The organism is Tateyamaria sp. ANG-S1, assembly GCF_000814025.1.
Classification (GTDB): domain Bacteria; phylum Pseudomonadota; class Alphaproteobacteria; order Rhodobacterales; family Rhodobacteraceae; genus Tateyamaria.
This window is the reverse complement of record NZ_JWLL01000003.1, coordinates 676631-731169: the sequence shown is the minus strand read 5'-3', so window position 1 is coordinate 731169 and position 54539 is coordinate 676631. Positions and strand designations below refer to the sequence as shown.

Annotated in this window: 60 protein-coding genes (2 of these 60 running past the window's edge); 28 read left to right on the top strand and 32 right to left on the bottom strand. The window is 61.2% G+C overall.

What is annotated here, in order from left to right:
* From RA29_RS05460 to sucC, 5 genes are all read right to left on the bottom strand, one after another.
* A protein-coding gene (locus RA29_RS05460) for a 2-oxoglutarate dehydrogenase E1 component (RefSeq protein ID WP_039683565.1) crosses the window boundary here: on the bottom strand, positions 1-2847 show its 5' portion. The gene continues 111 nt to the left of window position 1, outside the view; only the first 2847 of its 2958 coding nucleotides appear in the window; it begins with the start codon at positions 2845-2847; the stop codon falls past the left edge of the window.
* A gap of 63 nt (positions 2848-2910) precedes the next feature.
* Positions 2911-3795, bottom strand: a complete 885-nt coding sequence (sucD, locus tag RA29_RS05455) for a succinate--CoA ligase subunit alpha (RefSeq protein WP_039683563.1) — start codon at positions 3793-3795, stop codon at positions 2911-2913.
* Between the two features lie 45 nt (positions 3796-3840).
* Positions 3841-4635 carry a class I SAM-dependent methyltransferase gene (locus RA29_RS05450; protein ID WP_039683560.1) on the bottom strand — a complete coding sequence of 265 codons (795 nt, stop codon included), beginning with the start codon at positions 4633-4635 and terminating at the stop codon, positions 3841-3843.
* A 178-nt stretch (positions 4636-4813) separates the two neighbouring features.
* Positions 4814-5056 carry a hypothetical protein gene (locus tag RA29_RS05445; protein ID WP_152612934.1) on the bottom strand — a complete coding sequence of 81 codons (243 nt, stop codon included), beginning with the start codon at positions 5054-5056 and terminating at the stop codon, positions 4814-4816.
* A 4-nt stretch (positions 5057-5060) separates the two neighbouring features.
* On the bottom strand, positions 5061-6254 hold the full coding sequence (gene sucC / locus RA29_RS05440; RefSeq protein WP_039683556.1) for an ADP-forming succinate--CoA ligase subunit beta: 1194 nt from the start codon (positions 6252-6254) through the stop codon (positions 5061-5063).
* A gap of 214 nt (positions 6255-6468) precedes the next feature.
* Here sucC and RA29_RS05435 point away from each other — a divergent pair, with 214 nt between their 5' ends.
* A complete protein-coding gene (locus RA29_RS05435; RefSeq protein WP_193743469.1) occupies positions 6469-7467 on the top strand; it encodes a glycosyltransferase family 2 protein in 999 nt (332 codons plus the stop codon).
* Here the strand turns inward: RA29_RS05435 and RA29_RS05430 are convergent.
* The gene (locus RA29_RS05430) at positions 7464-8279 is read right to left on the bottom strand and encodes an adenylate/guanylate cyclase domain-containing protein (RefSeq protein ID WP_193743468.1); all 816 of its coding nucleotides are present in this window, start codon (positions 8277-8279) and stop codon (positions 7464-7466) included. The two genes, RA29_RS05435 and RA29_RS05430, sit on opposite strands and share 4 nt — an antisense overlap.
* 72 nt (positions 8280-8351) lie before the next feature.
* Positions 8352-9314 carry a malate dehydrogenase gene (gene mdh, locus RA29_RS05425; RefSeq protein WP_039683553.1) on the bottom strand — a complete coding sequence of 321 codons (963 nt, stop codon included), beginning with the start codon at positions 9312-9314 and terminating at the stop codon, positions 8352-8354.
* A 168-nt stretch (positions 9315-9482) separates the two neighbouring features.
* On the opposite strand from mdh, the gene RA29_RS05420 reads away from it, so the two are divergent.
* On the top strand, positions 9483-10235 hold the full coding sequence (locus RA29_RS05420; RefSeq protein WP_039683551.1) for a sulfite exporter TauE/SafE family protein: 753 nt from the start codon (positions 9483-9485) through the stop codon (positions 10233-10235).
* Positions 10232-10669: a GNAT family N-acetyltransferase gene (locus RA29_RS05415; protein ID WP_039683549.1), complete on the top strand. Its 438-nt coding sequence runs from the start codon at positions 10232-10234 to the stop codon at positions 10667-10669. Before RA29_RS05420 ends, RA29_RS05415 begins: the two co-directional genes overlap by 4 nt.
* A 108-nt stretch (positions 10670-10777) precedes the next feature.
* On the opposite strand, the gene RA29_RS05410 is transcribed toward RA29_RS05415, so the two are convergent.
* A complete protein-coding gene (locus tag RA29_RS05410; RefSeq protein WP_152612950.1) occupies positions 10778-11086 on the bottom strand; it encodes a hypothetical protein in 309 nt (102 codons plus the stop codon).
* A gap of 363 nt (positions 11087-11449) precedes the next feature.
* Here RA29_RS05410 and RA29_RS05405 point away from each other — a divergent pair, with 363 nt between their 5' ends.
* The 14 genes from RA29_RS05405 to RA29_RS05340 all read left to right on the top strand — a co-directional run bounded on the left by RA29_RS05405 (position 11450) and on the right by RA29_RS05340 (position 21988).
* Positions 11450-12304, top strand: coding sequence for a CoA ester lyase (locus RA29_RS05405; protein ID WP_039683545.1), 855 nt, complete (start codon positions 11450-11452; stop codon positions 12302-12304).
* 3 nt (positions 12305-12307) lie between these two features.
* On the top strand, positions 12308-12862 hold the full coding sequence (locus RA29_RS05400; protein WP_039683542.1) for an NnrU family protein: 555 nt from the start codon (positions 12308-12310) through the stop codon (positions 12860-12862).
* Positions 12863-12866: 4 nt separating this feature from the next.
* Positions 12867-13070 (top strand): DUF1737 domain-containing protein, encoded by a 204-nt coding sequence (locus tag RA29_RS05395; protein WP_039683540.1) that lies wholly within the window; start codon positions 12867-12869, stop codon positions 13068-13070.
* Positions 13070-14101 (top strand): MaoC family dehydratase, encoded by a 1032-nt coding sequence (locus RA29_RS05390; RefSeq protein ID WP_039683539.1) that lies wholly within the window; start codon positions 13070-13072, stop codon positions 14099-14101. The genes RA29_RS05395 and RA29_RS05390 overlap by 1 nt, the downstream gene beginning before the upstream one ends.
* A gap of 71 nt (positions 14102-14172) precedes the next feature.
* A complete protein-coding gene (locus tag RA29_RS05385) occupies positions 14173-14883 on the top strand; it encodes a DUF4344 domain-containing metallopeptidase (protein ID WP_052249474.1) in 711 nt (236 codons plus the stop codon).
* Positions 14884-14933: 50 nt separating this feature from the next.
* On the top strand, positions 14934-15593 hold the full coding sequence (locus tag RA29_RS05380; RefSeq protein ID WP_082029439.1) for a DUF1194 domain-containing protein: 660 nt from the start codon (positions 14934-14936) through the stop codon (positions 15591-15593).
* Between the two features lie 151 nt (positions 15594-15744).
* Entirely contained in the window at positions 15745-16128 is a 384-nt protein-coding gene (gene sdhC / locus RA29_RS05375) for a succinate dehydrogenase, cytochrome b556 subunit (RefSeq protein ID WP_039683535.1), read from the top strand.
* 12 nt (positions 16129-16140) lie between these two features.
* Complete coding sequence (gene sdhD / locus RA29_RS05370; RefSeq protein WP_039683533.1) at positions 16141-16512, top strand: succinate dehydrogenase, hydrophobic membrane anchor protein; 372 nt, start codon at positions 16141-16143, stop codon at positions 16510-16512.
* 41 nt (positions 16513-16553) lie between these two features.
* On the top strand, positions 16554-18359 hold the full coding sequence (gene sdhA, locus RA29_RS05365) for a succinate dehydrogenase flavoprotein subunit (protein WP_039683531.1): 1806 nt from the start codon (positions 16554-16556) through the stop codon (positions 18357-18359).
* Positions 18360-18366: 7 nt separating this feature from the next.
* Entirely contained in the window at positions 18367-19194 is an 828-nt protein-coding gene (locus RA29_RS05360; protein ID WP_052249473.1) for a hypothetical protein, read from the top strand.
* Complete coding sequence (locus RA29_RS05355; protein WP_039683530.1) at positions 19191-19520, top strand: hypothetical protein; 330 nt, start codon at positions 19191-19193, stop codon at positions 19518-19520. Before RA29_RS05360 ends, RA29_RS05355 begins: the two co-directional genes overlap by 4 nt.
* 13 nt (positions 19521-19533) lie before the next feature.
* Positions 19534-20313, top strand: coding sequence for a succinate dehydrogenase iron-sulfur subunit (locus RA29_RS05350; RefSeq protein WP_039683527.1), 780 nt, complete (start codon positions 19534-19536; stop codon positions 20311-20313).
* 61 nt (positions 20314-20374) lie between these two features.
* Positions 20375-21091: a hypothetical protein gene (locus RA29_RS05345; RefSeq protein WP_039683525.1), complete on the top strand. Its 717-nt coding sequence runs from the start codon at positions 20375-20377 to the stop codon at positions 21089-21091.
* 48 nt (positions 21092-21139) lie between these two features.
* A complete protein-coding gene (locus RA29_RS05340; protein WP_039683523.1) occupies positions 21140-21988 on the top strand; it encodes a DUF1989 domain-containing protein in 849 nt (282 codons plus the stop codon).
* Positions 21989-22226: 238 nt separating this feature from the next.
* Here RA29_RS05340 and deoD read toward each other — a convergent pair whose 3' ends face one another.
* From deoD to RA29_RS05320, 4 genes are all read right to left on the bottom strand, one after another.
* Complete coding sequence (gene deoD / locus RA29_RS05335) at positions 22227-22931, bottom strand: purine-nucleoside phosphorylase (protein ID WP_039683521.1); 705 nt, start codon at positions 22929-22931, stop codon at positions 22227-22229.
* Between the two features lie 398 nt (positions 22932-23329).
* Entirely contained in the window at positions 23330-23644 is a 315-nt protein-coding gene (locus RA29_RS05330) for an H-NS histone family protein (protein ID WP_342666384.1), read from the bottom strand.
* A gap of 311 nt (positions 23645-23955) precedes the next feature.
* Positions 23956-25926 carry a protein meaA gene (locus tag RA29_RS05325; RefSeq protein WP_039683517.1) on the bottom strand — a complete coding sequence of 657 codons (1971 nt, stop codon included), beginning with the start codon at positions 25924-25926 and terminating at the stop codon, positions 23956-23958.
* A gap of 73 nt (positions 25927-25999) precedes the next feature.
* The gene (locus tag RA29_RS05320; protein WP_039683515.1) at positions 26000-26395 is read right to left on the bottom strand and encodes a hypothetical protein; all 396 of its coding nucleotides are present in this window, start codon (positions 26393-26395) and stop codon (positions 26000-26002) included.
* A gap of 82 nt (positions 26396-26477) precedes the next feature.
* Here RA29_RS05320 and RA29_RS05315 point away from each other — a divergent pair, with 82 nt between their 5' ends.
* From RA29_RS05315 to RA29_RS05290, 6 genes are all read left to right on the top strand, one after another.
* Positions 26478-27866 (top strand): 1-acyl-sn-glycerol-3-phosphate acyltransferase, encoded by a 1389-nt coding sequence (locus RA29_RS05315; protein WP_052249472.1) that lies wholly within the window; start codon positions 26478-26480, stop codon positions 27864-27866.
* A 110-nt stretch (positions 27867-27976) separates the two neighbouring features.
* Positions 27977-29257 carry a crotonyl-CoA carboxylase/reductase gene (gene ccrA, locus RA29_RS05310; protein ID WP_039683513.1) on the top strand — a complete coding sequence of 427 codons (1281 nt, stop codon included), beginning with the start codon at positions 27977-27979 and terminating at the stop codon, positions 29255-29257.
* A gap of 215 nt (positions 29258-29472) precedes the next feature.
* On the top strand, positions 29473-29679 hold the full coding sequence (locus RA29_RS05305; protein ID WP_039683511.1) for a hypothetical protein: 207 nt from the start codon (positions 29473-29475) through the stop codon (positions 29677-29679).
* Complete coding sequence (locus RA29_RS05300) at positions 29615-30346, top strand: autoinducer binding domain-containing protein (RefSeq protein ID WP_039683509.1); 732 nt, start codon at positions 29615-29617, stop codon at positions 30344-30346. The genes RA29_RS05305 and RA29_RS05300 overlap by 65 nt, the downstream gene beginning before the upstream one ends.
* A gap of 115 nt (positions 30347-30461) precedes the next feature.
* Positions 30462-31097, top strand: coding sequence for an acyl-homoserine-lactone synthase (locus RA29_RS05295; protein ID WP_039683508.1), 636 nt, complete (start codon positions 30462-30464; stop codon positions 31095-31097).
* Between the two features lie 41 nt (positions 31098-31138).
* Positions 31139-32668: an AAA family ATPase gene (locus RA29_RS05290; RefSeq protein ID WP_039683506.1), complete on the top strand. Its 1530-nt coding sequence runs from the start codon at positions 31139-31141 to the stop codon at positions 32666-32668.
* A 26-nt stretch (positions 32669-32694) separates the two neighbouring features.
* On the opposite strand, the gene RA29_RS05285 is transcribed toward RA29_RS05290, so the two are convergent.
* The 10 genes from RA29_RS05285 to RA29_RS05240 all read right to left on the bottom strand — a co-directional run bounded on the left by RA29_RS05285 (position 32695) and on the right by RA29_RS05240 (position 41457).
* Positions 32695-33447, bottom strand: coding sequence for a TIGR02186 family protein (locus RA29_RS05285; protein ID WP_039683504.1), 753 nt, complete (start codon positions 33445-33447; stop codon positions 32695-32697).
* On the bottom strand, positions 33447-34364 hold the full coding sequence (locus RA29_RS05280) for a sulfite exporter TauE/SafE family protein (RefSeq protein WP_039683502.1): 918 nt from the start codon (positions 34362-34364) through the stop codon (positions 33447-33449). The genes RA29_RS05285 and RA29_RS05280 overlap by 1 nt, the downstream gene beginning before the upstream one ends.
* 129 nt (positions 34365-34493) lie before the next feature.
* On the bottom strand, positions 34494-35468 hold the full coding sequence (locus tag RA29_RS05275) for an ABC transporter permease (protein WP_039683500.1): 975 nt from the start codon (positions 35466-35468) through the stop codon (positions 34494-34496).
* A 4-nt stretch (positions 35469-35472) separates the two neighbouring features.
* Positions 35473-36597, bottom strand: coding sequence for an ABC transporter permease (locus RA29_RS05270; protein ID WP_039683498.1), 1125 nt, complete (start codon positions 36595-36597; stop codon positions 35473-35475).
* A 3-nt stretch (positions 36598-36600) separates the two neighbouring features.
* Positions 36601-38199: an ABC transporter ATP-binding protein gene (locus RA29_RS05265; protein ID WP_039683496.1), complete on the bottom strand. Its 1599-nt coding sequence runs from the start codon at positions 38197-38199 to the stop codon at positions 36601-36603.
* A 74-nt stretch (positions 38200-38273) separates the two neighbouring features.
* On the bottom strand, positions 38274-39269 hold the full coding sequence (locus RA29_RS05260; protein WP_039683494.1) for a BMP family ABC transporter substrate-binding protein: 996 nt from the start codon (positions 39267-39269) through the stop codon (positions 38274-38276).
* Positions 39270-39469: 200 nt separating this feature from the next.
* Positions 39470-39916 (bottom strand): GNAT family N-acetyltransferase, encoded by a 447-nt coding sequence (locus RA29_RS05255; RefSeq protein ID WP_039683492.1) that lies wholly within the window; start codon positions 39914-39916, stop codon positions 39470-39472.
* Positions 39913-40485, bottom strand: coding sequence for a tRNA (adenosine(37)-N6)-threonylcarbamoyltransferase complex dimerization subunit type 1 TsaB (gene tsaB / locus RA29_RS05250; RefSeq protein ID WP_039683491.1), 573 nt, complete (start codon positions 40483-40485; stop codon positions 39913-39915). Before tsaB ends, RA29_RS05255 begins: the two co-directional genes overlap by 4 nt.
* A complete protein-coding gene (locus RA29_RS05245) occupies positions 40482-40850 on the bottom strand; it encodes a GFA family protein (RefSeq protein WP_241462551.1) in 369 nt (122 codons plus the stop codon). The genes tsaB and RA29_RS05245 overlap by 4 nt, the downstream gene beginning before the upstream one ends.
* A 43-nt stretch (positions 40851-40893) precedes the next feature.
* Positions 40894-41457 (bottom strand): NifU family protein, encoded by a 564-nt coding sequence (locus RA29_RS05240; protein ID WP_039683487.1) that lies wholly within the window; start codon positions 41455-41457, stop codon positions 40894-40896.
* 178 nt (positions 41458-41635) lie between these two features.
* Here RA29_RS05240 and RA29_RS05235 point away from each other — a divergent pair, with 178 nt between their 5' ends.
* Complete coding sequence (locus RA29_RS05235; RefSeq protein ID WP_052249471.1) at positions 41636-43591, top strand: Hint domain-containing protein; 1956 nt, start codon at positions 41636-41638, stop codon at positions 43589-43591.
* Here RA29_RS05235 and RA29_RS05230 read toward each other — a convergent pair.
* The 4 genes from RA29_RS05230 to RA29_RS05215 form a co-directional block, all read right to left on the bottom strand.
* Positions 43588-44043, bottom strand: a complete 456-nt coding sequence (locus RA29_RS05230) for a universal stress protein (RefSeq protein WP_039683485.1) — start codon at positions 44041-44043, stop codon at positions 43588-43590. The genes RA29_RS05235 and RA29_RS05230 overlap by 4 nt on opposite strands.
* Positions 44044-44107: 64 nt before the next feature.
* Positions 44108-44704 (bottom strand): 2-hydroxychromene-2-carboxylate isomerase, encoded by a 597-nt coding sequence (locus RA29_RS05225; protein ID WP_039683483.1) that lies wholly within the window; start codon positions 44702-44704, stop codon positions 44108-44110.
* Positions 44697-45560 (bottom strand): branched-chain amino acid aminotransferase, encoded by an 864-nt coding sequence (locus RA29_RS05220; RefSeq protein WP_039684026.1) that lies wholly within the window; start codon positions 45558-45560, stop codon positions 44697-44699. Before RA29_RS05220 ends, RA29_RS05225 begins: the two co-directional genes overlap by 8 nt.
* A 60-nt stretch (positions 45561-45620) precedes the next feature.
* Positions 45621-45860, bottom strand: coding sequence for a hypothetical protein (locus RA29_RS05215; RefSeq protein WP_039683481.1), 240 nt, complete (start codon positions 45858-45860; stop codon positions 45621-45623).
* Positions 45861-45982: 122 nt separating this feature from the next.
* On the opposite strand from RA29_RS05215, the gene RA29_RS05210 reads away from it, so the two are divergent.
* Complete coding sequence (locus RA29_RS05210) at positions 45983-46705, top strand: M48 family metallopeptidase (protein WP_039684024.1); 723 nt, start codon at positions 45983-45985, stop codon at positions 46703-46705.
* Here RA29_RS05210 and RA29_RS05205 read toward each other — a convergent pair.
* Complete coding sequence (locus tag RA29_RS05205; protein WP_039683480.1) at positions 46702-46983, bottom strand: hypothetical protein; 282 nt, start codon at positions 46981-46983, stop codon at positions 46702-46704. The genes RA29_RS05210 and RA29_RS05205 overlap by 4 nt on opposite strands.
* 57 nt (positions 46984-47040) lie before the next feature.
* Between RA29_RS05205 and RA29_RS05200 the strand changes: the two genes are divergently transcribed.
* On the top strand, positions 47041-47427 hold the full coding sequence (locus tag RA29_RS05200; protein WP_193743467.1) for a YigZ family protein: 387 nt from the start codon (positions 47041-47043) through the stop codon (positions 47425-47427).
* Between the two features lie 74 nt (positions 47428-47501).
* Positions 47502-47762: a DUF6455 family protein gene (locus RA29_RS05195; RefSeq protein ID WP_039683478.1), complete on the top strand. Its 261-nt coding sequence runs from the start codon at positions 47502-47504 to the stop codon at positions 47760-47762.
* On the opposite strand, the gene RA29_RS05190 is transcribed toward RA29_RS05195, so the two are convergent.
* The 4 genes from RA29_RS05190 to rimO all read right to left on the bottom strand — a co-directional run bounded on the left by RA29_RS05190 (position 47754) and on the right by rimO (position 50729).
* Positions 47754-48386 carry a hemolysin III family protein gene (locus tag RA29_RS05190; protein ID WP_039683476.1) on the bottom strand — a complete coding sequence of 211 codons (633 nt, stop codon included), beginning with the start codon at positions 48384-48386 and terminating at the stop codon, positions 47754-47756. The two genes, RA29_RS05195 and RA29_RS05190, sit on opposite strands and share 9 nt — an antisense overlap.
* A gap of 46 nt (positions 48387-48432) precedes the next feature.
* Positions 48433-48816 (bottom strand): DUF393 domain-containing protein, encoded by a 384-nt coding sequence (locus RA29_RS05185; RefSeq protein ID WP_039684020.1) that lies wholly within the window; start codon positions 48814-48816, stop codon positions 48433-48435.
* 52 nt (positions 48817-48868) lie between these two features.
* A complete protein-coding gene (locus RA29_RS05180; protein WP_241462550.1) occupies positions 48869-49216 on the bottom strand; it encodes a hypothetical protein in 348 nt (115 codons plus the stop codon).
* Positions 49217-49358: 142 nt separating this feature from the next.
* Positions 49359-50729: a 30S ribosomal protein S12 methylthiotransferase RimO gene (gene rimO, locus RA29_RS05175; RefSeq protein ID WP_039683475.1), complete on the bottom strand. Its 1371-nt coding sequence runs from the start codon at positions 50727-50729 to the stop codon at positions 49359-49361.
* A 114-nt stretch (positions 50730-50843) separates the two neighbouring features.
* On the opposite strand from rimO, the gene RA29_RS05170 reads away from it, so the two are divergent.
* Positions 50844-52811 carry an AsmA family protein gene (locus RA29_RS05170; protein WP_039683473.1) on the top strand — a complete coding sequence of 656 codons (1968 nt, stop codon included), beginning with the start codon at positions 50844-50846 and terminating at the stop codon, positions 52809-52811.
* 303 nt (positions 52812-53114) lie between these two features.
* Here the strand turns inward: RA29_RS05170 and RA29_RS05165 are convergent, their stop codons facing one another.
* A protein-coding gene (locus tag RA29_RS05165; RefSeq protein WP_039683471.1) for a phosphomannomutase/phosphoglucomutase crosses the window boundary here: on the bottom strand, positions 53115-54539 show its 3' portion. It continues 72 nt past the right edge of the window; the window shows 1425 of its 1497 coding nt (coding positions 73-1497); its start codon lies beyond the right edge, outside the window; its stop codon occupies positions 53115-53117.

Here is a 54539-nt window from a genome sequence, read left to right as displayed (position 1 = left end):
CCGGGTGTGCTTGGCCTTGATCCGGCTCAGAACCCATTCGATGTTGGGCTCGATGAACGTCCAGGCGCCCTGGTTCTTGGGCTCTTCCTGGCACCAGACCATTTCGGCCCCTTTGAACCGCTCCAGTTCCTTGACCAGAGAGATCGCCGGGAACGGATAGTATTGCTCGATCCGCATGATGTAGATGTCGTCGATGCCGCGGGCGTCGCGTTCTTCGAGAAGGTCATAATAGACCTTGCCCGAGCACATGACGACACGCTTGATCTTGTCATCCTTGGCCAGCTTGGTCTCTGAAGTGCCCAGCTCGGCGTCGTCCCACAGGACGCGGTGGAAGCTGCTGCCGTTGGTGAATTCCTCGGCCTTGCTCACGGCCAGCTTGTGGCGCAGAAGCGACTTGGGCGTCATCAGGATCAGCGGCTTGCGGAAGTCGCGGTGGATCTGGCGACGCAGGATGTGGAAGTAGTTGGCGGGTGTCGTGCAGTTCGCAACGATCCAGTTGTCCTGGCCGCACATCTGCAGGAAGCGTTCCAGTCGGGCCGAGGAGTGCTCTGGCCCCTGGCCTTCAAAGCCATGGGGCAGGAGGACGACGAGGCCGGACATGCGGAGCCATTTGCTTTCACCGGAGCTGATGAACTGATCGAACATGATCTGCGCGCCGTTGGCGAAGTCGCCGAACTGTGCTTCCCACAGGGTCAGCGCGTTTGGCTCGGCCATTGAGTAGCCATACTCGAAACCCAGCACCGCATATTCCGAAAGCATCGAGTCGATGACTTCGTATTGTGCCTGGCCCGCGCGGATGTTGTTGAGCGGGTAGAACCGTTCCTCTGTTTCCTGGTTCACGAAGCCGGAGTGGCGTTGGCTGAATGTGCCGCGCGTACTGTCCTGACCGGCGAGGCGCACCGGAAATCCTTCGGTCAGAAGCGAGCCAAAAGCCAGCGCCTCACCAGTGGCCCAGTCGAACCCTGCGCCGCTGTCGAACATCTTTTTCTTGGCGTCGATCAGGCGGCCCACGGTCTTGTGCATGGGGAAGCCGTCGGGGGCAAAGGTCAGAGCCTTGCCCACATCGGCCAGGGTTTCTGGCGCGATGGCGGTCTTGCCGCGCTGGTAGTCGTCCTTGTTCTTGTCGAGATGGGACCACTTGCCGTCGAGCCAATCGGCCTTGTTCGGTTTGTAATCCTTGCCCGCTTCGAACTCGTCATTCATGCGCGCCTGGAAGGCGGCCTTCATATCCTCGATCTCACCCTCGGGGATCAGGCCGTCTTTGACCAGACGCTCGGTGTAGAGCGTGAGGGTCGTTTTGTGCTTCTTGATCTTCTTGTACATCACCGGGTTGGTAAACATGGGCTCGTCGCCCTCGTTGTGGCCAAACCGGCGATAGCAGAAGATGTCTATCACCACGTCCTTACGGAACTTCTGGCGGAACTCGGTAGCGACCTTGGCGGCGTGCACCACGGCCTCGGGGTCGTCGCCGTTCACATGGAAGATGGGCGCCTCGACCACCAGTGCGTTGTCGGTGGGATAAGGGGAGGAGCGTGAGAAGTGCGGCGCGGTGGTGAACCCGATCTGGTTGTTCACCACGATGTGCATGGTGCCGCCGGTGCGGTGACCGCGCAGGCCGGACAGCGCAAAGCACTCGGCCACGACGCCCTGACCGGCAAAGGCCGCGTCGCCGTGCAGCAGGATTGGCATGACTGCGGTGCGGTCGTGGTCGTTGAGCTGATCCTGTTTCGCGCGCGCCTTGCCCAGAACCACCGGGTTCACGGCTTCGAGGTGCGAGGGGTTGGCGGTCAGCGAAAGGTGCACTTCGTTGCCGTCGAACTCGCGGTCGGAGGATGCGCCGAGGTGGTATTTCACATCGCCCGAGCCATCGACGTCCTCGGGCTTGAAGCTGCCGCCCTGGAATTCGTTGAAGATCGCCTTGTAGGGTTTCGCCATCACGTTGGCGAGAACGGACAGACGCCCCCTGTGGGGCATGCCGATGACAATCTCTTTCACACCCAGCGCGCCACCTCGCTTGATGATCTGTTCCATCGCGGGGATCAGGCTTTCGCCACCATCAAGGCCGAAGCGCTTGGTGCCCATGTACTTGACGTGCAGGAATTTCTCGAAACCCTCGGCCTCGACCATCTTGTTCAGGATGGCCTTGCGCCCCTCGCGGGTGAACTGGATTTCCTTGCCGAACCCTTCGATCCGTTCCTTGAGCCAGCTCGCTTCCTCTGGGTTCGAGATGTGCATGTATTGCAGGGCAAAGGTGCCGCAATAGGTGCGCTTCACGATGGCCACGATCTCGCGCATGGTGGCGACCTGCAGGCCCAGCACGTTGTCGATGAAGATCGGGCGGTCCATGTCGGCTTCGGTGAAGCCGTAGGATTTGGGGTCGAGTTCCGGATGCGGGGTCTGGTCGCGCATGCCCAGCGGGTCGAGGTCGGCCACAAGGTGCCCCCGGATGCGGTACGCGCGTATGATCATCAGGGCGCGGATGCTGTCGAGCACGGCGCGCTTGATCTGGTCATCGCTGACCTCGACGCCTTTTTCAGCCGCCTTCGCCTTGATCTTGTCGCCTGCGCCTTTGACCTCGGCCGGGGCAACCCATTCGCCGGTCAGTGCCTGGGTCAGGTCATCACCGGGCTGCGGTGGCCAATCGGTGCGGGCCCAGGATGGCCCCTCGGCCTCGCGTTTGACCGCGACCTCATCATCGCCCATCGCCTTGAAGAACGCCTGCCAGCTTTCATCGACCGCTGTAGGGTCGTTAGCATAGCGGGCATACATCTGTTCGAGATATTCCGCGTTGTGCCCCTGCATGAAGGACGAGGCATGGAACTGGTCGTTGGGGGATTGGTCGGTCATGTTGGCACCTATCTGGCAGGCGGTTTGAAGTAGGGTGCGCAGTGAATGCGCACCCTACGGGCGTTATCCTTTGATGGCTTCCATCACGGCCTCGCCGAGCGTCGCGGGGCTGTCGGCCACCATGATGCCAGCGGACCGCATGGCTTCGATCTTGTCCTCGGCACCACCCTTGCCACCGGCGACAATCGCGCCCGCGTGGCCCATGCGGCGGCCCGGAGGGGCGGTGCGGCCTGCGATAAACCCAGCCGTGGGCTTCCAGCGGCCTTTCTTCTTCTCGTCAGCGAGGAACTGGGCGGCGTCTTCTTCAGCAGAGCCACCGATTTCACCGATCATGATGATGCTTTCGGTCTCGTCATCGGCCAGGAACATCTCCAGCACGTCGATATGCTCAGTCCCTTTGATCGGGTCGCCACCGATGCCCACGGCCGAAGATTGGCCCAGGCCCATATCTGTTGTCTGTTTCACGGCTTCATAAGTCAGCGTGCCCGAACGGCTCACAACACCCACGCTGCCGCGCTTGTGAATGTGGCCGGGCATGATGCCGATCTTGCAGGCGTCAGGCGTGATGACACCGGGGCAGTTGGGGCCAATGAGGCGGCTGGACGAGTTTTCCAATGCGCGCTGCACCTTCATCATGTCCAGCACCGGGATGCCTTCGGTGATGCAGACGATCAGCGGCATTTCGGCGTCGATGGCCTCGAGGATCGAGTCAGCCGCGAAAGGCGGTGGAACATAGATGACGGAGGCGTTTGCTTCTGTCTTTTCCATCGCCTCGTGGACCGAGTTGAAGACCGGCAGGTCCAGGTGCGTCTGGCCGCCTTTGCCCGGGGTCACGCCGCCCACCATCTTGGTGCCGTATGCGATGGCCTGTTCGGTGTGGAACGTGCCCTGCGAGCCGGTCAGGCCCTGGCAGATCACCTTGGTATTTTCGTCAATCAATACGGCCATTGTGGTCGTCTCCTTCGGGGGTGTCTTGGGTGTGAGCGGGGCGTGTCATGCGGGGGCAGGCCCCTTGCGCAACAACGCTTTGATATTGTCGTCGACCGCCAAGCCGACGCGGTTGATCAGCTCGACGGCAAACCCGGCGCGGCGGGCCACGTCACGCAGGCTGTCGAGGGTGAAATAGGTAACGTGATCCGGGTAGCGAAAGCCGCACCATTTGGGGCCAATGACCCGTCGATTGACCGAGCCGAAATTCGGCACGCGGACATAGGCCGCGCCGCCTGGCTTCAAAGCACGCCAGACACCTTTGAGCACGCCCATCAGGTCAACCTCGTGCTCAAGATAGCTGTGCATGACGACGCCATCGAACATCTCAGGATCGAAATCCCAGATCGCTTCGGCCCCGGCCCCATGCACGCAATAGCCACCGCGCTTGCGCATCCAGTCGTCGGCATAGGCGTGCAGCGCCTTGCTGAGTTCGATGCCGTAAGGGGTCATCGGCTCGGGCACGTTCATCAGGTTGCCGCAGCCGATGTCCAGCACCTTGCCGTTGTTGAACCATTGGCCCATGCGGTGCTGGTTCGACTTGTGGGTCAGCTTCAGCTTCTTGCGGAGCGACCGGATCGCCGGGCTGAGAGAGGTCGAGCCCTTGGTCGCGACCTTTTTCTCTTCATAGGTTTTTTCCCAGGCGAAATCCTCTTCCAGCGCGACGTAATCAACCGGGTTGCGCAGGTAGGTCAAATCACAGCTGTCGCAGCGCGCCACGACGTAGGGATCAGGGGAATAGGCGGGCCAAGGCGTCGCCTCGGTCGCGTCACAGCTCGGGCAGGGGCGGAGGCCGGTCATTCGGACACCCTCTTGCCTGTAGGCAAGCCGTCCATGCCATTGAAGGTTTTGCACCGCCCGCGTGCGGTTGTTGGGTAAGCCACTGCATACCAAACGCCAAACGGACCGACCGCCGGATGGAGCGGTGCTATCCCGCCGCCGCGCGCTGCCGCCGAAACTGATATGTAGGCAGTGTACGTCACTCTTTTGTCTGGCTCACAAAAGACAGGCAATCATCTACGATGTTGCATATGGCTTCGGTCGGGATGTCTGCGGCGCGGGGGCGTTGGGACACCGCGACTTGGCGGTTGTCCAGCCAAGCGGCGCTGGCCGCCAGGCCCATGGGCGGGAAGGTCTCCTGCCCCCGGATGTCAGGGCGGCGTTCGCTGCTGCAGGCCACAAGGCCCGCGCACAGCGACACAATCACACCAACGCGTCGCACAGTCTTAACCCTTGACCGCTTTCACGATTTTCTGCGCGCCGTCCTTCAGGTCGTCGGCAGCAATCACGTCGAGGCCGGAGTTGTTGATGATGTCCTTGCCCTGCTGCACGTTCGTGCCTTCAAGGCGGACCACCAGCGGCACTTGCAGGCCCACTTCCTTCACGGCGGCAACCACGCCCTCGGCAATCACATCGCAGCGCATAATGCCGCCGAAGATGTTCACAAGGATGCCTTTGACGTTCTGGTCAGATGTGATGATCTTGAAGGCTTCGGTCACCTTCTCCTTGGTCGCACCGCCGCCCACGTCGAGGAAGTTGGCTGGCTCTGCGCCATAGAGTTTGATGATGTCCATGGTCGCCATGGCCAGACCCGCGCCGTTCACCATGCAGCCGATCTCACCATCCAGCGCGATGTAGTTCAGGTCGTACTTGGAGGCGGCGAGTTCCTTGGGGTCTTCCTCGGTCTCGTCGCGCAGTTCGTTGATGTCGGCGTGGCGGTAGATCGCGTTGCCGTCGAACGACACCTTGGCGTCCAGCACCTTCAGATCGCCGCTGTCGGTCACGATCAGCGGGTTGATCTCCAGCATCTCCATGTCTTTTTCCATGAAGGCTTTGTAGAGCAGACCCATCAGGCCCACGCACTGCTTCACCTGTTTGCCTTCCAGACCCAGCATGAAGGCGATACGACGGCCGTGGTAGGCTTGGTAGCCAGTGGCGGGATCAACGCTGAAGCTCAGAATTTTCTCTGGCGTTTCAGCTGCAACCTCTTCGATGTCCATGCCGCCCTCGGTCGAGCAGACAAAAGACACGCGGCTGGTCACGCGGTCGACGAGCAGAGCCAAGTACAGCTCGGTCTCGATGCCCGAGCCGTCTTCGATATAGATGCGGTTGACCTGCTTGCCCGCAGGACCTGTCTGGTGGGTGACAAGCGTGCGGCCCAGCATCTTCTTGGCTTCTTCGGCGGCTTCTTCAACCGACTTGGTCAGACGCACGCCGCCCTTGTCGCCAGCATCGGCTTCCTTGAAGCTGCCCTTGCCGCGGCCACCTGCGTGGATCTGTGCCTTGACCACCCACATCGGGCCATCCAATGCGCCTGCGGCGGTCTTGGCATCCTCGGCCTTGAGGACGACGCGCCCGTCCGAGACAGGAGCCCCGTAGCTGCGCAAAAGGGCTTTGGCCTGGTATTCATGGATGTTCATGGCGGTTTGATCCCGTATAGATACGTCAACGTTGGGGCCTATTCGACCAACACAGAACCGTGCGTAAACGGAAAATATGTCGCACCAGCGGTTTTAGGTGTAGAAAACCGGATTTTGTGATCACTGCATGAAATCGTGTGATCACAAATTACAATATGTAAAGGAATCACACAGGCGCATGTCGCAATTTCCTGTAAAATCAAAGGAAAACGGCTTGCGCTGGGGAGTGGTACTTACGGCCAATGAACCGGTGGCATTGGTCGAGACAAATGTGCGCTGGCATTTGGCAACCGGCGCGGCGGCAGTTCACGTCTTTCTGGATGATCCAGACGACCCGGCGGCGGACGTGCTGTCAGGCATCCCCGGTTGTAAGGTGCAGCGCTGCGACGAGGCCTATTGGCGCGCGCGCCGTCCGAACAAGGGGCGGCCTCTGTCGCAGATGCGCCGCCAGACCATCAATGCCAACCGGGCGCAGAACAGGTGCGATCTGGATTGGCTGTTTCACATCGATGCGGACGAGTTCATCTGGCAAGACGGCGATCTTGCAGACGAGCTTGCCTCACACGGTGAACCCCAAACCGAAGTGAACCTGCCGGTCTTGGAGCGCATCTTTCCAAAAAACACGCAATCGACCCTCTTTGAAGGCGCTTTTCGCGCCAGTTCCGATCTGTCGCCGGAAGAGGCAGAAGCCGCCTTGGCTCCTTTCACCGGGTTCATGAAACGCGGCCAGTATTCGCATGGTGCAGGCAAGAGCGGCGTGCAGGTCGGGGCAGGTTTGCGGCTTGGCGTGCACAACGCAACGCGCACTGGGTCCGCAGGGCGCCAGCGACGCGCGGCCAAGAGGGTGTCTAGCACGGCCCGGCTGCTCCATTTCGACGGCATGACGCCGCTGCACTGGCTTATGAAGGTGCTGCGCTACCGTCAGACGCCGCCCGAAGTGCAGGTTGTGATCCTGCAACCACATCGCGCGGAACAGATCGCGTGGATGCTGGAGAATGCAAATACCCTCCAAGACGCGCAGGCCGCGCATCGCACACTCTTTGCGATGACAGACGCGCGACATGCGCAACTCGCCCGCTTTGATCTGCTGCATGACATCCCCTTTGATCCGGTCCGCGTGATCGGGCCCGCGTGCCCTGACCTGAGCATTGCCGCCTTCGACGCTGACGTGCTGCGTCGCAATCCTCAGCTGGCTACGTTGCTGAACGTTTAGGACGGTGTCGCGGGCGGCAGCGCGTCCCTGTATGCTTTCCACTTCGTATAAAGCAGATACAGCAGCGCGACTTCGGGAATGGCCGTCACGAGGAAGGGCAGTCCGGCCGTGATGTCGACAATGATAACCGCGCCGAGAGCACCAAGAATGCGATTGCGGTCCTTCTTGAACTTTGACCGCAACGGAGTGTCTGCGACAGCGGGCGTGGACGTAAACGCATCTTCGTCGGTGATCGAAAAGGTGCCAGCGGAGCCGACCTTCGGCCCCAGATTGTCCAGCAATTGCGGTGCCGTGACCCCTTCGGCAATCACGGCATACACGCCGATCTCATCCGCAAGATGCTTGGGCGTCGTCGGCCCAAGCGGGCGCATCTCGACCGTGCCCAGGTTGTTACGGGCCGTGTCAAAAACATGTTGCGACACCAGAATGCCGCCCACTTCGGCCATCTCCTGAAGCCGCGCGGCCAAGTTCACGCCGTCGCCCAGCAGGTCCTGCCCTTCAACGATGACGTCGCCCAGATGAATACCCAGGCGAAACGGCAGCAGATCGGGGCGGCTGTTGATCGTGCGCTGGATGTCGATGGCACAGCGCACCGCACCCACAACCGACGGGATGTCCGCAATCAGGCCATCACCCGAGGTGTTCGCAATGCGCCCTCCGCAATTGGCAATGGCCGCGTCGATAACGGCGCGCGTGCCGCGCAATGCGCGCACGGTGCCCTCCTCGTCCACGCTCATCCGCCCGGAATAGTTTGCGGCATCCGCGGCCAAGACCGTGGTCAGCTTGCGTTCTATGGGGCGCGTCTCGGGCATGTGAACCATATAAACATGAAAAGGGCCGGATGCGATGACATCCGGCCCTCAAAATTCAAACCTGTTGCAGGTTTATGCGAGGCTATCGTCAATACCCTTGCAGGCGTCCATCAGACCCTGGACGGCTTTAACAGAGGTGTCGAACATCTCTTGCTCTTCCTTGTTGAGCTTGATGTTCACGATCCGCTCGATCCCGCCTGCGCCGATCACGGTGGGGACGCCCACATACATGCCTTTCAGGCCGAACTCACCATCGCAATGAGCGGCACAGGGCAGAACGCGCTTCTGGTCCTTGAGGTAGGCTTCGGCCATCTCGATGCCTGCGGTTGCGGGCGCGTAGAAAGCGGAACCGGTTTTCAGCAGGCCCACGATCTCGGCACCGCCATCACGGGTGCGTTGCACAATCGCGTCCATCTTCTCTTGCGAGGTCCAGCCCATGTCGATCAGGTCGGGCAGGGGGATACCAGCAACGGTCGAATAGCGGACCGAGGGGACCATCGTGTCGCCATGGCCGCCCAGCACGAATGCGGTGACGTCTTTCATCGACACGTCGAACTCTTCTGCCAGGAAGTGGCGGAAGCGGGCGCTGTCCAGCACACCGGCCATGCCGCAGACCTTGTTGGCGGGCAGGCCCGAGAATTTCTGCAGCGCCCAAACCATCGCGTCCAGCGGGTTGGTGATGCAGATGACGAACGCGTCGGGAGCATTGGCGGCAATGCCTTCGCCCACGGATTTCATGACCTTCAGGTTGATGCCCAACAGGTCATCGCGGCTCATGCCCGGCTTGCGCGGCACACCGGCCGTCACGATGCAGACGTCGGCGCCCGCGATGTCGGCATAGGACTGCGTGCCCTTCAGCTTGGCGTCGAACCCTTCGGACGGGCCGGACTCGGCGATGTCGAGGGCTTTGCCCTCGGGGGTGCCTTCGGCGATGTCGAAAAGGACAACGTCGCCCAGCTCTTTCAAAGCTGCGAGGTGGGCAAGCGTGCCGCCGATTTGCCCGGCGCCGATCAGCGCAATCTTGGGTCTGGCCATGGGTGAAAGTCTCCGCACTTGGGGTTTTGTTGGCGCGGTGCCTAGCGTGTGACGGGGCATCGCGCAAGGGCGCTGCACTGCAGCAGGGTGACGCCGCGACGCTGGTATAGGCGGGCTTCGCGCGCTAAGGGGGCGAAAAGAGGCTGTTTTTCGAAGGGTACGCGCCGCGTGACGCTTGATCTTTGGTTCTTTGCCATTGCCGCGCCTGCGGTGATCTTTGCCGGGGTGTCGAAGGGCGGTTTCGGCTCCGGTGCCGCCTTTGCTGCGGCATCGATTCTGGCGCTGGTGGTCGAGCCTGGGCTGGCGCTGGGCGTCATGTTGCCGCTTCTGATGCTGATCGACCTCGCGACCCTGCGCCCCTACTGGGGTCAGTGGAACGCGCGGGCGTCTCTGCTTTTAATCCTCGGCGGTTTGCCTGGTGTGGCGTTGGGCGCTTTGCTCTTTGCCCGCGCCGACGCGGATGTGTTCCGTGTCTTGATCGGCGCCATTTCCATCGGTTTCGTCGCATGGCAGATCGCGCAATCGCGCGGCTGGATTCGCGCCTCAACAGTTGCACTCTCCAAGGCCGCCGGGGCCTTTGCCGGTGTGGTCGCAGGCTTTACAAGTTTTGTAAGTCATGCGGGTGGCCCACCCGCTGCAGTCTACCTGTTGTCGTTGAAACTCACCAAGACCGAGTATCAGGCAAGCACCGTCCTGACCTTCTGGGCGATCAACATCGCCAAGTTCATCCCCTACGCCTTCCTCGGCATGTTCACCACGCAGACGACGACCGCCAACCTCTTGCTGGCACCCTTCGCCCTTTTGGGCGCGTGGCTTGGGGTCAAGGCGCACCACATGGTCCCGGAAAAGCTGTTTTTTCGTCTGACCTATGTGCTGCTTGTGGTGACGGGGACCAAGCTGATCTGGGACGGGCTGACATGACGGTGCGCGCACTCACGGCTGGCGACACGGAACAGGTCATGGAACTGTATCGTCACCTCGTCGATGACGCGCCGCTTGGGGCGGATGAGGCCTTTGCCGGTGTCGTGACCCATACCGGCACGACCGTGCTGGGGGTGTTTTCTGACACGACACTCGCCGCTATGGCGACCCTGCATATCCTGCCAAACGTGACGCAGGGCGGGCGCCCGTACGCTCTGGTCGAAAACGTGGTGACGCATCGCGATCATCGCGGCACCGGGCAGGGAGGGCGGGTCATGCAGGCTGTGATCGACGCTGCATGGGAGGCGGATTGCTACAAGATCATGCTGCTGACCGGGCGCACGGCCGAGGCGCGCGGGTTCTATGAAAAGCTCGGCTTCGGCGCGGATGAAAAATGGGGCATGACCATCCGCCGCGCACCCGTCCGGCGCTGACGCTGGCGGATCAGGATCCGCCTTACCCTGTTGTTACAAAAATAGGCGCCCTGTAGAGCGCCCATTGCAATCCTTGCAGTCTTAAGGCGGACGCGTCGTCCGCCCGTCTCAGGCGTCGCTGCCCTTTGCAGGCAGTGCTTCGGCCAAGGCCTCGAACGCCTGACCGCTCGCAACAAGGCAGGTCATCCCGTTGGGCGTCGTGACCGTAATCGTCCAACTGCCGCTTTCTTCAGAGGCAAAGACCTCGATCACGGAGTTGTTGGCACCCAGGCCCATGGACTGCCGCGTTTCGCCATAACCCTCGGCCAACCGGCTCACGACCATATCGCGCGGTCCGCAATTGCGCGCCTGCTGTGCCTGTGCCGCGTTCACCATCGCCGCGAGCGCCAGAACACCCGCTGTCATCACATTCATCATCCGTGTCATCACGTTCAGCCTTTCACAATGGAAGGCGTCACCTCTGGTCATCTGGCCCAGCCGGAACCCCGGCGATGACCGGGCGGCCCCGGTTCACACCCGACGTTTTGCGCGTTCCGTGAAGTGTTCGGCGGCCCTGCCGAAACGGCCCTCCCCGCACTATCGGATTGCGGCAAATGTGCGGATTGAGCCTTGAATAATGGTTAACGCAGCGTGCGCAGGTCGTTCCAATTTGATGAAAGCCCGCAAAATCAGACGAAAGTCGGGACGCCATTTCTGCAATGCAGCAAAATAGCGCTTGAACTATCTGGCAAAAAATGGCCCTTTCCGCGCAACTTTATGACTCGCTAAGGATCGCACGCCATGGCCCTCGACCGTCCCCTCCGCTCCGTTCTCTATATCCCCGGCTCCAAACCCCGGGCACTGGACAAGGCGCGTGGCTTGCCGGTTGACGCGATCATCTTTGATCTCGAAGACGCTGTATCGCTCGAAGAAAAGGAAAGCGCACGGGCAACTCTGGCTGAGGCGCTGGCACAGGGCGGCTACGGCGCACGGCTGAAAATCGTGCGCATAAACGGCTTTGACACCGCATGGGGCCGCGATGATGCGCAGGCAGCCAAGGATATGGGTGCGGATGCGATCCTGCTGCCGAAGGTGAACAGCCCTGCCGATCTGGACGCGCTGGCCGAGATCACAGGCGACACCCCGCTCTGGGCGATGATGGAAACGCCGCTGGGTATGATCAATGCCCCCGCCATTGGCGCACATCCAAAGCTGCAGGGCATGGTCATGGGCACAAACGATCTTGCGAAAGAGCTGCAAACCCGCTTCCGCCCCGATCGCCTGCCCCTGCAAACCGGTCTTGGCCTGTGCTTGCTGGCGGCCAAGGCGCATGGCTGCGCCATTGTTGATGGCGTCTACAATGCGTTCAAGGACGAGGACGGGCTGAAAATCGAATGCGATCAGGGCCGCGACATGGGTTTTGATGGCAAGACCCTGATACATCCGGCACAAGTGGACATTGCCAACGCCGCATTCTCCCCGTCCGAGGCCGAGATTGACCTCGCCCGCCGCCAGATCGCCGCCTTTGAAGAGGTGGAGGCCAGTGGGCAAGGTGTTGCCGTTGTCGATGGACGTATCGTCGAGAATCTGCACATCGTCACCGCGCGCGAGACATTGGCCAAGGCCGATGCCATCGCGGACATGGCAAAAGGATAGACGATGTATTGGATCATTCTGGTTGCGGGCGTCGCCCTGTGGTGGGCGGCGCATCTGTTCAAACGTATCGCCCCCGAGCGGCGGGCTGCGATGGGCGATCCGGGCAAGGGCGCAGTTGCAATCGGTGTGGTGCTTTCCATTGTGCTTATGGTGATCGGCTACCGAGGTGTTGATTTCATCAACGTGTGGTTCCCGCCCAGTTTCACGATCCACATCAATAATCTGGCAATGCTGATCGCGATCTACCTGTTCAGCCCTGCGCCAAAGCGGGGCAAGCTGGTGTCCGGCATGCGCCATCCAATGCTGACCGGTTTTTCAATCTGGGCCATCGCGCACTTGCTGGTGAACGGCGATCTTGCCTCGATCATTCTGTTCGGCGGGCTTCTGATCTGGGCCATAGCCACAGCGCGCATCATCAACGCCGCCGAGCCCGATTGGCAGCGAGGACCTCAGGGGACGCTCGCCAAAGACGCGATGTTCTTTGTGGGCTCCATCATCCTGCTGGCCATCATCGGCTGGATCCACAACTGGCTGGGTGTCTGGCCCTTCCCGAGTTAAGCCCATGAAACTCTACCGTTTTCTCTCCGAAGAGGACACATCCGCCTTCTGCCACAAGGTCACCGCCGCGCTGAATGCGGGCTGGGAACTCCACGGCTCACCGACCCAGACATGGGATCACGCAGCAGGCGTGATGCGCTGCGGGCAGGCGGTCACAAAGGACGTGCCGGGGGACTACACCCCGGACATCAAACTAGGGGAACAGTGATGGCCAAAACCAACTCGGGCCGGTTTTTTGAAGACTACAGCGTCGGTGACGTGCTGACCCATGCCGTACCGCGCACGGTGGGGGCAGGGGAACGGGCGCTCTACCACGCGCTTTATCCCGCACGTCACGCGCTTTATTCGTCGGACACGTTTGCGCAGGCGTCGGGTCTGGCGGCCTCTCCGCTCGACGACATGATCGCGTTTCACACTGTCTTTGGCAAAACCGTGCCGGACGTGTCGCTGAATGCGGTCGCAAACCTCGGCTACGCCGAAGGGCGCTGGCTGAAACCGGTCTGGCCCGGTGACACGCTGACCTCGGAATCGGAGGTGATCGGGGTCAAACAGAACTCGAACGGCAAGTCCGGCGTGGTCTATGTCCGCACGACGGGCAAGAACCAGCATGGCGAGGCGGTGCTGGAATACGTCCGCTGGGTCATGGTGCGCAAAGGGAACCTTGATGCGCCGGCACCCGAGACAGTGATCCCGGAGCTGAACAAGGTTGTCCCCACAGAGACACTCGCTGTGCCGGATGGCCTGAGCTTCGAAAACTACGACTTCGATCTTGCGGGCGAGCCACATCGTTGGGGCGACTATGAGGTCGGCGAACAGATCGACCACGTGGACGGCGTGACCATCGAGGAAGCCGAACACATGATGGCAACGCGCCTGTGGCAAAACACGGCCAAGGTGCACTTTGACACCTCCGCCCGGCCTGACGGTACGCGGCTGATCTATGGTGGGCACGTGATCTCGATGGCGCGGGCGCTGTCCTTCAACGGGCTTGCAAATGCGCAGATGGTGGTGGGTCTGAACGCAGGGGCGCACGCCAATCCATGCCTTGCGGGCGATACTGTGCGCGCGTGGTCAGAGGTGCTGGATAAGGCTGAAACGTCGGCCCCGGGCGTCGGTGCGATCCGTTTGCGACTGGTCGCGACCAAGGGCGGCACACCGTTCCAACTGCGCGGTGAAGACGGCAAATATCTGCCTGAGGTCTTGCTTGACTTGGATTACTGGGCCTTGATGCCAATGTAGGGATGCCGGGGTGACGCGCGTCTGAAGACGACGCCCCACCCGCCATCCCGCATGGTGCAAGGAGCAAACCGATGTTGCGATATGTTCTGCCCTGCCTGATGCTCGCTAGCCCCGCGGTCGCGAATGATGAGCGCGAGGCGTTTGTCGAGGCGAACCTGCTGGGCATCTTCTACCATGAACTGGGCCATGCCCTGATCGACATCCTTGCCCTGCCTGTATTCGGTCAGGAGGAGGATGCCGCCGACGTTGCCTCTGTCCTGTTGATCGACGGCCTCTACGACGAGGAAGCGGCGCAAGCGCTCGCCTACGACACCGCCTTCGGCTTTCTGGCCGAAGCAGACTTTGCAGGCGACGTCGCCTATTGGGATGTACACGGCCCCGACGAACAGCGCTTCTACAACACAGTCTGCCTGTTTTACGGCGCCAACCCCGATGCGCGCGAAGATTTCGCCATCGACCTCGGCTTGCCCGAAGAGCGGGCTGAAACCTGCCCCGAAGAGTTCCAGCTTGCGCTCGACAGTTGGGGGCCCGCCTTTGATGAGATCACGGGCCGCGGCGACTCGATCCTGTTTGCAGATGGCGGGCATAACCTGCTGACAACCGAAGTGATGGCCGCGGAAGTGGCTGCGCTGAACGAGGACTTTGAACTGCCCACGACGCTGGTCGTGCGCGTGGAATCCTGTGGTGAAGCCAACGCCTTCTACGACCTTGGCACCACGGAAATCATCATGTGCACCGAGTTCGAGGACCACTTGCGGGCCCTCTACGGACAGTTCGAATGACATCACATTTGTGAAGTGCGTTTGCGCAGGGCGCAGGCTACGCTTTGTGTATGTGGCGCGGAATTCTCATATCGCTGCTGATCAGTGGTCCGGCACAGGCGTGTCAGCTTGCGCTGCTTCTGGCGGTGGATGTGTCGGGGTCCGTGGATCGGGACGAATACCGCATCCAGATGGACGGGCTGGCCCACGCCCTGCGCGATGGGATCGTCGCGGATGCCCTGGTGGATCAACAGGCGCAGGTGTCGCTTGTGCAATGGACCGGGGAAACGCGCCAGAAACAGACAATCCCTTGGACCGCTATTTCATCCCACGGCGACGTCCTCGCACTGGCCGAGCAGATCGAAAACGATCCGCGGGTTTGGCGCAACTATTCCACGGCGATCGGTGAGGCGCTTGTGCTCTCGCGACGCGCCTTTGCGACGGTTGCGCAGTGCACGCGCAAGGTTATTGATGTGTCGGGCGATGGTGTCTCGAACGAAGGGCTCGAACCGGCAGGCCAGCGGGGGCCACTCAACGATGCTGGCATCACGGTCAATGCCATTGCGATTGAAACGGACGACACCGACCTGACGGCCTACTTTTTCGAAAATGTGATCACCGGACCCGGCGCGTTTGTGGTCACGGCCAGGGGATTCGAAGACTATCCCGCGCAAATCAAGCGGAAGTTGCAGCGCGAGACGATCCGGCAGGTGACATATCTTGCAGAGTAGCCATTCTTGTGATCACACGTATTTCCCGCGTGATCACATTTGGGCAAAATCCTGCAAATGCGCCAAAAAACCGCGCCATTTCGGGGATCCTCGCGCGTGACTCGCGCGTAAAAAGGAGTATCAAAGGGCAGCCGAGGATAAAGGAAGCAACATGGCCGACGTCAATCGGGGCAATCGCCCGCTCTCGCCACACCTGCAAATCTACCGCCCGCAATGGACATCCATCTCGTCCATCATGGTGCGGATCACGGGTATCGGTTGCCTGCTCGCCTCCATCCTCGTGGTCGGGTGGCTGTTGGCGGCTGCGTCGTCCGAAGCGGCGTTCAATGTCATCGACGGCTTCTTGCGCAGCATCCTGGGCACGCTGATCCTGGTCGCGGCGATGTGGGGCATCTTCTACCACATGCTTGGCCGGTTGCGGCACGTGCTGTGGGACTTTGGTTATCTTGTGCAGGTGCCCGTGTCCGAAGACATGGCCAAGGGCATGTTCATCGGGGCCACGCTGCTCACCATTTTTGTCCTCGTCGTATCCTAAGGAGGCACAGACATGCGCTTTATGACAGATCGCAAACGCGCCGCCGGCCTCGGCTCCGGTCGTGAAGGAACCCATCACCACTGGCAGATGATGGTCAGCTCCATCCTGCTCGTGCCGCTGGTTCCCATCCTCGTGCTGCTCTTTGCCTCCGCGCTGGGCGGCAACCACGCAGAGGTTCTGGCTTTCTTCAGCCGTCCGATCCCGGCCATCCTGATGGCGCTGTCGCTGATCGTGGTCATCCAGCACCTGATGCGCGAGGCGCACGCCGCAATCGAAGATTACATCCACGGCACCGCAGGAAAGTTGACGCTGATCGCAACCACTGCATTTGCCTACACCATGATCGCGGCAGGGCTGTTCGCGATTGCGCGCATCGCGCTTTGAACTGACCGGGCGGCAAGGCCCGAACCGAATAGGAGGCCGACATGGCTGCATATGATTACGAGACGCATGAATATGACGTCGTGGTCGTTGGCGCGGGTGGCGCCGGGCTGCGGGCGACATTGGGTATGGCTGAACAGGGGTTGCGCACCGCGTGCGTGACCAAGGTGTTCCCGACCCGCTCGCACACGGTGGCGGCACAGGGCGGCATCGCAGCTTCGCTGTCGAACATGGGCCCCGACAACTGGCAGTGGCACATGTATGACACGGTCAAGGGCTCCGACTGGCTGGGCGACACGGACGCGATGGAATACCTCGCCCGCGAAGCGCCCAAGGCTGTCTACGAACTGGAACACTACGGCGTGCCGTTCTCGCGTACTGAGGAAGGCAAAATCTACCAGCGTCCCTTCGGCGGCCACACCACCGAATTTGGCGAAGGCCCCCCCGTGCAGCGCACCTGCGCCGCCGCCGACCGGACCGGCCACGCGATCCTGCACACGCTTTATGGCCAGTCGCTCAAGAACAACGCCGAATTCTACATCGAATACTTCGCCATCGACCTCATTATGTCCGACGATGGCGTGTGCCAGGGCGTGCTGTGCTGGAAGCTTGATGACGGCACCATGCACCTGTTTGCGGCCAAGATGGTCGTGCTGGCGACAGGCGGCTATGGTCGCGCCTACTTCTCAGCCACATCAGCCCACACCTGCACTGGTGACGGTGGCGGCATGACGGCCCGCGCCGGTCTGCCCCTGCAGGATATGGAGTTCGTGCAATTCCACCCCACCGGTATCTACGGCTCCGGCTGCCTGATCACCGAAGGGGCGCGGGGCGAGGGCGGCTACCTCACCAATTCCGAAGGCGAGCGGTTCATGGAACGCTACGCGCCGACCTATAAAGACCTGGCGTCGCGCGACGTGGTCAGCCGCTGCATGACTATGGAAATCCGCGAGGGGCGTGGCGTGGGCGCCGATGGCGACCACATCCACCTGCACCTTAACCACCTGCCGCCCGAAACGCTGGCCGAGCGTCTGCCAGGCATTTCGGAAAGCGCGCGTATCTTCGCGGGCGTTGACCTGACCAAGGAACCCATCCCGGTCCTGCCCACCGTGCACTACAACATGGGCGGCATCCCCACGAACTATTGGGGTGAGGTGCTGGCACCGACCAAGGACAACCCCGACAACGTCTCGCCCGGTCTGATGGCAGTCGGCGAAGCGGGCTGTGCCTCGGTGCACGGGGCGAACCGCCTCGGCTCCAACTCTCTCATCGACCTCGTGGTCTTCGGCCGCGCCGCCGCCATCCGCGCCAAGGATGTCGTGGACGCTTCCGCTCCCGTGCCGACGCCGAACCAGCGTTCGGTCGAGGCCGCGTTCAGCCGTTTCGACGGCCTGCGCTACGCCAAGGGCCACGTGCCCACGGCGGAACTGCGTCTGGAAATGCAGCGCACCATGCAGCAGGACGCCGCCGTCTTCCGCACAGACAAGACGCTGGCCGAGGGCGAAGAGAAGATGAAGGCCGTGGCCGAAAAGCAGAGCGATCTGCAGGTCACCGACACGTCACTTGTCTGGAACTCCGACCTGATGGAAACGCTGGAACTGACGAACCTTATGCCCAACGCGGTCGCCACGATCACGGCAGCCGCCGCGCGCAAGGAAAGCCGCGGCGCTCACGCGCACGAGGACTACCCCGACCGCGATGATGAGAACTGGCGTAAGCACAGCCTCGTCTGGTTCAAGGGCAACGAAGCGTCGCTCGGCTTCCGCGGTGTGCATCTGCAGCCGCTGACCAGCCACAACGACGGCGGCATCGACCTGAAGAAAATCGCGCCGAAAGCGCGGGTGTACTAAGGTCCACATGGATCAGGCGGTGCACAGCACGGATGATGCAGGGCTCGTCCCCGGACGGGTGCTGCGCATCTATGGCATGCGGCGGTCGGGCAACCATGCGCTGATCAACTGGATCATGCGCAATGCGCCCGGCGGCAACGGCCTGTTCATGAACAACTGCCGCCACGGGGGCGATCCGATCGTCACGTGCAGCAGCCTGTCGCTCTTCGAGGGTGGCGCGGAAACCGGGCAGGGCGGCAAATGGAAACGGATTGACCGCGCCGGCGCCAAGCCATTTACCGCCGTGTCGTACGAAGACCGCGTGCCGCCTGCGAAACCCAAAGCACTCTTCGCCGCGGCAGAGACGCTGGTGATCATCTATCGCAGTTTCCTGCACTGGGCCGCGTCCCTGCTGCGCAAGATTCAGGGCAACGACGGTTTTGGCCCGCTTGACCGCAACCGTATAATGGGTCGCGCCGTCAGCACCTATTCCGACATGCTGACACGGGTGCAGGACGATGACGTTGTTCCGCTCTGCTACGACACCTGGAGCGCCGAGGAGCACTACCGCGAAGCGGCGCTGACCCGGCTCAACCTGCCGGGCAACGACCTGTCACTCGGAACAGTCCAACGCTTTGGCGGCGGCTCCTCCTTTCAGGATGCAACCGCCGCTGCCGATCTCAAAACCGACCAACGCAGCGCGCAAATAGCAGATGATCACGAATACCGGATGCTGCTCTGGACCGCGTCACGGGACGACAGCTTCATGACCAAACTCGCACACCACTTCCCCGGCGACGCCAAGCGGCTCGAAACCCTGCGCAGTACTGCAAGCGCACAGGTGGTGCTGCCATGATCCGCGCCACCGCCCTCATCGCCGCGCTCACGCTCACCGCCTGCGCCGAGACCACGCAAGCCGTGGACAACGTCGCCCGCCGCAGCGCCAAGGCGGCCGTGGCCGAAACCCTCGTCACCCGCTTCCCCGCTGTGCCGGAACGGGCCGTGACTCCCTTCACCGACTGCGTGATCGACAATGCCTCGGCCCGCGAGATCGGGGAATTTGCCAAGGACGCCGTGATCGGCGTCTCCGAAACAACTGCCGCGCTCGTGCGTTCCGTGCTTGAGCGGCCAGCCACACAACAGTGCATCGTCCGGGCGGGTCTCTCCGTCCTGACCGCGTGAAAGGAGAACCGCAATGGTCCAACTGACGCTTCCCAAAAACTCCCGCATGATGACGGGCAAGACATGGCCCAAGCCCGAGGGCGCCACGAATGTGCGCAAGTTCAGCATCTACCGCTGGAACCCCGATGACGGCAAAAATCCGCAGGTCGACACCTATTTCGTCGACCTCGATGATTGCGGGCCCATGGTCCTCGACGCGCTGATCTACATCAAGAACAAGATCGACCCGACACTCACCTTCCGCCGCTCCTGCCGCGAGGGGATTTGTGGCTCCTGTGCGATGAACATCGACGGCATCAACACGCTCGCCTGCATCTACGGCATGGACGAGGTGAAGGGCGACGTCAAAATCTACCCCCTGCCACACATGCCGGTGGTCAAGGACCTGATCCCCGACCTCACCCACTTCTACGCCCAGCACGCCAGCATCATGCCGTGGCTGGAAACCAAGACGAACCGCCCCGCCAAGGAATGGAAGCAGTCCATCGAAGACCGCAAGAAACTCGACGGGCTCTACGAATGCGTCATGTGCGCGTCCTGCTCGACATCCTGCCCCAGCTACTGGTGGAACGGCGACCGCTACCTCGGGCCAGCAGCACTGCTGCACGCTTACCGCTGGATCATCGACTCGCGCGATGAGGCAACCGGCGAACGGCTCGACGACCTCGAAGACCCGTTCAAGCTCTACCGCTGCCACACGATCATGAACTGCGCCAAGACCTGCCCCAAGGGCCTGAACCCCGCAGAAGCCATCGCCAACATCAAGAAGATGATGGTCGAGCGCACCGTCTGATCCATCTTGCACGCCTCCCGGCCTGACGGCACAGTGCCGCAACAACGACCGGGAGGGGGCATTGGCTGACATCGAGTTTCTCTGCCCGCCGGACTTGGCGGGCAAGATCCCTGAACCCGCACCGGCGGCAAAGTTCCTGCCGGATTGGTTCCGCACCCTAGACCGCGAAATGGGAATGAAGGACGCGCATGGCCTGCCGGGCCTCACGGTGCGCGCCTGCCTGCCCGTGGCCGATGTGATGGCGCAGGGCTGGATTATTCCGACGCCCTACGACATCTGGACCTCTGCCGATCCGGCCACGGGTGCCATCCAATTCCACTGGGACGCCGCAGCCGCCTTTGCCCCCATCGACATGCACCACCCCGGCCAGATCGGTTCGCCGAACCCGCCCTTTGAAAACGCCATGCCGCTCAAGCTGCTGAACCCCTGGCGGGTCAAACTGCCTCCGGGATGGTCGGCCACCTTCCTGCATCCCGTGAACCACTTCGAACTGCCCTTTACGGCCTTTGGCGGGACCGTCGACTGCGATGCGCTGGACGTGCCGGTGAACGTGCCGTTCTTCTGGACGGGGCAACGGCCCGACATCCGCCTGCCTGCGGGTTCACCCATGGTACAGGTCATCCCCTTCGAACGGCGCGCGCAGCTGCGCGCCGCGTCCGTCCGGGCCGAAACAAGGGGCGAAGCAGACACGCGCGCCCACGCGCTCAACCGCAAGCATACCGAGGAATCCGTATACGCCCGCGAATGGCGGCGCAGGCACGACCGGACGCCAGGCTAAAACGATCGACCGCTTGCGCCCTGATCCCCGCCCGCTAGGGTACAGTCCATGACCGACACACCCGAATACGCCGCTGCCGCCCGCGCCTTGCCGCCCGTTATTTGCTACCCAACGGACACCCTCCCACAGCCCGACATGGACACCTATGCGCGTGCGCGTGCGGGCATGACCAAACTGTCCGAAACCATCGCCCCCCCGCGCGAGGCTGCCGCCTTCGAGGTGCCAGCGGGCCACATCTTCCGCATATCCTCAGTCGAGGGCCCGCAGGTCGGCGACCTGAACCTCTGGAACCTGCACGACCTCTCCGAACGCTTCTACTCAGGCAAGACCCGCGCCCTGCACGGCACCCATGTAAACACCGGCGACAGGCTGTGGAGCAGCTTTCCAAACCTGCGCCCTATGGCCACCATCATCCACGATACGCTGGGCTGGTACGGCATCGACGATTTCGGCGGCGGCGTGCATGACGTGATCGGTACGCGTTGTGACCCCTATACCGGCAACCTGCTGCAAGGCGGGCACTACCACCATTGCTGCCACTCCAACCTGACCCGCGCGCTCGCGGATCATACCGGCCTCCCGCTGGCCGAGGCAGAACCACACGTCCACGACGTCATGAACGTCTTCATGTGCACGGGCTTCACCCGCGACACGGGCCAATACTTCATGAAAGCCTCACCCGTCCGCCCCGGCGACCATATTGATCTACTGGCCGAGATTGACCTTCTGGGGGCAATCAGCGCCTGTCCAGGCGGCGATTGCGGGTCGGAACACTCCTCTGATGTGGCCCCCTGCCACCCGCTCAAGATCGAGGTTTTTGCCCCCGCACCCGGCGCGCTTGACCACTGGCAAAGCCCGCCACCCAACGGCTATGACCGCAGCCACGGTCGCCCCTAAAGGACTGACGGTCCATCTCTTCCCTGTTTCAAAAAATCCCCGCCGGAGGCTCCCACAGCAGCCATAGGCAGTAACGGTGCATTTACGCGCCATTAACCGCAAAAGGCTATGGTCCTTAACACATCCTTACCCGACCGTGACGGTGGGGGTGTACAGGGGGTGTACGGATGGTGCACGCAGGGTGACACCCCAGCGCACCATCCAAGTGTTTGTATAGTGTTGAAAAATTGCGCTCCGCTCAGGAAAACGCAGCTTCCAACGCAATTTCAACCATATCGCCAAAGGTCTTTTCACGGTCTTCCGACGGCAACGCCTCACCTGTTTGCAAATGATCGCTTACGGTCAGAACGGCGAGCGCCCGGCGTCCATGCCGTGCCGCGAGGGTGTAAAGCTCCGCGGCCTCCATCTCGACGCCCAGAATGCCGTGGCGGGTCATCTGCTCGTCCAGATCAGGACGTTCGGCATAGAACACATCCGACGAATAAATCCCGCCCACATGCGTCTTGGTGCCCTTTGCATCCGCCGCCTTCACTGCTGCTGCGAGCAGCCCATAGTCAGCACAGGGGGCATAGTTGAGCTCTTTGAAGAAGCTGGACGAGGGCGATGTGATCGTGCTGGCCGTCATGGCAATGATCACGTCGCGGATGCCCACATGCGTCTGCATCCCGCCGCATGAACCGATGCGGATCAGGGTCTGCGCGCCATATGTGGACATCAGCTCGTTAGCATAAATCGAAAGGGACGGCATGCCCATACCCGACCCCTGAATGGTCACCCGGTTGCCTCTCCACGTGCCAGTGAAGCCCAGCATACCCCGCACTTCATTGACCAGCTCTGCCCCATCCAGAAACGTCTCCGCCGCCCATTTGGCGCGATAGGGATCGCCGGGCATCAAAACGGTTTCTGCGATTTGGCCTTCTGCGGCGCCGATGTGAACAGTCATGGTCAACTCCTCGTGCTGAAACAGAACGCCCGCTTAACGTTCTTTAAGGGAAAGGAGAACACCATGTCCGCAAAATCGGGAAGTGAATTCTCACCTGTGCAAAGCATCAATGCGCCCAAGTCATACTTGTGATGAGACGAACAGGATTCTGGTCGCAATACGAAGCTGCCGCACAGAAAAGTCTGTGCAGAGCATGTTTTTATCAGTCGGTACAGAGCGTACAAGCAGCCGACATTCACGCCAAAAAACCGAAGTATCTATCGGGCACGCAGCAGTATCTTTAAAACGAAAGACCTTGGAAACAACATATTCGGCCAATGCCAAACGGCATCGTAGGCCGAACCCGGATCGCGCTCCGGGTCCCGAGAACGCGATCCAAGTGAACGTGGCGCTTGCGCTTAGATTTCCAGCTCTTCCGGCGCTTTGCCCGCTTCAATTGCGGTTTTGAACCAATTCGGCTGGCGCCCTTTCCCGGTCCAGGTCTGCGTCGGATCTTCGGGGTTCATGTATTTCGGATCGGCGCTTGCTGCTTTTGCGCCGCGTCCGCCTTTTTTCCCGGTCAACTCATCCAGCGAAAAGCCAAACTCCGCTGCCGCCTTTTGTGCTGCCGCAAGTGCTTCGTGCCGTTCGGTCTTACGCCGCTGCACAATCGCCTCATCGACATCAGCACGCAAAGCTTCCAGTTCTTTCCGGCTCATTTTGTCGAGTTTCATTGCCATTTGTTTTCCCGATTTTTTTGTAAAGGTAAAAACCCTATTCGGAAAAAACTGGCAATTATCAATAGTATCACTGAACGATTTTGTGTCACCGGCGGGAAATTGCTCGCCATGCGCGTTTCTTTCGACCGATGGTGGAAGGCAATTTCGCCATTCTCCAACGATACCCGCACAGGCTGTACAGCTTATGACATAGCGCCTTTCCCGTCCCTATACCTGCGTTTGTAACTATGCCGGACCGGCGGAAATGGAGGTGCCGCTGGAAAAGACGGCACCGTTTTCCCACGAACGATCGAAATGCGGCGCGACTATTCCGCTGCAACCGCCTTTGGATCTGCGAGTGTCACAATGTCCATCATGATCGTGTTCAGTTCAAAATCTTTGGGCGTATAGACACGTGCAACGCCCATGGCGCGCAACCGGTCCGCGTCATCGTCCGGAATGATCCCGCCGACGATCACCGGGATATGGGACAGCCCCGCTGCCTGCATGCGTTGCATCAGATCTTCGACCAGGGGGATGTGGCTGCCCGACAGGATCGACAACCCGACCACGTGTGCATCGTCTTCGCGGGCTGCGGCGACGATTTCCTCGGGCGTCAGGCGAATACCTTCATAGGCAATGTCCATCCCGCAATCCCGCGCGCGCACGGCAATCTGCTCGGCACCATTTGAATGCCCATCAAGCCCCGGTTTGCCAACCAGGAATTTCAGACGACGGCCCAGGCGGTCGCTGACCGTATCCACCGCATCGCGCAGATCGTCCAGCCCTTCGGTCATGTTCGACCGGCCCGACGACACACCCGTCGGCCCACGGTATTCACCGTGCACGGCACGCATCTGCGCCGCCCATTCCCCGGTCGTCACGCCCGCCTTCGCACAGGCGATAGAGGCAGGCATGACGTTCTTGCCCGCCTGCGCCGCTGCGCGCAGATCCGCCAGCGCCGCCTTGACAGCAGCGCCATCACGCTCGGCGCGCCATGCGTTCAATCGGCCAATCTGGTCCTGCTCTACCGCGGGATCGACGACCATGATCCCACCATCGCCAGTCATCAGCGGCGAAGGCTCGCCCGCTTGGTACTTGTTCACACCGACCACGACCGTCTCGCCCTTTTCAATGCGGTTCAGCCGTTCGGCATTGGATTGCACCAATTGCGCCTTCATATAGTCGATGGCCGCAATCGCTCCGCCCATCGCATCAAGATTGTCCAACTCATGCCGCGCGCCCGCCTTCAATTCGGCGACCTTGGCATCGACGGCGGGGTTGCCGTCAAACAGATCGTCATATTCCAGCAGGTCCGTTTCAAACGCCATGATCTGCTGCATACGCATCGACCATTGCTGATCCCACGGGCGGGGCAGGCCAAGCGCCTCGTTCCAGGCTGGCAATTGAACAGCACGCGCACGCGCTTTTTTGGACAGCGTCACTGCGAGCATTTCAATGAGAATACGGTAGACGTTGTTTTCCGGCTGCTGTTCGGTCAGGCCAAGCGAATTGACCTGTACCCCATAACGGAAGCGGCGGAATTTCGGATCAGTAACGCCATAGCGCGTCTCGCAAATCTCGTCCCACAGATCAACGAATGCGCGCATTTTGCACATCTCAGTGACAAATCGAATGCCCGCATTCACGAAAAAGGAAATACGTCCCACAACGGCCGGAAAATCGGCTGGATCAATGCGCGGCTTCAATTCATCCAGAACGGCAGTGGCAGTGGCAAGGGCAAAGGCCAACTCCTGTTCCGGCGTCGCACCCGCCTCTTGCAGGTGATAGGAACACACATTCATCGGGTTCCATTTCGGCACGTTGGTATAGCAGTATTCGGCCACGTCAGCGATCATCTTCAGCGACGGTTTCGGTGGGCAGATATAGGTGCCGCGGCTCAGGTATTCCTTGATCAGATCGTTCTGCACCGTGCCTTGCAGCTTCGACACATCCGCGCCCTGTTCCTCGGCCACGGCGATATAGAGTGACAGCAGCCACGGAGCTGTCGCATTGATCGTCATCGACGTGTTCATTTGTTCCAGCGGGATCTGATCGAACAGCGTGCGCATGTCGCCCAGATGCGCGACCGGCACGCCGACCTTGCCCACTTCGCCGCGCGCCAGCACGTGATCGCTGTCATAGCCCGTCTGTGTCGGAAGATCGAAAGCGACCGACAAGCCGGTCTGCCCTTTGGCGAGGTTTGACCGGTACAAAGCGTTGGAGGCGGCAGCGGTCGAGTGCCCGGCATAGGTGCGGATCAACCAGGGGCGGTCTTTCTGTGCAGGCTGCGACATAGGTGGTCTCCTGTGAATCGGGCGCGTAACAAAATTTCGTCTGGTTGGAGGTATAGGTAATTATGTGGCGCAGTCAATCCGCTGCGTTGCGGCATTTGCGGCGCTGCGGCCAGACAGCGACGACGAACATCAACCAGCCCAGAACGCCAATACTGTGCGCTGCCAAACTCACAGGCCCGGTAAACGTGAGCAGCGCCAGGATCTCCTCGGGTGGTGGTGGCGCCTGGATCACGGTCTGGGCGGGCAAGCCGTCAAAGATCATGCGGTAATAGGTATAGTACCCTTGGGGGGACGCCCAAACGAAGGTGATGAAGGCAACCAGCCAGACCGGTACGCGGATGATGAGCGGGCGGCGCTGCACCAGCACCCACGTGAACCCCAGCGCCAGCACTGAAAACAGCAAGGATACGGCAACAAGGCCGGCCTGACCCGCTACAGTCAGTGTCTGAAATGAATCTCCATTATACATGGCGGCATTTTCTAGCGCGGGCCGTCGAAAGGCCAGCCCATTTCCCTTGCCCCCACCCTGTACGCCTGCGAGGGTTCGCGCGATGATGACAACCGTTGAACTCCCCCTTTGGCTCTTTGTGCTCATCGTGCTGTTCGCGGCTGTGACCTTTGCCTCGCACTTCCTGTTCCCGTCGGTCCGCTGGTTCTTTCGTCGCCGCCTGGAACGGGCCGTCGCGCAGCTGAATGAACGTCTGACGCGACCGATTGAGCCGTTCAAGCTGGCACTCAGGCACGACATGATCCAGCGCCTGATCTACGACCCCGAAGTGTCCGAAGCGATTGTCCGGCACGCTGCTCAGCACGACGTGCCTGAAAACGTCGCCTTTGAACAGGCGCGTCGCTACGCGCGCGAGATCGTGCCCAGCTTCTCCGCCTTTACCTATTTCAGCTTCGGGGCGCGGGTGGCGCGGTGGCTGGCTACTGCGATCTATAATGTGCGCACCGGACTGAACAACGACCAGCAGATCCAAAGCGCAGATCCCAACGCCACAGTCGTCTTCGTGATGAACCACCGCAGCAACATGGACTATGTGCTGGTCACGTATCTTGCGGCGCAGGCCTCCGCCCTCAGCTACGCGGTGGGGGAATGGGCACGGGTCTGGCCGCTGTCGCGCCTGATCAAGTCCATGGGCGCGTATTTCATCCGGCGCAGGTCGCGCGGCGCGCTCTACAGCGCTGTGTTGGCCCGCTATGTTCGGATGGCGACCGAAGGGGGCGTGACCCAGGCGATTTTCCCCGAAGGCGGGCTGAGCGTGAACGGCAAGCTTATGCCGCTGAAAAAGGGGCTCTTGTCCTATGTGGTTGAGGGTTACGATCCGGAAAAGCGCGATGTCGTGTTTGTTCCCGTCGCGATCAACTACGACCGAGTACTTGAGGATCGCGTGCTGATCGCCGCCGATGCGCGTGGGGACAGGCGGTTTGGTGTCAGCATCACGGTGGTGATGGCCGCAATCCTGCGTCTTTTGTGGCAATGGGCGACCCGTCGGTATCGCAAATTCGGCACCGCCTCTGTTGTCTTTGGCCCGCCAGTGTCTCTGGCAGCTTTGGGCGATGATGTGGAGCTTGACCATCTGGCCGAAACACTGCGCGACCGTATTCAGGATGTGATGCCAGTGCCCTTTGTCCCCTTACTGTGCCGGTTGTTCCTGATGTCGCCTGATCCAATCGCAGATCTGGACCTGGTGCACGAGGTCAAGGCGGCAATGCCTCCAAAGCGGGGCACGCGCCCCCCGTTGCTCAATCAGGATCTGCGCGATCGCATCCTGCGCGCCCTGACGGATATGGAGGTGCGTGGGATGGTGCGGCAGGTGTCAGGCACCTGGGTTATGCAGGCCGAGGAAGAGGCGCTTTTCCGCTTTTACGCCAATTCCATCGACGATTTGTATCCTGACAGCATCACCATCGGCGATGCTGCGCGCGCAAAGTCATAAAATTACAAAAACACCAAAGTATATGTTGCTTTATTTCGTGACGAGCCATATTCAGCCGTAACGCGGTCGATTCTGCACTGCGGCACAGAATTCTTAACCCGGAGGCTGACATGGCACTCGACACTGGCATCGCGTCCTACGACGCACCTGAAAAAGACCTCTACGAAATGGGTGAAATCCCACCCATGGGGTATGTCCCGAAACAGATGTACGCATGGGCGATCCGCCGCGAACGTCATGGTGAGCCGGACACGGCGATGCAGCTGGAAGTGGTGGACGTTCCTACGCTCGACAGCCACGAGGTTCTGGTTTTGGTTATGGCGGCCGGTGTGAACTACAACGGCGTTTGGGCGTCGCTGGGCAAGCCGATTTCACCCTTTGATGGGCACGGCCAGCCGTTCCACATCGCCGGTTCCGATGCCTCGGGCATTGTGTGGGCCGTGGGTGACAAGGTAAAGCGCTGGAAAGTCGGTGATGAGGTGGTCATCCACTGCAATCAGGACGACGGTGATGACGAGCACTGCAACGGCGGCGATCCGATGTACTCGGACACGCAGCGCATCTGGGGCTACGAGACACCTGATGGCTCCTTTGCCCAGTTCACCAATGTGCAAGCGCAGCAATTGATGCCGCGACCCAAGCACCTGACTTGGGAAGAGAGCGCCTGCTACACGCTGACACTGGCGACTGCATATCGCATGCTGTTTGGGCACGAGCCCCATGACCTCAAGCCCGGCCAGAACGTTCTTGTCTGGGGTGCGTCGGGCGGCTTAGGCTCCTACGCCATCCAGCTGATCAATACGGCGGGTGCGAACGCGATTGGCGTCATCTCGGACGAGACCAAGCGCGACTTCGTGATGGATCTGGGCGCCAAGGGCGTCATCAACCGCAAGGACTTCAACTGCTGGGGTCAGCTGCCCACGGTCAACACGCCTGAATATGCGACCTGGTTGAAAGAGGCGCGCAAGTTCGGAAAGGCGATTTGGGACATCACCGGTAAGGGTGTGAATGTCGACATGGTGTTCGAACACCCTGGCGAAAGCACATTCCCCGTGTCGTCGCTGGTCTGCAAGAAGGGCGGCATGGTCGTGATCTGCGCGGGCACCACTGGCTTCAACTGCACCTTCGACGTCCGCTACATGTGGATGCACCAGAAGCGCCTGCAGGGCAGCCACTTTGCGCACCTCAAGCAAGCCGCCGCCGCCAACCACCTGATGGTCGAGCGTCGTCTTGATCCCTGCATGTCCGAAGTGTTCGCCTGGGACGATCTGCGCGAAGCGCACATGAAAATGCTGCGCAACGAGCACAAGCCCGGCAACATGTCTGTGCTGGTACAGGCGCCCAAGACCGGTCTGCGTACGCTTGAAGATGCGGTGGAGGCCCGGCGTTAACGCTCTACACGTTTAAGAAGAGTGTAAATGCCCGCGAATCACCTCATGGTTTCGCGGGCATTTTTGCGTTTTGGACCCATACAAATGGGATCAATAGCTTAGAAAATGCCGCCTCGCTATTTCTGGGGAGTGGAAATACGTGAATTTTCAGCGGGAGTTAACACATGCTATAGTTGTGTTAACCATTCATTAACTACTCGAGAGTGAGTCTGACCATGAAAAGTGACTGGATACTGGACGTTCTTACGGACCTAAAGACATTTGCCCGTGCCAACGACATGCCGGCCCTAGCCGAGCAGTTGGACGACACCGCAATCGTCGCAATGGCCGAGATCGCCGCGATGAAGGAAACAAGAGATGGTCAGCGTCACGACGGCGAGGCAGCCGTTGGAACCTATTTTGGAGGATTTGGAGCAAGCTGAGGGGCTCGCCGCCCTACAGTCTGCATCCGAGGAAATACGCGACCATTATGGCGTTGATCACGTGGTGTACCACTGGGTCGATTCCGCCGGGGATCAGTACGGTTGCGGGACATATTCGGATGTATGGCGCGACCGGTATCTTGAGCAAAACTACCTGCGCGTAGATCCGGTTATTCTTGGGTGTTTTCAACGGTTTCACCCGGTCGATTGGAAGCGGCTGGATTGGAGCAGCAAACCCGCCCGCACGTTTCAGGCCGAAGCCATCGCTCACGGGGTCGGAAACCAGGGGTTTTCTGTTCCAATACGGGGACCGAACGGACAGTTCGCGCTCTTTACGACAAGCCATTCGTGTGACGACGATGTATGGGCCGCATGGACAGACGCGCATCGCCGCGACCTGATCCTGATTGCCCACACATTTAACGAAAAAGCGCTCGAATTCGAACCGGACCGGGCGCCCGAACAATCCCAGGCACTCAGCCCGCGCGAGGTGGACGCCATGACCTTTCTGGCGATGGGATACAGCCGCGCGCAAGTGGCCGACACGCTGTCGATCTCGGAGCACACGCTGCGTGTCTACATCGAAAGTGCCCGGTTCAAACTGGGCGCCATGAACACGACACACGCCGTTGCACGGGCCATGAGCAGGGGGTTGATCGTGGTTTAACGGTGTGCGTTGCCCGTCAGGGCGACTCTCCGTACGATTGTATTTCTGGACGCTAACGCACGCATCGGTAGTCTTTTGGTCATACCTGCCCCGGTCTGACAAGGAGTACCCAAAAATGCTGCGTTACGTTTATGCCTCTGATCTTGGCGATCACCCAAAACTTGCCCGCACCATGTTTCGCGACCGCGCGGATCAGTTCAAAACCCGCCTTGGCTGGGACGTACACGTGGACAAGGACGGCTATGAGCGCGACGAGTATGACGACCTGAACCCGCTCTATGTCATCTGGGAAGAGCCCGATGGTTCCCACGGCGGCTCCATGCGCTTCCTACCCACGATAGGCCGTACCATGGTGAACGAGCATTTCGGCGACCTGATCTCTGGCCCTATCACCAGCCCTGTCATCTGGGAATGCACACGCTTCTGCCTGACCCGCGGTGCGGGCAGCCACGTCGCCGCAGCCCTGATGCTGGGCGGGGGCGAGATCATGCAGAATTTCGGCGTCGAGCACTTCGTGGGCGTGTTCGATGCGCGCATGGTGCGCATCTACCGCATGATCGGTTCGTCGCCCGACGTTCTTGGCAGCGCGGGTGAGGGGCGCGATCAGATCAGCGTGGGCTTGTGGCATTTCGATGAAGCGGCCGCCGCTGCCGTGGCTGAGCGTGCCGGCGTGCCTATGGAACGTTCGCGCCAGTGGTTCGACCTCGCATTCGGCACCACATCCCGCCGGGAACTCGCCCGTACCGCCTGATCCCGCTGGCACCTGCCGCGCCCCGTCTATAGGGTCGCGGCATGTCCACCGCCCTTGCCCTTTCCGATGATCAGGCGTCCGCCTTTGACACCGTGACCGAGATGTTGCGCGGGGCGGGCATCGACCTTGATGACGCGCTTCTGACGCCGCCCAAATCCTCTGCCACTTCCGTCATGGCGATCACGGGCAAGGCCGGGTCGGGCAAGACACTGCTGCTCTCGGAACTCTACAAGGCGCTTGAGGCGGCAGGGGTCGAGGTCGTCTCGGGTGACTACGAATCCCGCAAGCGCAAGGACCGCCGCACGCTTGCCATTCTTGCCCCGACGAACAAAGCGGCCAGCGTCCTGCGCTTTCGCGGCGTGCCAGCAACCACGATCCACCGTATCCTATATACCCCAGTCTACGACCCGGAATACGAACGCATCGCTGAATGGCTCGCAGGCAACGGTGACCGGCCCGAGGTCGAGGGGCTGACCGACGAAGCACTGGATCGTGCGCATGCGTTCTACCAGTCGAATAAATCCATACCTGGAGCCCTCGCCGCCGCCGGTCTGCGCGGCAGCGATTTCATCACCGGCTGGAAACGGCGTGAAGAACCGCTCGACATCGGCTTTATCGACGAAGCGTCGATGCTGGACGACAAGCAGTTCGAGGACCTCAAGGACATCTTTCCGACCCTGCTGCTCTTCGGTGATCCTGCACAGTTGGCACCCGTAAACCAGTCTGGCGCCATGGTGTTCGACAAGCTGCCTGAAAAGCGGGTGATGAACCTGGGTCGCATTCACCGGCAGGCGGCCGACAACCCGATCCTGGATCTTGCCCATGCGCTCGCCGACCCGCAGGTCGACTTCTACCGTTTCGAAAAGATGGTGGAGGAGGCGGCCAGCAAAGACGAGCGCGTCGTCTGGGGCCAGCGGGTCGAAGTTGATCTGATGGCCCGTAGCCCCGTTCTCGTCTGGCGCAACGCCACCCGCATCCGGCTGATCAACGCCTTCCGCGCTGTCTACGACGCACCACAGGATCGGTTGCTGGAAGGGGAGCCGCTGATCTGCGATGGTTTGGAATTGCCCTTGAAACACCGCAAGAAGCGGCTCGATCTTGAAGCGCGCGGGCTGATCAAGGGCGCGCAGGTGGTTTATTTGGGCGAGGGGCGCAAACCCGGCTTTTCCCGGCTGCATGTGATTGGTGCCGAGGACCCGCAGGTCTCTGCCGCGTCCATCGTGAAGATAGAAAAACCCGACGAAGAAGAACCCTTTATCCCCTATGCAGCCCGCATGGGGGCCACATTTCTCCACGGAGCAGCTGTAACGATCCACAAGGCGCAAGGATCGCAGTGGGAAACCGTGCAGGTGTTCGCACCAGACCTATATGCTGCGGCGCGGATGAACCGCACCGAGGCGGGGCAGCCGCTATGGAAGCGTCTCGCCTATGTCGCGATCACGCGCGCACAGGATCGGTTGATCTGGGTGGTGCGCAACCGGCTGTCCAAACCTTCAGGACCGTTGCGTGTCGATGATCTGCGCAGCGTACCTGCGGCCAAACTCACGCTTGCAGCTGAAGACCCCGCGTAGGGTGCGCATGCACTGCGCACCGCCTGCTAGTTGCGCAACAGGGAAAACGCGGCCGATGCGGTCCAGCCCGCCGCAATGGCGATGGCCAATGACATGATCCCGTACCAGAACGGGTTCTCGCGGCTCAGGGTGAAGAGCCACCGTTCTAACCCGACCTTCCGCACGTCAATGGCAGTTTCGTAGCTTGCGATCACCTGTCCGTCGCGTGTCAGAAAGATACGGGTTTCATATGCCCCTTCGGTCAGTGCCGCGGGCAGACGGATGCGCGTGCGAAATAGCGTATCCTGGTCAACGATGACTGTGTCTTCGAGCAGTTGATAGGTTCCGGCATTGGTGTTGATGCGGATCAGCGCCGCGACGTAGGCGCTGGCATCCAGAACCGTGTTCGGCGTTTCGACCCCGCGCAGCATGCTGGGGACGGAGACTTTGTGTTCAAGATTGTCGCGAACGCCCAGAACATCATCAAGCGGAGAGCTTGTCGCCACGGCGTAAAAGCTGGGCGCGCCGTCAATCTCGACCGCATCGGTGTTGACCCAGATCCCAAAGCGGCGCTCTTTGCGGCGGACGGTGATTGGCTCCGGCGGGCCTGCAATGGTAACGATAACGCCCAGCTCGCCCTCGGGGATCGCTGTCTCGCGTTTGACGGCGCCAAAGATCAGTATTTCGGAGCCGTCAAAGCTAGTGGTGATCGCCACCTCGTCCTGGCTCAGCCCCAGCACAACTTCCTCAGCCCGCACGGGCAGAGCGAAGAGCAACGCGATGAGCAGCCAACGCAGCATCAGTGCCCCTCCACCGCGCCGACGGTATACAATTCTGACGGCATCAGCAGCAGATCAAGGGCCAGTTTGCCGCAAACCGCCAGCACCATCAGAGCCAGCAGGATGCGCAATTGCTCCGCTTTCATGCGCACACCGATGCGCGTCCCGATTTGCGCACCAATAACGCCGCCAACCAAAAGCAGCACAGCAAGGACAATGTCCACCGTGTAGTTCGTGGTGGCGTGCAGCATCGTGGTAAAGGCGGTGACAAAGATGATCTGGAACAGCGACGTGCCCACAACAACCTTGGTCGGCATGCCCAACAGGTAAATCATCGCCGGAACCATGATAAAGCCGCCTCCGACGCCCATGATCGCAGCAAGCACACCGACGCACAGCCCCACCAGCAGCGGCGGTATGACCGAGATATACAGTCCCGACACGCGGAAGCGCATCTTGAAGGGCAGCTTGTGGATCCACCCATGCTTCTTGCGCTTGGGGATCACCGCGCCCTTGGCCGTCTTGCGGATCGCATTCAGGCTTTCGACGAACATCAGCGCGCCGATCACACCTAAGAAAACCACGTAGCACAGGCGAACCAGCAGATCGACCTGGCCCAGCGACTTGAGATAGTTGAACAAAAGCACGCCCAGTGCCGCGCCTATGAGACCGCCGATCAGCAGCACGGTCCCCATCCTCAGGTCCACTGTCTTGCGCCTGAGATGCGCCAGCACGCCCGAGAAGGAGGACGCCACGATCTGGTTCGCCTCGGTCGCAACGGCGACAGCAGGGGGGATGCCGATAAAGAACAGCAGCGGCGTCATCAGGAACCCGCCACCAACGCCAAACATACCCGAAAGGATGCCCACCATACCGCCCAGTCCCAAAAGGAGGAACGCATTGACCGATACCTCGGCTATGGGCAGGTAGATTTGCATGACCACTGTTAGGACGGGGGCGGATGGGAAATCAAGATGTCACGCCGCCGCGCAGCAAACTGGGCTGAGGTTTGTTGGGAATCTGGACCTATCGCGGGGCAAGAAACGCATGCGCCCCGCGATTGAAGCCTACCGTTCCTTTACATAGGGCTCGCCACCCGCGCGCGGCGGGATCGCCTTGCCCACGAACCCGGCCAGGATCACGACCGTTAGGATATAGGGCAGCGCATCCAGCAACTGCACCTGCACCCGGAAGCCTAAAGCGCCTTCGATGATGTCGGGCCGCAGCGCGATGGCCTGCAGATACCCAAACAGCAGCGTCGCCCACAGCGCATGCCAGGGCCGCCACTTGGCAAAGATCAGCGCCGCCAGCGCGATGAACCCGCGCCCGGCCGTCATATCCTTGACAAAACCGGCTTGCAGACCGGTCGCCAGATACGCCCCCGCGATCCCACACAGCACGCCGCAGATGCCCACAGCGACAAAGCGCAGACCCACGACAGACACACCGGCTGTATCCACCGCCGCAGGGTTCTCTCCCACGGCCCGCAAGCGCAGACCAAAGCGCGTGCGGAAGAGCAGCCACCACGTTCCCGGCACAGCCAGAAGCGCGACATACACAAGGATCGAATGGCCCGAGATCAGCTCGGCATAGATCGGCCCGATAAAGGGCACGCTGCGCGCCGCCTCGGCAAAGGGCAAAATGATCGGCTCGAACCGTCCCCCGCCGATCAGCGACGGGGTGCGCCCGCCCTGCTGGAACCAGTCCTGTGCGATCAGAACGGTCAGACCAGCCGCCAGGAAGTTGATGGCCACGCCCGAAATCAACTGGTTGCCACGGAAGGTGATGGAGGCAAGGCCGTGGATGCCCGACAGGGCCATGGACGACGCAATACCAGCCAGCAGGCCCAACCACACCGATCCGGTCATCGCTGCAACGGCAGCAGAGAAGAACGCGGCAAACAGCATCTTCCCTTCCAGGCCGATGTCAAAAATACCGGCTCGCTCGGAAAACAGACCTGCAAGGCAGGCCAGCAGCAGCGGCGTCGCGAGGCGCACGGTTGAGTCGAGGACCGAAAGATCGAAAAGGGCGAGAATATCCATGGTCCTACTCCGCCGCCTGCTTGCGTTCGCGCTTGGGTGCCCGTGCATTGCGTGCGGCCAGGAATATCCGCTCCAGCGGCATCCGCACCATATTGTCGAGTGCGCCGGTGAACAGGATCACCAGCGCCTGAATAACGACAATCAGCTCGCGCGGGATTGACGTCCACAGCGCCAGCTCCGCCCCGCCTTGGTACAGAAAGCCAAAGAGGATCGCGGCCAGAAATACCCCGAACGGGTGGCTGCGGCCCATCAGGGCCACCGCGATACCGATGAAGCCTGCACCCTCGACAGCGTTCAACACCAGTCGCTCCGCCTCGCCCATCACGTTGTTGATCGCCATCATCCCGGCCAAAGCGCCCGAGATTAGCATAGCCACCATGGTGATGCGCACGGCCCCGATGCCCGCATATTTCGCGGCGCGCCCCGATTTGCCATAGGACCGGATTTCAAGGCCAAGCGGCGTGCGCCAGATTAAGAGCCACACAAGCACGCAGGCGATGATTGCAATCACCAGCGACACGTTGGCGGGCGCAGCCTTGGAAAAGTTGATCCCGATGGGGGCCAGCATCTGGTGAAGGTTGGGCAGGTGTACGGTCTCGGCAAAGCGCGCCGTGGCCGGGTCCATTGCCCCTTGGGGCCGCAACTGGTTCACCAGCATGTAGTTCAGAACAGCCGCAGCAATAAAGTTGAACATGATCGTGGTGATCACGATATGGCTGCCGCGCTTGGCCTGCAAATAGGCAGGGATGGCTGCCCAAAGCGCGCCAAAGGCCGCCGCCCCAAGCGCCGCAGCCAACAGCGCGACGGTCCAGTGCGGCCATGGTATGAACAGCAGGACAAGGGCCACGCCCAGCCCGCCCAGCATCGCCTGGCCTTCACCACCGATATTGAACAGCCCGGCGTGAAAGGCGACGGACACAGCCAGCCCGGTAAACATGAAGTTCGTGGCATAATAGAGCGTATATCCCCAGCCATAGGTTGACCCAAGCGCGCCGGTCACCATCAGGTTCACAGCGGCCACCGGGTCCTCACCGATGGCGAGGATGACCAGCGCCGACAGGATCGCGGCCAGGATCAGGGAAATCAGGGGGACAAGGATCACCTCGGCCCATTTGGGCATGACGTCCATGGATCAGGTCTCCTTGTGCGGGTCGCCGCCATGGGCGTGGGCGAGGTTCGCTTCGATCTCGGCGATGGTATGCGGCTTGTCAGTGTCGGTGATGCCCGCCATGAGCAGCCCCAGTTCCTTTTCATCGGTGGCGTCGGTCTGCCGTTCGCCCATGATCTGCCCGTCAAACATGACGGCAACACGGTCGGCAAGGCCGAGGATCTCTTCCAACTCAACCGACACCAGCAGGATCGCCTTGCCCTGATCGCGCAGGGCCACGATTTGCTGGTGGATGAACTCGATGGCGCCGATGTCCACGCCGCGCGTGGGCTGGCCGATCAGCAGCAGGTCCGGGTTCCGCTCAATCTCACGCGCGAGCACGATCTTTTGCTGGTTCCCGCCCGAAAAGTTCTTGGCCGCGAGATGCGGGTGCGGCGGGCGCACGTCAAAGCGCTCCATCTTTTCGGCCGTATCGGCTTTGATGGCGGCGTTATTGGACAAAAGGCCGGAGGTGTAGGCACCGTCCCGGTGATATCCGAACGCGGTGTTCTCCCACGCGGCAAAGTCCATGATCAATCCCTCGCGCTGCCGGTCCTCCGGCACATGCGCGATGCCCCGGTCCCGGCGCGAGCGTCCGTCCGAATGCTTGCCTGTCAGATCGATGGGGGCGCCTTTCAACTTGACTACACCAGTGGCGTCCGCATAGCCGCCCAGCACCTCAAGCAATTCGGACTGCCCGTTGCCTGCAACGCCTGCGATGCCAACAATCTCTCCCGCGCGGACCTGTAGGTCGATGCCCTTCAGCCGCTCAACACCCTGATCGTCAACGACTTTCAGGTTCTGCACGTCCAGCACCACATCGCCCGGGGTGGCGCGCTTCTTGTCCACGCGCAACAGCACCTTGCGGCCTACCATAAGCTCCGCCAGCTCTTCCGGGCTGGTCTCGGCGGTCTTGACGGTGGCCGTCATCTCGCCCCGCCGCATGACACTAACAGTGTCGGTGATGTCCATGATCTCGCGCAGCTTGTGGGTGATCAGGATGATCGTCTTGCCCTCTTCCTTCAGCCGCCCGAGGATGCGGAACAATTGGTCGGCCTCAGCAGGTGTCAGCACTCCGGTTGGCTCATCAAGGATCAGGATATTTGCCTGTCGATACAGGGCTTTGAGGATCTCGACACGCTGCTGCATGCCAACGCCAATTTCTTCGATGACGGCGTCTGGATCGACCTTCAGGTCGTACTCTTTTTCAAGGTCCAGCAGGGTCTTGCGAGCTTTCGACAAGGACGGCTTCAGCAGTCCGCCATCCTCGGCGCCCAGAATGATGTTTTCCAGCACGGTGAAGTTTTCGACCAGCTTGAAGTGCTGGAACACCATGCCGATGCCTGCGGCAATGGCGGCCTGGCTGTCGGGGATCTCGGTCTTGTTGCCCGAGATGAAAATCTCGCCCGCATCCGCCTTGTAGAACCCATAGAGGATCGACATCAGCGTCGACTTTCCTGCGCCGTTCTCTCCGATGATCCCGTGGATGGTGCCGGGCATGACCCGGATCGAGATGTCCTTGTTGGCCTGCACGGGGCCAAAGGCCTTGGAAATGCCTTTGAGTTCAATGGCGGGGGCAGTCATGGGCAAAGGGCCTTCGGTTGGAAAAGGGGCCGCGCCACGGTGATGTGGCACGGCCCCGAAGTCATAAGCGCAGCTTAGAAGCTCAGTGCTGGGCAGCTGTCGTCGGACATGTAGTCATGCACGGTCAGCTCGCCGCTCGCGATTTGGGCCGAAGCGGCGTCAACAGCGGCTTTCATCTCGTCCGAGACCAGCGCTTCGTTGTGCTCGTCTATGGCATAGCCGACGCCGCCATTGGCCAGGCCCATGACGTTGAAGCCGGTTTCCATACCCGGGCCATCCTGGAATGCCTGATAAACAGCGTTGTCGACGCGCTTCATCATGGAGGTCAGAACCTTGCCCGAGTGCAGGTAGTTCTGGTTGCTGTCCACACCGATGGACAGGATGTCCTCGTCGGCTGCGGTTTGCAGCACACCCACGCCGGTGCCACCAGCGGCGGCATAGACCACATCAGCGCCCTGGCTGATCTGCGCCTTTGTCAGTTCCGAACCCTTCACCGGGTCGTTCCAGGCGGCAGGGGTCGTGCCGGTCATGTTGGCGATGACGGTGGCGTCGGGGTTTACTGCCATTACGCCCTGGGCATAGCCACAGGCGAACTTGCGGATCAGCGGGATATCCATGCCGCCGATGAAACCAACGGTGCCTGACTCGGACGCCTTGGCGGCCATCATGCCCACGAGGTACGAGCCTTCATGCTCGTTGAACACGACAGAGCGCACGTTGGGTGCGTCCACGACCATGTCGATGATGGTAAAGGCAGTGTCGGGATAGTCGGCGGCGACCTGACCCAGTGCGTCAGCGAATGCAAAACCTGCCATGACGATGGGGTTGGCACCGGACTCAGCAAAGCGGCGCAGAGCCTGCTCGCGCTGCGCTTCGGATTGCAGCTCGATCTCGCGGAAGCTGTTGCCGGTCTCTTCGGCCCAGCGTTGTGCGCCATTAAATGCCGCTTCGTTGAAGGATTTGTCGAACTTGCCGCCCAGATCGAAGATCAGCGCGGGTTCAGCCAGCGCAGCACCCGCGGACAGGGCCAGGGCCGCAGTCGCGCCAAGGAATTTCTGCATCATGGTCATTATTCAGGTCTCCCAGTTTTTCGTGGTTGGGGCGGTGGCAGCGGAGCACCGAACGCCCGGGATCAAAAGATCATGGCGAATTAGGCCGCAGGGCAGAGGGAGCGTCAACCGCTTTTTGACCAATCGGGCAAGTGTGAACGGACCTGACCTTGCGCAATGCTGTTTGGGTAAGCAGGGGGGCTGTCTGCCCCCGCTTCGCCCTAGGGGCGAAGCTCCCCCGAGGATTTTTTTGAAACAGGGAAGGGGAGGCGCGCGCGCATGATAAGGGCATCCGCATGACCGTCCGGGCGGCGGTAATAATTCGGGCGTTTTGCAATAGTTTCAAAGCCGTAGTGTTGATACAGGCGGAGCGCGGAGATGTTGTCTGCCGCCACATCCAGGACAGCCTCGGTGCATGTCTTGGCCGCCTTGGACATCCATGTGGTCATCAGGCCTGTCCCGATCCCGCGGGCTTGCGCAACAGGTGCAACGGCGATTGTCAGCAGTTCCGCTTCACCGGCGATTCCGCGCCACAACGCAAATCCATGCGCGGCTGCCTCAAGGTGGGTCAGGGGATTCGCAAGCAGATCGCTGAACTCGCTGGACGCCCAAGCGCGCTCTTGGGTAAAGGCGGCGCGGTGAATGGCGGCAAGCTCCTCGGGGCTCATGTCAGGATCGTCGGTGGCGCATCGCGCGCCGGGGCTGCATCTGGTGCGCGCACATAGAACGGGGCAGGCGCAGGGGGCGTTTCGGGCCAGCGCCGCACAGCGCATCGGGCAATGGCCGTTGCCAGATCCGAAGGGGACGGATGCGGGGCCGGCTGCTCAATGCTGCCCGCTGGCACAAGTCTCGGCCCCGCATGCTCCATAATGTAGACCATGTCGCGCGGTGCGGGGATCGCCACGCTTGTCCCTGCCGGGGCGAGCGCGTCTCGGGCCTCAAATCCGGTGACGCCATATGCCGGGCACTGAAGTCCCAAGGCCAAGCCGCGCGCTGCCGACACCCCGATGCGGATACCTGTGAAATTGCCGGGCCCCGTCCCCACCGCCAGCGCATCCAGATCGGCCCATGTCACGCCCTGATCTGACAGCACCTCTTCCAGTAAGCCCATCAAGCGCTCGGCCTGACCGCGTGCCATGTCCTCGCCCACAGACGCCAGAACAGTGTCGCCGCGCACAAGCGCAGCCGCGCAATGAGCGGCAGAGGTGTCAAAGCCAAGGATCAGCGGAAGGGTCATTGAGCCGCCGTATTCAGGGCGTCGCGTGCCGACGCATCTGCCCGTGGCAGATCGTCATGGATGTGGAGCCAGGGCAGGGCGCTGCTCGCATGGCTGTGCATCTTGGGGACCAAACGGTCCGCCTGATCTATGATCCCCACGGGGACATAGATCTGCTCCGGCAAGTAGTCGAAGGCGGCAGCGAGCGGTGCGTGACAAGTGGGACAGGTCCAACGCTCCACGCCGGGGGCGCCGCGAAACGGGTCGGGCAACTGGCCCGCCACGTCTTTTCTCTCGAATGCGGCAAAGGCTGCGACCGGCGCGCCGGTCCACCGGCGGCAATCGCTACAATGGCAATAAGCCACCGTCAGCGGTGGCTTATCCAATGTCAGGCGCGACGCGCCGCAATAACACTGCGCCGTTAGCGGCTCAGACGGCAACCGGGCGCACCTCTGTCACTTCGGGGATGTAGTGGCGCAGCAGGTTCTCGATCCCCATCTTCAGCGTCAGGGTCGAAGACGGGCAGCCCGCGCAAGCGCCCTGCATGTGCAGGTACACCACACCGCGGTCAAAGCCGTGGAAGGTGATGTCGCCACCATCCTGCGCCACGGCAGGACGGACACGGCTGTCGAGCAGTTCCTTGATCTGGCCAACCACGGCGGCATCCTCACCATCATGCTCGGCATGGCCGGAGGCAGGCGCATGGCCATCGTTCATGACGGGTTGGCCGGATTGGAAATGCTCCATGATTGCACCCAGCAGAGCAGGCTTGATGTGATCCCAATCGACGGCATCGGCTTTGGTCACGGTCACGAAATCGGTGCCGAAGAACACGCCTGTCACACCTTCGACCGCGAACACACGCTGCGCCAGCGGGGACTTGTCAGCGGCCTCTGCCGTCGGGAAATCGGCGGTGCCCATCTCAAGTACGGTCTGACCCGGCAGGAACTTGAGCGTGGCGGGGTTCGGTGTGGATTCGGTCTGGATGAACATGTGGCAACTCCTGAGCGGTCCACTCGGATATGCGGACCGCCCGCCCGAGTGTCAAGGTTTGGAATCATTCTAATCTATTCGGCGCGAGACCACCAGACCCGTAAAATTGTCCGTTTAGCCAACCCTTTGGGCACTGCGTCTACACCACCGTAAAGATTAAAAAGAAAAGAGCAGTGCAATGAGTTCGTTCTACACCGTGGGCGGCTACGCCCAGAATGCGTTTTTCGTCACCCCGGATAACAAGGTGATGCTGGACCCGAACTTCGACGCCAGCGAGGATGCGTATCGCTGGGAGATCGAGGAATACGACAACGGCGTCCAGTTTGACGGCGACGACAACGGCCAAGGGGACGAAGTCGGGGACAACGATCAATACGCTCATAAATATGACGCCCAGGGCAACCTGATCGCCGAAGGCAACGTCTATCTGGAAGAAAGCTGGACGCTGACCGACGGCGACGGCAACACGATCACGCTTTATAAAGTTGAAAGCAATGGCGCGCATTCCGGCTGGGTCGCGGATGGTGAGATCGTACCGGGCGTGTCGTATGATTATTCCGGGCCCAACGACGTCGTGACCGCGAACCAGCCGCGCTATGACGAGTTGCACTATCCTACCTATGATCCCGATGATGCCAATACCTATGACGGCGGGGCATATGACGACTACGCTTTTGCCGGGGACAGCAATGACACCGTGCATGGCGACGGTGGCGATGACTACATTGATGGCGGCGCGGGCAATGACAATCTCTACGGTGGGGAAGGGCGCGACACTATCGATGGTGGTTCAGGCGACGACTACATCGCCTATGGACGTGGCGGTGACTCGGTGCGCGGGGGCGAGGGCAACGACACCATCGATGAGACGGCGGGCAATCCAGAATACGACTACGACGACACCATCGACGCGGGGGCTGGCGACGACAAGGTCTACGCCGGATGGGGTGACGACTACATCGACGGCGGCACCGGCGACGACGAGTTGCACGGCTCGGAGGGTGACGACACCATTCACGGTGGCGATGGCAACGACACGATCTACGGTGGGGTCGGCAACGATCAGGTCACCGGCGGATCTGGACGCGACCTGATCTATGCCGGAGACGGGGACGATACGGTCGATGGGGGCACCGACAACGACACAATCCATGGGGAGGGCGGCAACGACCAGCTCAGCGGCGGTGCGGGGGACGACTCGATCACCGGCGGTGCAGGTGACGACACCATCGACGGCGGCACCGGCAGCGATACCGTTACGGGCGGCGCTGGCGACGACACCTTTGTCCAGTCACAGGACGGCGCGACGACCGTCACCGATTTTGACATCAGCGACGATGACAACGATGGCTCATACAACGACCAACTCGATGTGTCGGAGTTGCGCACGCTTGAGGGTCGCCCGGTAAACGCCTTTGACGTGGTGGTGTCGGATGACGGCAACGGCAACGCCAAGCTGACCTTCCCCGAGGGTGAAACCATCGTCTTGCAGGGCGTGTCGCCCGCGCAGATGTCATCGGTCCAACAGCTGAACTCCGCCGGTATACCCTGCTTTACCGCAGGCACCCGGATTGCTACGGCGAAGGGGGCTGTGCCGGTCGAGATGTTGAAACCTGGCGACCGCGTACAGACGCGGGACAACGGCCTGCGACCTATCCGCTGGGTCGGCACGCGATCGGTTGATCAGCATGAGCTTGCGACAAACCCGATGCTGCGCCCAATCCATATCGCACCGGGTACCTTCGGCAACAGCCGGTCGCTGCGGCTGTCTGCACAACATGCGCTGGCGCTCGACACCGCGCCGGGCCAGACACAGCTCGTGCGCGCCGGGCATCTGGCGCGGCTGCAGGGGGGGACGGTGCGGGTGGCGCACGGCGTACGGGCGGTGACCTACTATCACCTGCTTCTGGACAGCCACGACCTGATCCTGGCCGATGGGGTTGCATGTGAAAGCTTCTATCCCGGCCCCTGGGGCCTTTTGTCAATCGGACCCACGGCAATGCGCGACCTGATCCGCCTCATGCCCGGCCTGCGCAACGCGGCGGCGAACACAGCCTACGGCCCCACCGCGCACCCGGTCGCGCGTTTTGGACGGCTGCCGCCAGACCTGCGTGACCTGGCCGTCGCGTCCTAGGTGATCGCTTCGAGCTTTTCCTTACTCAGATCGCCCGGCACAATGGTGATTGGAATGGGCAGGGCACCCGCATTGCGGCTAAGCTGCGTGACGAGCGGGCCGGGGCCCTTCTTGTCCGTGCCCGCACCCAGCACCAGCACCCCAATCTCTGGGTCGTCATGGACCTGCGCCATGATCTCGTCCACCGGTTGGCCTTCGCGAATGACCAGTTCTGGATCAATCCCCTGCTTGTCGCGCATCCACTTGGCAAAAACCTCGAAATGGGCGTGGATGCGCTCGCGGGATTCCTCGCGCATGACGTTGCCCACGCCGATCCAGTGGTTGAACTCATCGGGCGGGATCACCGACAGGATGGCAACACCCCCGCCCGTATGGCTGGCGCGCATCGCGGCAAAGCGCATTGCGTTCAGGCACTCTCGGCTGTCATCCAGCACCACCAGGAATTTGCGCATCGGGTCCTCCGGCTCAGTTCGGGCACAATGGCCCAAGGTCCGCCCCTACGCAATCCCGACCGTGTCAAGCTGCGCGCGCATGGCGCAAAGCCTGCTCCAGCCGGTCGTTTCCCCAGAACATCGCACCCCCCACGATGAAGCTGGGCGCGCCAAACAGGCCACGCTCCAATGCCTCTTCGGTGGCGGCGCGCAAACGGGCCTTGCCCTCAGGCGCAGTGGCTGCCGCACAGACGGCGGCACTGTCCTGCCCGATCCCGTCCAGGATGTCTGCGATCACGCCGTCATCGGCAATATTCCGATCCTCGGCGAAATTCGCATGATAGACGGCGCGCACAAACTCCCCGACCCAAGGGGCGTCCGCATGCGCCGCCGCGATCCGTGCCGCCAGCAGACTGCCACGGGGAAACGAGGACGGTTTGACAAAAGGCAGCCCCAAATCATCGCAACAGCGCGCCATGTCGGTCCACATGTATGCGCCCTTCACCGGGTACATATTGAAGGGCGAGTCGTTCATGCCCTGCGCGGCAAAGACCGGCCCCAACAGGAACGACCGCCAGATCAGCGGCACACCCGCCTCGGCACAGGCATCCTCAACGCGGGCGGCCGCCAAATAACTGTATGTGCTGGCAAATTCGAACCAGAATTCGACGGGCTTAGCCATTGCTGGCGGCCCAGTCCCAATACATTTCGCGCACCCGGCGGGTGATCGGGCCCACTTGATATGACGTATCCTCGAAGGCCGATACAGGCGTCACCTTCATCATGTTCCCGGACATGAACACCTCGTCCGCATCCTCGAAATCGGCGAAAGAGAGCACCTTCTCCACCACTTCAATCCCATCGGCGCGCATGTTCTCCATATGCCGCGCACGGGTGATCCCAGCCAAAAATGTCCCGTTCGGGATAGGGGTGAATGCAACACCGTCCTTGACCATAAACACGTTGGCCGTCGCACTTTCGGCCACATTGCCGATGGCGTCGGCCACCAGCGCATTGCCAAAGCCGCGGGCGCGGACCTCGGCCAGCATCCTTGCGTTGTTGGGGTATAGGCACCCGGCCTTGGCGTTGACGACATTGTCCTCAAGAACCGGACGGCGAAACCGCGTGCGTGCGAGCGTTGTCGATGCGCTTTCGGGCGCCATCGGGATCTGCTCCAGGCTGATGGCAAAGCCGGTGGCCCCTTCCTTGGGCACAATCCCCAGTTCGCCCCCGTCCAGCGCCCAATACATCGGCCGTATGTATACGGCCTGATCCGGGCCATATGCCTCAAGCCCCTCGCGCACCATGGTCACCATGTCTTCGGTGGTAATGGTCGGAGTGATCATCAGGGCTTCGGCGGACCGGTTCACGCGCGCGCAATGGGCCTCAAGATCGGGGGCCAATCCATTCACGTAGCGCGCACCGTCAAATACGGTCGTGCCCAGCCAGCTGCCGTGATCTGCGGCCCGCATGACCGCCACATCATCATCGTGCCAGGCACCCTTGTAATAGGTGCGCACATTCGTTCCGGTTGCCATCACTGTCCTCCCCTGACGTTCGGGCAGGCTAGCAGAGACAGGTCAAGGGTCCAGAGCCTTTCACTTGGGCTCTTTGCGCAATTGATAGACGCCTTCTGGCAAATCGAGGGCGGCGGCCAGATCGCGGGCTTGTTCAGGTGACAGGGTGATCTTGACCACGCTATCGCTGCGCGGGTCGTATTGCTCCACGGTGATCACCTCGGCAAAGGCGTTGATCACCACATCTTCCTGCAAAGGGGCCGCGCCATCATCCACAAGCGTGATCACCGAGGCGTCAAATTCATGCTCAATTGTAAACATGTGCAAAGCCTATTCCATGCGCAAACCGTTGCATAGAGCACACGGCTGCGTGAACTAGGCTGGAAGCTGCCCCCGCGCATGATATGCTTTACGCCGTTGGATCGTGAAAGGACATCGGTTTGATTTCTCGCTTCTTGGTTGCCTTGACGGCCTTGGCCTTTGTTGCAGCATGTGACGACGTGATTGTGACATCCGCACCAACGGATACGTCTGCGCCGACAACCGTGGCCGCACCGACAGAGGTGCCGGATGAGTTGCGCACACGCCAGCAATCCGCCCGCGCCTTTGCCGAGGTTGTCCAAAGGGTCGAGCCCGTGGCCGAGCGCGAATGCCGCGCCCGGACCCGCAATGTGAACTGCGATTTCAAGATCCTTGTGGACGATCGTGCCGGTGTGCCCGCAAATGCCTTCCAGACGCTGGATGACGACGGGCGCCCGATCATTGTTTTCACACAATCGCTGATCGACGATGCCCGGAATGTGGATGAACTGGCCTTTGTCATGGGCCACGAGGCAGCGCACCATGTCCGCGGCCACATCGCCCGCCAACGCGAGAACGCTGCAGCCGGTGCCGTGATTTTCGGCGGCTTGGCAACCGCCATCGGCGGTGATCCCCAAGCCGCCCAACGAATTGGTGCGCAGGTCGGCGCGCGAACCTATTCCAAGGATTTTGAACTTGAGGCCGACGCGCTGGGCACGATCCTGACCGCGCGCGCTGGGTACGATCCGGTCCGTGGCTCCCAGTTCTTCAACCGCATCCCCGATCCGGGTGACCGGTTCCTGGGCACCCACCCGCCCAACGCGCAACGGCTTGAGATCGTGCGCAGGACGGCAGCAGCGCTCTAAACGGTCTGTCGGCTCCGACGTCCCCGAAGCCGGACAAGGATGCCGACAATCGACATGGCGACCCAGAACACCTGCAGCATCGCTGCGGCCAGGTTGAAGCTGGCCATCAGCCCCATCAGCACGCAGCTTGCCGCCACAAGGTTGATCGTGAAATACGCAAGGCAGTCGCTGCTCAGGCAGCGGGTCGTCAACAGGCTGTAATTCGTGACATACAGGGCGAAGCCCAGGATGTCGACAACCTCGTAAATCGCGAGGGAGGGTAAAAGTAAAAAGGTCATGGGAAAGTACCCCGGGTTGAAATGCTCAGTCTTAAATCAATGGCGCATGGCTAGCACATGCGGACCCGTCTGTCGGGTCTGGGAAACCCGACCTTGAAGCAGCTTGGTCACATTCTGACGGACCGTGGCTCGAAATATGCGGTATCCGGCTGCCCCGTCACATCGCGGGGGGAAATTGACGGCGCACTCAAGACGCTCAAGCGCGACCGCACCTATGCCAAGGCCACCCACAACACATGGGGCGCGGTGCTGTCCAACGGCGGCGCGATCAAGGGCGATGATGGCGAGGCGGGCGCGGGCATGGTCATCCTGCGCATGCTCGAACGCGAGGGTCTGACAGATCACGCTGTCATCGTCACCCGCTGGTACGGCGGCAAGCACCTGGGCGGCGACCGCTTTCGCCATGTGCAAACCTGCGTGCGTGCCTATCTCGACCAGATTTGACCTGGATCAATGCTGGGCAGCGGCCCGGTCCGGCACAGTAGGGGCATCCTTATCCACTCGAAAGGACGACCCAAATGACCGATGCCCGCCTCAAGACCCACGCCGATCTTGTCGACCGCATGGCCACCGCCCGCGGGGTCGACCTCGAAGAAGCCGCGCTGCGCGCCCAACTCACGCCTGCCGACATCTCGGACATTGTGCTGAACTGCGTGGGCTGCACGAAACCGGAGGCCTGTGAAAAGTGGCTGCAAGCGCAACAGGGAACCGTTTCGGAAACCCCGGGCTACTGCCGCAACGCCGATGTCTTTGCCGACCTGGCAAAGCGCTCAGACTGACACGCCGAACGCCACGGCCCCAAAGAAACAGGCAGACGCAGCCAGCACGAAACTGTGCCAGATCGCGTTCTGAAACCGCAGCGCCTTGGCCGCGTAAAACACCGTGCCCAGCGAATAAAGCCCGCCGCCCGCGATGATCAGCGCGGTGGACGCACCGGGCAATGCCTGCCACATCGGCCAGATCAACAGCACGCTCGCCCAGCCCATCGCCAGGTAAAGCGCCAGCGATCCCCGCGCATCCGTCGCCCAAAAGCTCAACTTCGCCACCGCACCGATCATTGCCACAACCCACACCGCCGCCAAAACCACATAGGCAAAGGCTGACCCGATCAGCACGACCAACGGCGTGTAAGTCCCTGCGATCTTCAGGTAAATGGCCGCGTGATCAATCCGGTGAAATACCGGACGCGACGCCTCCCATGGCAGCAAATGGTACAAGGCCGACGCAAGCAGCGCAAAGACTGCAAGCCCTGCATAGACGCTCGTGGCGGCGATCTGCGCTGCACCTTGTGTCTGCGCCACATGCACGACCAGCATCGCAGCGCCAGTGACACCCGCCCCCAGACCAAGGACATGGACCGACGCATCGGCAATCGTTTCACGGGCGGAATGTGGGTAAGGCATGCGCGCAACCTGACGACAGTAACGCCACCAGTCTATGCACAAATCCTCACGAAGTGGTTGACGTTGCTGCCCTTTGGCGACGCAGATGCCAGCGATAGATCAGCGGGGCCAGCACGTGATCATAGGCCTTTGACGCCAGCCAATGCACGCCCGGCAAGGCCACGATCCGCGCCAGCCACCGATAGCGCGGCATGTCCTGCCACAACACGATAAAGGCCGGGATGCCGGAATACATCTGCCCGTCTTTCAGCACATACAGCCGCCGCGCAGCCGCATCCCGATCCATCCCCCAATCGGCCATCTCGGCCTGGTTCAGGTCCTCGAACCGAATGGGCAGGGAACGTTCGCCACTATACTTGGCATAGTGGCTGATCTCGAAATTGCAGACCGGGCAGTCGGCATTGTACAGAACGCGGGTGTCATCACTCATGCCAAACAGATAGGCGCGCGCAAAGCTGCGCCCATAGACAAACGGTCGCAACCTACCGCGGCTTGTTCCCGTCAATCCAGCGCGACATCATCACCTTGTCCTTGAAGCACTCCGCAGGGATCTGGCGCCGCTTCAGCCGCGCAATACGTTCTGCAAACTGCACCTGCTTGGCACTTGGATAGGCGGCAAAGCGCCCCTCGGGTGCCTTTGGCTTGGCCTGATCAATCCATGCCGACAGCCCCGCCTTGTCCGCAAACAGCGCCGTTGGCACGGCCCGCCCGGTGCGCGCGGCTAGGCTGCGGGCATAGGCGATCTGCTTTTCTGTCGCTGGCTCTGCATCAAGGGGCAGGGCGGTCTGGATCGGCTCAAACAGGCCGGGAAGGGTTGGATGGATCGACATGACTGTTCTCCTATCGCGGAGAACAAATATAGAACATTTGACGTAAATTTCAACCAAGGCGCAGAATCACGTGCGCCTTACGCTGCTCAACTCATTGAAACAGAGGGCAAAGCGCTCATCGTAAGGCGGATCTTGATCCGCCTTAGACCAGCTTGCCCCACAGATCGTAGTCGCTCGCCTCGTCCACCTCGACCGCGATAATGTCGCCGGGGTTCAGGCGCTCGAACCCTTCGTCGATGAACAGGTTGCCATCAATTTCGGGCGCATCCGCCTTGGTCCGACAGGTGGCCGCCTCGTCATCGACCTCGTCCACGATCACATCCATGCGGCGCCCCACTTTCGCGGCCAGCTTCGCCTCGGAAATGGCTGCCGCCTTCTCCATGAACCGCTCCCAGCGCTCCTGCTTGATCTCTGGTGCCACATGATCCGGCAGCGCGTTCGACCGCGCGCCATCGACATTTTCGTATTGAAAGCAGCCCACGCGATCCAGTTGCGCCTCGTCCATCCAGTCAAGCAGGGTTTGGAATTCTTCCTCAGTCTCTCCCGGGTAGCCAACGATAAACGTGGACCGCAACGTGATCTCGGGACAAATCGACCGCCATTCCGCGATCCGGTCCAGCGTCCGTTCTGCCGCGGCAGGCCGCGCCATGCGCCGCAGCGTGTCGGTGTGGGCATGTTGGAAGGGAATGTCGAGATATGGCAAGACCAACCCCTCGGCCATCAACGGAATAAGCTCACGCACATGTGGATAAGGGTAGACATAGTGCAAGCGAATCCAAGCGCCGAGCGACCCCAGATCGCGTGCCAGATCAGTGATATGCGCCCGATGCTCTTTGTCTTCCGCGTGTTTGATGTCCACGCCATAGGCCGAGGTGTCCTGCGAAATCACCAACAGTTCCTTGACGCCCGCCTTGACCAGCTTTTCCGCCTCGCGCACGACCGCATGGGCCGGACGAGAGGCAAGCCGCCCGCGCATATCCGGAATGATGCAGAACTTGCACTTGTGATTGCAGCCCTCTGAAATCTTGAGGTAACTGAAATGCCGGGGTGTCAGGCTCACACCGCTTGCTGGCAGCAGGTCAACAAAAGGGTCCGGGTCAGGCGGGACGGCGGCATGCACCGCATCCAGCACCTGCTCATATTGATGCGGTCCGGTCACAGCCAGAACCTTGGGATGCGCCCCGGTGATGTATTCCGGCTCAGCGCCCAGACAGCCAGTCACGATCACGCGCCCGTTCTCGTCCAGCGCCTCGCTAATGGCTTCCAGGCTTTCTGCCTTGGCACTGTCCAGAAACCCGCAGGTGTTCACGATCACCGCATCCGCTCCGCTGTAGTCGGGCGAGATGCCGTAGCCTTCGGCCCGCAACCGGGTCAGGATGCGCTCGCTGTCCACCAGCGCCTTGGGGCAGCCAAGTGATACCATCCCGATGGTCGGCTGGCCGGGACGGCGCGTGCCATCCAGCTTGGCGCGGGGTGCAAGATCTGGGCGAAGGTCAGGCGGGTTCTGGCTCATGCCCTGCCTCATATGTGAACTCCGCCCCCACGAAAAGGCGGGAAAAGTGTTGGGGTGCGACCGCACGCTGCGTTAGGCTGATGTCAACACGTCATCAGAACTGGAGCAGTCGCAATGAAATGGATCATCCGCCTGATCGGGTTCGTCCTCGTCCTGTCGCTTGTGGCGATCGGGTCCATCTTCCTGCTGCCTGCCGACCGCATCGGCGCCATCGCCGCCGACCAGATCCGTAAGGCAACAGGCCGCGACGTGACAATCACCGGCGTCTCCATGACCCTCTGGCCGGTGCTCGGGGTGCGTGCTGACGGACTTGAGGTCGGCAATGCCGAATGGTCCGAACAGGGGCCGATGCTTACGGCCGAGAATGCAGCGATTGGCGTGGACCTGATGGCCTATATCCGCGACCGCGAGATCCGCATCACCAATGTCGAGGCGACGCGCCCCACGATCCGTCTCGAAAGCCGCGCTGATGGGCGGGCAAGTTGGGTGTTTACAGACGCCAGCGGTGAGGCGCAGATCGAGGCGGAGACGCCTGCGCCAACCACCACGACCTCGCCGCCACAGGCGTTGTCGATCCAGAAGATCGAAGTGACGGATGCCACCCTGATCTATGATGCCGAGGGGGCCGATCTTGTGTCTTACTCCGGCGTGGACCTGACCCTCGACTGGCCCGAACGGTTGGGGCCCGCCACCATCGCAGCCACCCTGCGCCCCGCGGGGACAGAGGTGCAGGTAGAGGCGACCATCGGCGGGTTCGCTGGTTTCATCACCGGTCAGGTGCAGCCTGTGAACGCGACTGTGGAAGCGGGCGGTGGGCGCGTCACGCTCGACGGTCGGGCGAGCACGGCAGGGGACGTTGCGGGGGGCTTGGGGCTCGATCTTCCCAACACCGATGCCTTCATGGCGGCCCTCGGCCTACCTGCGCCCGGTTTGCCGCCCAAGCTTGGCCAGTCGGTTTCGATGACAACGCAGCTGACCTTGACCTCGGACCGGCGCTTGTCTTTGCGCGATCTGCGCGCTGATCTGGGCGGGAATGCAATCAACGGAGCGGCTGATATCAGCCTGAACGGAACGCCTGTCGTAAACGCGCAGTTCAACGCAGGCGCGCTTGATCTTAGCGGTGCAACCGGCGGCTCTGCCCCGGCAGGCGGAGGCGCGTCGGCCCCGGCGCCCGCTGGCGGGGGATGGCCCAAAGACCCTATTGATGCGAGCGGGTTGGCGGCTTTCAATGGAGAGATTGCGCTGACCGCATCTTCCATCGACCTCGGCCAGTTCAAGCTGGATCAGACCCGCACGCTTTTGCGGAATGACCGCAGCCGCATGGTGTTTGAGCTGCGCGAGGTGGCGGCCTATGGCGGGACGCTTGTGGGCGAGTTCGTGGTCAACAACCGTTCGGGGCTGAGCGTGGGCGGCAACATGAACATGCGCGGGCTGTCATTGCAGCCATTCCTGAGGGATGCAGCCGATCTTGGGATGCTGACCGGCAAGGCTGACATGGATCTGAGGTTCTTGGGCGTTGGGCAAAACGTGGATGCGATCATGCGGTCGTTGTCGGGGAACGGCGCGTTCAACGTCGCGCAGGGCACTATTGAAGGCATTGATCTGGATGGCCTGCTGAAGTTTGGCCGTGGAAACGGGCGCACCACTGTGTTTGACGCCATGAGCGCGAGCTATCGCATGGAGGGCGGCAATCTTTTCAACGATGACCTTCTGGTCGTGCTGCGCAGCTTCGAGGCGCGGGGGAATGGGCGGATCGGATTGGGCGCGCAGGACATCGACTACCTGTTCACGCCGACGGCGCTGAAAGGGGAGGACGGGCCGGATCTGGCGATCCCTGTTCGCATCCGGGGGCCATGGGCGGACCCGAAAATCCTACCCGATCTTGATGCTGCGATTGACTTGCGTCTGGACGAAAAGCTGGAGGCTGAAAAGGAAGCTCTGAAAGCCAAGGCCGAGCAGCGGGTGCGAGAGAAGGTGGCCGATGAACTTGGCGTCACGGATCAGGGGCAAGACCTTGAGGATGCCGCCAAGCAGAAGCTGGAAGATGAGGTCAAAAAGGGGCTGAGAAGCCTGTTTGACTGATTTGTCCCCGCGGGGACAGCGTTTTCGGTCAGGTTACGGTATTTCAATGGTTTGCGAGATTTGCTGCGACTTCAAAGGCTTGACTCTGCGTGCGCCGCGGTAGGATGATTTTAACCGGATTTCTGACAAGCTGCCTGCGAAGGCGGGCGGCATTGTTTTTTGGTGAGCGGGCGGGCTTTGGATGTGTGCCAATAGGTGTCTGGCTGACGGCTGGATATGGGACGGTTGTCGTATCGAGGCACGTGGCTTGTGGCCCCTCGCAAGGCCTGTTGTCGATCCGGAGAGCACCGAACCGGCCTTGACTCAGAAAGTCTGGTCGTAGTCTCCGACGCCCGGTTCGGTTCGGATGACGGTGTCGATGGCTTTGAAGATCGCCCTGAGTTCATCCTCACTTTCGGGGCTTTCGCACACAACAACGAGGTTCGGTGTATTTGACGAGGCGCGGACCAGACCCCAAGCGCCGTTGTCGAGGATGATGCGCGCACCGTTGACTGTGACAATGTCTTTGATTGCGCGACCTGCGATGGGCTCTTCGCTTGCGCTCATCGCCTTGAGCCGGGCGACGATGCGGTCGAGGATGGCATATTTTTCGGTATCGGCTGCGTAAGGTGACATTGTAGGCGTGGACCACGTTCTGGGCAGTGCGCGGCGCAAATCCGACATTGTCATGTCTGGATTGCGATCCATCAGCTTGCACAACTCGACCGCGACCCGCATACCGCAGTCATAGCCGCGCCCCACGGGTTCTGCGAGGAAGTAGTGCCCTGATTTTTCGAACCCGGCGAGCGCGCCAAGCTCTTTGACCCGCCGTTTCATGTGGCTATGGCCCGTCTTCCAGTAGTCGGTCGTGGCACCGAGTGCCTGCAATTCCGGGTCGGACGCAAAGAGACCAGTGGATTTGACATCTGCCACAAAGGTTGCACCGGGGTGCAGCTTTGACAGGTCGCGGGCGAGGATCACGCCCACCTTGTCGGCAAAAATCTCTTCGCCTTCGTCATCGACCACGCCGCAGCGGTCGCCATCGCCGTCAAAGCCAAGGGCGAGGTCGGCACCGGAGGCTTTTACGCACGCGGCCATGTCGTGCAGCATCTCCATGGCTTCGGGGTTGGGATTGTAGTTCGGGAAGGTGTATTCGAGCGTTGCGTGTTGTTCGACCACCTCGACCCCGATGCGGCGCAGGAGGTCAGGGGCAAAGGCGGCGGCAGTGCCGTTGCCTGTGGCGCAGACGACTTTGAGTTTGCGCGTCATCTTGAAGTCGCGGGCGAGGTCGTCGAGATAGGCCTCGCGCACACCGTCCACGAATTCGTACCCGCCGCCTGCGTGTGGTTTGCCGAGACCCTGAAGCACGATGTCCCTGAGTTCGGACATTTCGTCCGGGCCGTGCGTCAGGGGCCGCTCGAACCCCATTTTGACCCCGGTCCAGCCGTTTGGGTTATGGCTGGCTGTGACCATGGCCACGGCTGGCACGTCCAGGTGAAACTGCGCGAAATAGGCCATGGGTGAGAGCGCAGGGCCGATATCCTTGACGTAGATGCCCGCCTGCATCAGGCCAACCACGAGCGCGTTTTTAATCGACAGGGAATAGTCACGGTAGTCGTTGCCAACCGCGATGACCGGTTCAATCCCGCGCTGTCGCATCTGTGTGCCGAGACCAAGCCCAAGCGCGGTGATCCCCGGCAAGTTGATTTGATCGGGATATTTCCAACGGGCGTCATATTCGCGAAAGCC

What these genes read in the sequence shown, in the direction of transcription:
- sucD (WP_039683563.1), bottom strand. Translation starts at nt 3,795, where the DNA reads ATGGCCGTATTGATTGACGAAAATACCAAGGTGATCTGCCAGGGCCTG.
- RA29_RS05450 (WP_039683560.1), bottom strand. Translation starts at nt 4,635, where the DNA reads ATGACCGGCCTCCGCCCCTGCCCGAGCTGTGACGCGACCGAGGCGACG.
- sucC (WP_039683556.1), bottom strand. Translation starts at nt 6,254, where the DNA reads ATGAACATCCATGAATACCAGGCCAAAGCCCTTTTGCGCAGCTACGGG.
- RA29_RS05430 (WP_193743468.1), bottom strand. Translation starts at nt 8,279, where the DNA reads ATGCCCGAGACGCGCCCCATAGAACGCAAGCTGACCACGGTCTTGGCC.
- mdh (WP_039683553.1), bottom strand. Translation starts at nt 9,314, where the DNA reads ATGGCCAGACCCAAGATTGCGCTGATCGGCGCCGGGCAAATCGGCGGC.
- RA29_RS05415 (WP_039683549.1), top strand. Translation starts at nt 10,232, where the DNA reads ATGACGGTGCGCGCACTCACGGCTGGCGACACGGAACAGGTCATGGAA.
- RA29_RS05410 (WP_152612950.1), bottom strand. Translation starts at nt 11,086, where the DNA reads ATGATGAATGTGATGACAGCGGGTGTTCTGGCGCTCGCGGCGATGGTG.
- RA29_RS05405 (WP_039683545.1), top strand. Translation starts at nt 11,450, where the DNA reads ATGGCCCTCGACCGTCCCCTCCGCTCCGTTCTCTATATCCCCGGCTCC.
- RA29_RS05400 (WP_039683542.1), top strand. Translation starts at nt 12,308, where the DNA reads ATGTATTGGATCATTCTGGTTGCGGGCGTCGCCCTGTGGTGGGCGGCG.
- RA29_RS05395 (WP_039683540.1), top strand. Translation starts at nt 12,867, where the DNA reads ATGAAACTCTACCGTTTTCTCTCCGAAGAGGACACATCCGCCTTCTGC.
- RA29_RS05390 (WP_039683539.1), top strand. Translation starts at nt 13,070, where the DNA reads ATGGCCAAAACCAACTCGGGCCGGTTTTTTGAAGACTACAGCGTCGGT.
- RA29_RS05385 (WP_052249474.1), top strand. Translation starts at nt 14,173, where the DNA reads ATGTTGCGATATGTTCTGCCCTGCCTGATGCTCGCTAGCCCCGCGGTC.
- RA29_RS05380 (WP_082029439.1), top strand. Translation starts at nt 14,934, where the DNA reads ATGTGGCGCGGAATTCTCATATCGCTGCTGATCAGTGGTCCGGCACAG.
- sdhC (WP_039683535.1), top strand. Translation starts at nt 15,745, where the DNA reads ATGGCCGACGTCAATCGGGGCAATCGCCCGCTCTCGCCACACCTGCAA.
- sdhD (WP_039683533.1), top strand. Translation starts at nt 16,141, where the DNA reads ATGCGCTTTATGACAGATCGCAAACGCGCCGCCGGCCTCGGCTCCGGT.
- sdhA (WP_039683531.1), top strand. Translation starts at nt 16,554, where the DNA reads ATGGCTGCATATGATTACGAGACGCATGAATATGACGTCGTGGTCGTT.
- RA29_RS05360 (WP_052249473.1), top strand. Translation starts at nt 18,367, where the DNA reads ATGGATCAGGCGGTGCACAGCACGGATGATGCAGGGCTCGTCCCCGGA.
- RA29_RS05355 (WP_039683530.1), top strand. Translation starts at nt 19,191, where the DNA reads ATGATCCGCGCCACCGCCCTCATCGCCGCGCTCACGCTCACCGCCTGC.
- RA29_RS05350 (WP_039683527.1), top strand. Translation starts at nt 19,534, where the DNA reads ATGGTCCAACTGACGCTTCCCAAAAACTCCCGCATGATGACGGGCAAG.
- RA29_RS05340 (WP_039683523.1), top strand. Translation starts at nt 21,140, where the DNA reads ATGACCGACACACCCGAATACGCCGCTGCCGCCCGCGCCTTGCCGCCC.
- deoD (WP_039683521.1), bottom strand. Translation starts at nt 22,931, where the DNA reads ATGACTGTTCACATCGGCGCCGCAGAAGGCCAAATCGCAGAAACCGTT.
- RA29_RS05330 (WP_342666384.1), bottom strand. Translation starts at nt 23,644, where the DNA reads ATGAAACTCGACAAAATGAGCCGGAAAGAACTGGAAGCTTTGCGTGCT.
- RA29_RS05325 (WP_039683517.1), bottom strand. Translation starts at nt 25,926, where the DNA reads ATGTCGCAGCCTGCACAGAAAGACCGCCCCTGGTTGATCCGCACCTAT.
- RA29_RS05320 (WP_039683515.1), bottom strand. Translation starts at nt 26,395, where the DNA reads ATGTATAATGGAGATTCATTTCAGACACTGACTGTAGCGGGTCAGGCC.
- RA29_RS05315 (WP_052249472.1), top strand. Translation starts at nt 26,478, where the DNA reads ATGATGACAACCGTTGAACTCCCCCTTTGGCTCTTTGTGCTCATCGTG.
- ccrA (WP_039683513.1), top strand. Translation starts at nt 27,977, where the DNA reads ATGGCACTCGACACTGGCATCGCGTCCTACGACGCACCTGAAAAAGAC.
- RA29_RS05305 (WP_039683511.1), top strand. Translation starts at nt 29,473, where the DNA reads ATGAAAAGTGACTGGATACTGGACGTTCTTACGGACCTAAAGACATTT.
- RA29_RS05300 (WP_039683509.1), top strand. Translation starts at nt 29,615, where the DNA reads ATGGTCAGCGTCACGACGGCGAGGCAGCCGTTGGAACCTATTTTGGAG.
- RA29_RS05295 (WP_039683508.1), top strand. Translation starts at nt 30,462, where the DNA reads ATGCTGCGTTACGTTTATGCCTCTGATCTTGGCGATCACCCAAAACTT.
- RA29_RS05290 (WP_039683506.1), top strand. Translation starts at nt 31,139, where the DNA reads ATGTCCACCGCCCTTGCCCTTTCCGATGATCAGGCGTCCGCCTTTGAC.
- RA29_RS05285 (WP_039683504.1), bottom strand. Translation starts at nt 33,447, where the DNA reads ATGCTGCGTTGGCTGCTCATCGCGTTGCTCTTCGCTCTGCCCGTGCGG.
- RA29_RS05280 (WP_039683502.1), bottom strand. Translation starts at nt 34,364, where the DNA reads ATGCAAATCTACCTGCCCATAGCCGAGGTATCGGTCAATGCGTTCCTC.
- RA29_RS05275 (WP_039683500.1), bottom strand. Translation starts at nt 35,468, where the DNA reads ATGGATATTCTCGCCCTTTTCGATCTTTCGGTCCTCGACTCAACCGTG.
- RA29_RS05270 (WP_039683498.1), bottom strand. Translation starts at nt 36,597, where the DNA reads ATGGACGTCATGCCCAAATGGGCCGAGGTGATCCTTGTCCCCCTGATT.
- RA29_RS05265 (WP_039683496.1), bottom strand. Translation starts at nt 38,199, where the DNA reads ATGACTGCCCCCGCCATTGAACTCAAAGGCATTTCCAAGGCCTTTGGC.
- RA29_RS05260 (WP_039683494.1), bottom strand. Translation starts at nt 39,269, where the DNA reads ATGACCATGATGCAGAAATTCCTTGGCGCGACTGCGGCCCTGGCCCTG.
- RA29_RS05255 (WP_039683492.1), bottom strand. Translation starts at nt 39,916, where the DNA reads ATGAGCCCCGAGGAGCTTGCCGCCATTCACCGCGCCGCCTTTACCCAA.
- tsaB (WP_039683491.1), bottom strand. Translation starts at nt 40,485, where the DNA reads ATGACCCTTCCGCTGATCCTTGGCTTTGACACCTCTGCCGCTCATTGC.
- RA29_RS05240 (WP_039683487.1), bottom strand. Translation starts at nt 41,457, where the DNA reads ATGTTCATCCAGACCGAATCCACACCGAACCCCGCCACGCTCAAGTTC.
- RA29_RS05235 (WP_052249471.1), top strand. Translation starts at nt 41,636, where the DNA reads ATGAGTTCGTTCTACACCGTGGGCGGCTACGCCCAGAATGCGTTTTTC.
- RA29_RS05230 (WP_039683485.1), bottom strand. Translation starts at nt 44,043, where the DNA reads ATGCGCAAATTCCTGGTGGTGCTGGATGACAGCCGAGAGTGCCTGAAC.
- RA29_RS05225 (WP_039683483.1), bottom strand. Translation starts at nt 44,704, where the DNA reads ATGGCTAAGCCCGTCGAATTCTGGTTCGAATTTGCCAGCACATACAGT.
- RA29_RS05220 (WP_039684026.1), bottom strand. Translation starts at nt 45,560, where the DNA reads ATGGCAACCGGAACGAATGTGCGCACCTATTACAAGGGTGCCTGGCAC.
- RA29_RS05215 (WP_039683481.1), bottom strand. Translation starts at nt 45,860, where the DNA reads ATGTTTACAATTGAGCATGAATTTGACGCCTCGGTGATCACGCTTGTG.
- RA29_RS05205 (WP_039683480.1), bottom strand. Translation starts at nt 46,983, where the DNA reads ATGACCTTTTTACTTTTACCCTCCCTCGCGATTTACGAGGTTGTCGAC.
- RA29_RS05200 (WP_193743467.1), top strand. Translation starts at nt 47,041, where the DNA reads ATGCGGACCCGTCTGTCGGGTCTGGGAAACCCGACCTTGAAGCAGCTT.
- RA29_RS05195 (WP_039683478.1), top strand. Translation starts at nt 47,502, where the DNA reads ATGACCGATGCCCGCCTCAAGACCCACGCCGATCTTGTCGACCGCATG.
- RA29_RS05190 (WP_039683476.1), bottom strand. Translation starts at nt 48,386, where the DNA reads ATGCCTTACCCACATTCCGCCCGTGAAACGATTGCCGATGCGTCGGTC.
- RA29_RS05185 (WP_039684020.1), bottom strand. Translation starts at nt 48,816, where the DNA reads ATGAGTGATGACACCCGCGTTCTGTACAATGCCGACTGCCCGGTCTGC.
- RA29_RS05180 (WP_241462550.1), bottom strand. Translation starts at nt 49,216, where the DNA reads ATGTCGATCCATCCAACCCTTCCCGGCCTGTTTGAGCCGATCCAGACC.
- rimO (WP_039683475.1), bottom strand. Translation starts at nt 50,729, where the DNA reads ATGAGCCAGAACCCGCCTGACCTTCGCCCAGATCTTGCACCCCGCGCC.
- RA29_RS05170 (WP_039683473.1), top strand. Translation starts at nt 50,844, where the DNA reads ATGAAATGGATCATCCGCCTGATCGGGTTCGTCCTCGTCCTGTCGCTT.